The following is a 57671-nucleotide window of genomic DNA, read 5'->3' as shown; positions in this document are numbered from 1 at the left end:
GAGCTGCACGTTGAAACAGGTGTCGAGGACGTCCGATGAGGTCATGCCCTGGTGCACGAACCGCGCATCGGGGCCCACAATCTCGGCCAGATGCGTCAGGAAGGCGATGACGTCATGCTTGGTGACCGCCTCGATGGCGTCGATGCGGGCGACGTCGAAGACCGCGTCGCGGCCCTTTTCCCAGATCGTCGCAGCAGCTTCCTTGGGCACGACGCCGATCTCGGCCAGCGCCGTGGTGGCGTGAGCCTCGATCTCGAACCAGATGCGGAAGCGGCTTTCGGGTGACCAGATCGCCGTCATTTCGGGGCGGCTATAGCGGGGGATCATGCGACGCCTCGGGCAGGACGGGTTGGAGCGATGAGGCTGGCGCCTAGCATGAGCGGAGGCTGCGCTCAACGCGACGTCACAGAAGCACTCTGTATGGAGTGATACATTTATGCATCGCAGTGGCGAAACCAGAGGCGTCCGAATAGCCGAGCTGATGCACTAATGACGGGATTTCCATCGCATGTCCTGAAACTTGGGCAATATTCTAGAATAATTATCAAAAGATTCCAAAATCTAGGTCGCTGTCAAACTGGCCGCAACCGGTTGCCGATCAATTTAGCGTGTCTATTAGACAAATAGCATCTGCACGATGAGCGGAATATATCGCTATTTATGCAGAATATTGCAAATATAACTGAGGCGCACCGATGCACCCCTTTGTCCGCCTACGTCTGATCACGGTTCTAACAGCCGTACCTTTCATGTCGGACGTGCGGGCAGCCAAAGCACAGGCAGATATTCCCGATTCCGGTCATCATGCTGAAGTCACGTTAGACCAGCTCAATGTCGAGGGAACAGGGGGACATACTACAGGCTACCGCGCCAACCGCAGCCGGAGCGCGACGAAGACGGACACCCAGCTGATCGACACCCCGCAGGCGGTGACGGTCATTACGCGCGAGCAAGTCCAGGATCAGGGGTTCCAGGGAGTCACCGAAGCCCTGCGCTACGTGCCCGGCGTGTTCCTGCACCAGGGTGCCGGCAACCGGGACGAGGTCGTGATCCGCGGGCAGCAATCCAGCGCCGATTTCTACGTCAACGGCATGCGCGACGACGCGATGTACTACCGCGATCTCTACAACGTCGAGCGGATCGAAGTGCTCAAGGGACCGAACGCAATGATCTTCGGTCGCGGCGGCGGCGGGGGCGTCGTCAATCGCGTGCTCAAGGACGCCACCGGAACTCCGGTTCGGGAAGTCATCCTTCAGGGTGGCCAGTATTTCAATAAAAGGGTGGCCGTGGATGTCGGCGACCGGGTCTCGGACAGCGTGTTCTTCCGCCTCAACGGAATGTTCGAGGATAGTAGCACCTATCGTGACCACGTCGATCTGCGGCGCTGGGGCATCAATCCGACGGCGACGATCCTGCTCGGGCCCGAGACCACGCTGAAACTGTCCTACGAGTATTTCCACGACGATCGGACGGCGGATCGCGGGATCCCGTCCCAGTTCGGGCGGCCCTATCGGTATCGCGACAACATCAGAACGTTCTTCGGCAATCCCGACCTCAGCTACTCCCGCGTGGATGCACATATCGCGACGGCGGTTCTCGATCACCGCTTCGCCTCGGGCGTCGAGATGCGGAGCCAGTTCCGCTACGCCGATTACGCCAAGGCCTATCAGGTCGTGTATCCGAGCATCCGCGCCGGCGGTGCGGTGAACGCCGCCGGGACGACCGTCGATCTCAGCGCGTTCAACAACGACACGCCGAGGACAAACTTCTTCAACCAGAACGATTTCACGTACAAATTCGCCACGGGGCCGCTGGCCCATACGCTGCTCGCGGGTTTCGAACTCGGCAAGCAGGAAGGCATCACCTACCGGGAGGAAGGCTTCTTCGCGACGACCGGAACGCAGACGCTGACCGTCAATCCGCTCTCACCGGTTTCGCGAGTCCCCGTCAGTTTCCGCAACCTGGCTTCGTCCTCCAACAGCCGCTACGACCTCGGACTGGCTGCGGTCTACGTCCAGGATCAGATCGAGATCGGCCCCCATGTCCAGGTGATCGGTGGCCTGCGCTACGATCATTTCGATTTCTCCTCGACGGACCGGCGCACCAACGTCACCAATTCCCGCATCGATGATCTGCTGTCGCCCAGGGTCGGATTGGTGTTCAAGCCGGTGGACAGCCTCGCCTTCTACGGCAACTACAGCATCTCCTACCTGCCATCCGCCGGCGACCAGTTCAGCGCCCTGTCCGAAGGGCTCGCCATCGCCGAGCCGGAGCGGTTCGAGAACCGCGAGGTCGGCGTGAAATGGGACCTCTCGTCGACGCTCCAACTCACCGGCGCGCTCTACGACCTCGACCGGTTCAACCAGCGGCTCGCCGATCCGAACCGCCCTGGCTTCTTCCTGCTGAGCGGCCAGACCAACGCGAAGGGTGTCGAGATCGGCGCGAACGGCTTCGTCACCGATTGGTGGCAGGTCGCGGGCGGCTATGCCTTCACCGATGCGCGCATCGTCAGCGGGTTCAGCTCGGCACTTATCGTCCCGGGCAACCATGTCGGACTGGTGCCGTTCAACGCCGTCACCTTATGGAATAAGTTCGCGGTCACGCCGTTCTTCTCGTTCGGTATCGGCGCGATCCATCAGACCCACACGTTCGCGGCGGCCGACAACACGGTCAGACTCCCAGGCTACACCCGCTTCGATCTCGGCCTCTTCTATCAGGTCACGGATCTGGTGCGGGCGCAGATCAACATCGAGAATCTTTTCGACCGGGGCTACATCGCCACGGCGGACGGCAACAACAACATCAGCCCGGGCGCACCGAGGATCATTCGCGCTCAGGTGATCGCCAAATTCTGACGCGTGGTTCGCGTCGACGCCGCTCCGGTGAGCGATCGGGGCGGCGGACTAATCCACCCGCTGCCAGCCCGGCCCCATCAGGCGCTCCTGGGGTCGGAAGCGGGCCTTGTAATCCATCTTGCGTGAGCCATCGACCCAATAGCCAAGATAGAGATAGGGCAGGCCGAGGGAAGCGGCGCGGCGGATATGGTCGAGGATCATAAACGTTCCGAGCGAACGCTGGGCCTCCACCGGATCGTAGAAGGAATAGACCATCGACAGGCCATCGGAGAGCACATCCGTCAGGCAGAGAGCTACGGTCGGACCCGTACCCCGCCCGTTGATCGCGGTGTCCGGGCCGCGTCGGCGATAGGCCACGAGGTGGGTATCGACGTGGCTGTCCTCGATCATCATAGCGTAGTCGAGCACCGTCATGTCGACCATGCCACCATCACCGTGGCGCGCGTCGAGATAACGGCGAAAGAGAGCGTATTGCTCCGAGGCAGGACGATTGGGCTCAGGATTGCCGATGAGATCCGCGTTCCGCTGGAGGATGCGGCGATGGCTCGCCGAAGCGACGAAATCCGACACCAGAACTCGCACGGAGATACATGCCCGACAGGTCTCGCATGCCGGGCGATAGGCTATGGTCTGCGAGCGTCGGAAGCCGCCCTGCGTGAGGATCTCGTTGAGGTCACGGGCGCGCCGCCCCACGAGATGGGTGAACACCTTCCGTTCCTCCTGACCCGGCAGATAAGGGCAGGGCGAAGGTGCCGTCAGATAGAATTGCGGGGTGTCTCGGGGATGGCTCGTCACGCTTGCAGCTGACCTTGGGGCCGGCGGGAGCGTTCCCCGCACTCGATGAGTGTACCCGCCCCGTGCCAGGTCTCAAGTGGGTGAACGTCGCGGTATCTCATTTTCAGCGTGAAGGCTGGCATGGTCGGCCCGCCGAGCGTATCACCGCGCCCGGGCGGGGAGCGACCGTATTTCGGAGGCAATTCAGGACGAAATCATCCCATGTCGTGACCGGGCTCATGTCGGTGAGTTGAAACACGATAGCAAAATTCTCACGGGAATTGTGTTCGTTGCCATCAGCAGGGGCAAAATCGTGACGCGACATCGGAGGATCGCGAGACGACCGGCATGCGACTCGGACGCGGTCGATCTACTTTTGCAAGACTGGACAAGGAATTAGTCAGATCAGCTCCCTCCAACTAACGCCGATGCGCTACGACCCGCCGAGTGCCGCGAAGGCCAATCCCTTCGGGGATGCCGCTCGATCGGCCGATTATACGCATCACGTCATTGTTGTCTTGGTCGTCTCGTTCATCGCCCGGCTGGTCGCGGTGCGATTTCTCGACCTTACCTTCATGGAGACATACGGTGCCGTCGTCGCGAGGAACCCGTCGATCTCGTTCTTCGACCAGCCACCCCTGACATGGTGGACGATCGCCGGTGTCATGCGTCTGTTCGGATCCGACGATGCAGTGATCGTGCGCCTCCCATTCCTGGTGATGTCGGTGGTTTCGGGGTGGTTGATCTATCTGATCACACTGCGGATCTTCAATTCGCGTGCCGGGCTCTACGCTGTCTGCGCCTACTCCCTGTCCCCGCTTCTCGGATTGTCGGATGGGAGTCTGGCCCAGACGAACGGGCCGATGACCCTTTTCATCCTCGCCGCCCTGCTTGCCTTCCTTCACATCGATTTCGCCGCCCGAAGAATGCAGGACAACGGGATCTGGTTTGCCTGCGCCTTCCTGTTCGGTTGTGCCCTTGCCTCGAAGTACCTCGCGGTCCTTCTTGTGCCGGGCCTTCTCGTCGCAGTTGCGAGCCAAGCCGAGGGAAGGCGCTGGCTCCTTCGGCCGGCCACCTATTTCGGCCTCGTCTTCCTGTTGTTGCCGCTCCTCCCGGTCATCATCTGGAATGCGGAGCACGGCTGGGTTTCGTTCCTATATCAGGGTGCGCGCGCCGAAGGGAACGGGAGCGTGAACCTCACGAGAGCGTTCCGCTGGACCCTGACACAGGTAATGATCGTCCACCCACTCGTGTTATTTCCCGCCTTCTACATGCTGTATCGAAGCCTGAGAAACGGCCCGAGGGAGGCAGGACCCTGGCTTCTCGCCTGTCTCGCGGCGCCCGTTCTTCTGTTCATTCTCGGTGTGATGGTGTGGAGCAGCCATCCACTGCGCGGCTATCACTGGGCGTCCATGGGGTATCTTCCCCTGCTGCCGCTCGTAGGCGCCTGGGCGGACGGCCTCGCAGCCAGCGACCGGCCGGACGCCGCACGGCGCTGGCTCGCGACGCTAGCCGCAACGACGATCCTGGCGATCGGCCTACTACTGCTACATGCCTTTACCGGCTGGGCCGAGCGGGTCGCTCCGGCTAAAGCGTTCCGAAACCAGGATCCAATCCTCCTGGAACTCTACGATTGGAGCGATCTTCCCTCCGCGCTGAATGCTCGCGGTGTCGATCCCGCCCGCACCTTCATTGCCGCCACTCGTTGGGAAGATTGCGCCAAGGCCTTCTATGCCATCCGACAGCAGTTCCGCAGCCTGTGCCTCGCCGGAGACAATATCCACTTCACCTATCTCGCGGATCCGGCGCGCTTCCGGGGTATGGATGCCATCATCGTCGACAGGTATGCCAATCCCGATGCAATCCGGTATAATCTCGATAATCATTTCGCGACGTTCTCGGAGGACTCACCCATCCGTCTGACTTTCAATGGGCGCAAGATGCACGATCTGAAGGTCGTTCGGGCGAGCCGTTTCGATGGTACCTGGCCGAAGCCCAGGATCGGCGCGAAAGGCCGCCAGTGACTCTCACTCTGCCCCAGGCGACGTTCGCACCCGATGCGGATCGGCCTCTCGTCACGATCGTCATCCCGACATTCAACGAGCGGGATAACATCGCGGTCATCTGCGGCCGGATCGCCGCCTCGCTCGACCGACATCCGTTCGAGGTGATCGTCGTCGACGACGATTCCCCGGATGGCACCTCAGCCGTCGTCGAGAGCTTGGCCAAGGCCGATTCCCGGATCAGAATCATCACGCGGACCGGCCGACGCGGGCTGGCGGGAGCCTGTATCGAGGGGATGCTCGCGGCGCGGTCCGAACTCGTTGCGGTCATGGATGCGGACCTCCAGCACGAGCCTGCGACCCTCGTGCCAATGCTCGACCTGATGGCGTCGACCAAGTGCGACATCGTCATCGCCAGCCGTTATGTCGACGATCCCGACGTGGCGGCCTTTTCGTCCGTCCGACAAGCCTTGAGCAATGCCGGCAACCGTCTGGTACGGGCTCTGCTGCGGGTCCAGACCAGCGATCCCATGAGCGGTTTCTTCCTCATGCGCCGAAGTATTTTGGTGAAAGCCGAGCCGCGCCTGAGCCGCGACGGCTTCAAGCTTCTCGCAGACATCCTTGTTCAGGGTGGGCGGGCGATGAAGATCAAGGAGGTTCCTTACGTCTTCGGGCCCCGGCTTACCGGGCAAAGCAAGCTCGACGAGAGGGTTCTCTTCGACTTCGCCGTCCTTCTCATTGCGAAATCCGTCTTCGGAGCACTTCCGACGCGGTTCGTCTCCTTCGCCCTGGTCGGTGGCCTAGGTGTCATCGTCCATCTGGCCCTTCTGGGGCTGATGCTATACGTCCTGAACGATAATTTCCTGCTGTCTCAGACTGCTGCCACGCTCGGCGCCATGACGGCCAATTTTTTCCTGAACAACGTCCTGACATATCGGGACCAGCGGATCGTCGGGATCGACCTTCTGCGAGGGCTTGCGGTGTTCTGCCTGTCCTGTTCCTGCGGTGCGTTCAACAACATCCTGGTCGCACACCTCATCTATACAGCGACGGGCATCTGGTGGCTGGCTACGGGGGTGGGCATCCTGGTGGGGGCCGCCTGCAACTACGTATTGTCGGCCCTCACGGTCTGGCGGCGTTTCGACAAGCGGCAAGATCGGGAAAAGCAAGCACCTGAGGGAGACGCCGTTCTATCGAAGGGCGGCGGAGACGTCGGTATCGCGCAGCCCCCTTACGTCTCGCGGTAGAGACGAAATCCTCCTTGGACCTCGTCCCCCGGTGTAATCAGAGCCGCACCGCCGCGAGGCCGACGAGAACGTCGTGGCCCAGGCGCCGGTCCGATCTCATGAGGCCGAACAGGATATCGACGAACCAAAGCAGGAACGTCGAGATGGCGACGTAGAACAGCAGGGCGTGGATGGCGGCGGTGAGGAAATCCACCCGTAGGCCGCTGGCCGGAGTCACCACGCGCAAACCCATCATCCGCATGCCCCAGGTGCTCTGGGCGGCGCCGCCCACCGTCACCGCGCTGTAGAGGATGCCGCTGGCGGGAAGGATCGCGAACAGGGTCCAGCCGAGCCCGAAGGTCAGCACCCCGAGCACCGTGATCGCCAGGGTGAGGAGCGCGGTGAAGCCCAGGATGAAGAGAATGTCGAGGAGATAGGCGACGAAACGTGCGCCGAGGCTCGCCCGCACAAAGGGCATCGGAAGGTTGCTCGGAAAGCCGGTCCCGAAACGCTCGGCATAGCCGGCGGGGTCGTAGCCTGGGGGCGTGTTGAGCATGGCCGGTAGCCTTTGAGAGGGGAGACGGTTCTCCTTCATGAGAAGACATGGGAGGGCCCATGCCTTCACTCAAGGTCACATGGGCTTCGTTGCCACTCCGTCAGGCGGATTGCTCGATCACACCGCGCCATCCCAATCCGCGATACGTCTCGTAGCCAGGCGTCTCGTGGAAGGCGACGAGGCGCCCCGCTGCATCGATGTAGCTTCCCTGGCTCCGTCCCTCCGTGCGGAGGGGATAGCGCTCCGTGAGGAGTCCGTTGCCCTTGGAACAGGCGATGACGCGGTTCTCGGCATCGAGCAGCATGACACGGCTATGGGCCCGCTCCGCCGGCGCGAGGCGGACACCCTCGACGATGGTGCGTGCCTGCGGCTCCCAATCGAAATGGATTGCGAGAAAGCCGATCGCCTTGCCGTTCGTCTCACCACCTGATCGCACGGAGGCGACATAGGTGGCGCCCTGCGCCCCGTTGAGCGCGGCGACCCGCGCCACATTGGCCACGGCGAAGTCATCGCCCGAGGCTAGCGGCTTGGCGCGGGCAAACCACGGCTCATGGCTCACATCCTGGCCGACCACATTGAACCGGTCGGGCCGGCCATTGGCGATGACCTTGCCGTCGAGGCTGCACAGCCAGAGATCGAGATAGACCGTGTAGGCGGAGAGGATGACTCCGAGCCGGTGCGAGGCGTGTTTCCGTGCCGCTTCCGACGGGGCGAGCGCGCACTCGACGACCGCGGCATCGGTCGCCCACCACCTCACGTCGCAGGTCCGCTCGTAGAGGTTGCGGTCGATGATCTCCACGGCGTTGAGGGCGAGATCGATGCAGCGCGCGGAACGGCTCTCGCTGGCGAGATGCTCCACGGCCTGCGTCAGGTTGTCGACACCGTCTCCCAGGGCGTTGCCGAGGCCTGAGACGAGACCCTCGATCTCACCCGCAACGGTGCGGACCTCATTGGCGACGACGGAGAAGCCGGCCCCGCGTTCCCCCGCATGAGCGGCCTCGATGAGGGCGTTAAGGGCCAGCAGATTCATGCGCCGGGTGATGGACTTGATCGATCCCACGCTGCGGTGAGTGAGGGCTTTCAGCTGCTGGGTCGACGTCTCTACGAGCATCGAAAGACTGTCGGCTGGATGATCTGCCTCGTTGAGTTTTGTCGACATCGCATCCTCAAAATGGATCGCCCAAGCTCAGCGCTTGGTATTTAAATATCGATTCAAGATCGAGATTGGCCGGCAGGCGACTGCGAACGATTCGAGGTCTGCCGGTCAGAGACAATCCTGTCGCCTCCCCAAGGAAACCCAAGCAATAAGAATGCCAGGGCCGCGCGAATGCCTAGAGCCGTGCCCTGGCGGGTTGAATCGCTTGGGGTAGGCGATCTGGCTGGCGTGTGATTCACTGGACGGGCTTATGAGGGAGGATTGCCATGCCGTCAGCCCTGTCGGTCGATCTGCGCGAGCGTGTGGTCGCCGCGATTGAAGCAGGTGCATCGCGGCGTCAGGCTGCCAAACGCTTCGGGGTCGGGGCAGCCAGCGCGATCCGTTGGCACGAGCGCTTTCGGCAGGACGGGCGGATCGCGCCCAGGCCCATGGGCGGCGACCGCAACTCGCAGCGCCTGGAAGCGCAGGCGACCCTGATCCTTCGGATCTACGAAGAGCACCCGCTCTCTTTCCTGCGGGAACTGCGCGACAGGCTCTCGGAACGGGGCGTCCGGGCAAGCACGAGCAGCCTGTCACGCTTCTTCGCCCGGCATGGGATCACCCGTAAAAAGGGGCTGTCCACGCGGCCGAGCAGGAGCGGCCGGATGTGAAGGCCGCACGCGAGGACTGGTTCGAGCGCCAACCCGATCTCGATCCGGATCGCTTGGTCTTCCTCGACGAGACGGCCGCCACGACCAAGATGGCCCGCCGCTATGGTCGTGCTCCGCGCGGCGAACGCTGCCGGATCGCCGTGCCTCACGGGCACTACAAGACCACTACCATCACCGCCGCCCTGCGCGCCACGGGACTGATCGCCAGAACCGTCTTCGATGGAGCCACGAATGGTATGCGCTTCCGGGCCTACGTCACCGACACCCTGGCTCCGGTGCTCAAGCCCGGCGATACCGTCATCCTCGACAACCTGAACGCCCACAAGGTCGCTGGGGTGCGCGAGGCCATCGAGGCGGTCGGCGCACGAGTTCTCTACCTCCCGCCCTACAGTCCCGAGTTCAATCCCATCGAGCAAGTCTTTGCCAAGGTCAAAGCCCTCCTTCGGACCGCCGCAGCGCGAACCGCCGACGACCTGACCATCGCCATTCGAGAGGCTTTCTCTGCCTTCCGGCCGAACGAGTGCCGCAACTATCTCACCGCCGCTGGATACGATGCCTATGATCCAAGCTGAGCGGGCACAACTCTAGCGCGCCGGCACGGGGTCGTTTGCTTCGGAATCTAACGTTTCGAGATAGTATTTCTTAAGCATGAAAAGCGCTCCGCCCGACACCGCCTTGTGGTCCATGCGGACGCCGATGAGACCCGCGCCGCCGTCGAACAGGCAGTCGATGCGGTGCTGGCGTTGGCCCAAAGCGTAATCGACGCGCACGCTGTCGGGCGCCGATCCACGGCCGACATGGAGCAGACGGGGCGGGAGGTCCGATGCCACCAGCGCAGGAAGCGTTCGCCGGCAGGTGGTGATCCGCTGCCGGTCGATGGAGCTGTCGCAGCCTGCCAGGAAGGGGGCGACCAGAAGCAGGAGCGCAGCAGGGCCGATGACGGCCCGTCGGCGCATTTCAGAGGCCGTCGCGCAGGCGCTCGGCCACGCGGGGGGCGTAGTAGGTCAGGATGCCATCGGCGCCGGCACGTTTGAAGGCGAGGAGGCTCTCGGTCATGGCACGGGTGCCGTCGAGCCAGCCGTTGAGGGCGGCGGCCTCGATCATCGCGTACTCTCCCGAGACCTGGTAGGCGAAGGTCGGGACGCCGAACTCGTCCTTCACCCTCCGGATGATGTCGAGATAGGGCAGGCCGGGCTTCACCATCACGGAATCGGCGCCTTCGTCGAGGTCGAGGGCGACTTCCCTGAGGGCTTCGTCCGAATTGCCCGGATCCATCTGGTAGGTGCGCTTGTCGCCCACCAGGGCCGCCGTCGTGCCGATGGCATCTCGGAACGGGCCGTAGAAGGCACTGGCATACTTCGCCGCGTAGGCCATGATCTGGACGTCACGGAAGCCGGCCTTGTCGAGGCCGCTCCGGATCGCGCCGACGCGACCGTCCATCATGTCGGAGGGGGCGATGATGTCGGTTCCCGCCTCGGCCTGGATCAGGCTCTGCTCCACGAGGAGCGCCACCGTCTCGTCGTTGAGAATAGCCCCGTCCTCGATCAGGCCGTCATGGCCGTGGCTGGTATAGGGATCGAGGGCGACGTCGGTCATCACGCCGATCTCGGGCACGGCCTTCTTCACCGCACGCACCGCGCGGCAGACGAGGTTATTGGAGTTCAGGGATTCCGATCCGGTCGGGTCGCGCAGGGCGGGGTCGGTATAGGGAAAGAACGAAATCGCAGGGATTCCCAGCCGTGCCGCGCGCTCGGCGTCGCGGACCACCTCGTCCACGCTGAGGCGCTCCACCCCCGGCATCGAGGCGATGGGCTCGCGTCGGCCGGTCCCTTCGATGACGAAGAGCGGCCAGATAAGATCATCCACCGTCAGGGTATTTTCCCGCACCAGGCGGCGCGACCACTCCGCCTTGCGGTTGCGGCGGGGGCGCTGCGTGATGCTCAGCGACGCGGCGGAACTCGCCTTGGCCGTCTCGATGGCGAGGGGACGCGGGGTCGGGGTCGCTTCGGTCATGGTCTTCGTCTCGAATGCTCGTCGCGGGCGCGTCGGAGCCGGCCTAACACATCCCCAAAACTCTTCGAAACCCGGGCCGATCGCCGCTCCCCGATGGACGGGGCATGTTGACGGGTCTCGGCAGAGTTCGTCTAAGCGACCGGGCGAGCGTGGCATGTCCCGATGCTCGCACCACGGACCGCGTGGAAACCCGCGAGCCCCACGAGGGGCGAGACAGCCCCAGCCGGAGGCCAACCGGAGACGATGGATGGAGCCGGAGATCCTGTTCGAGCGGCGCGGCGAAGCTGGCCTCATCACTCTGAATCGGCCTAAATCCCTGAATGCGCTCACCTTCTCCATGTCGACGGCGATGTATCGCGCCCTGGCCGAATGGGAGCGGGACGACAGGATCACCCGCGTGGTCGTCCGTGGCCGGGGCGGCCGGGCCTTCTGTGCCGGTGGTGACATCCGCCAGATCTACGACCTCTTGCGGGAGGGGCTGGACGAGGAGGTGAGGCAGTTCTGGCTCGCCGAGTACCACCTCAACGCTTATGTGAAGCGCTATACCAAACCCTACATCGCCCTGATCGAGGGGATCGTGATGGGCGGCGGAGTCGGGCTGTCCCTGCATGGCAGCCATCGGGTCGCCTCGGAGCGCTACGCGCTGGCGATGCCGGAAGTGGGAATTGGGTTCTTTCCGGATGTGGGAATGACTCATGCGCTGCCGCGTCTGCCCGGTTACGCGGGACATTATCTCGCCCTCACCGGCGCCCGGATCGGTGCCGGAGATGCCCTCGCTCTGGGGCTCGCCACCCATCATTCGGCGGCGGAAAACTTCGACGCGATCACGGATGACCTGGCCGAAGGTGGCGTCATCGGACGGGCTTTCGACCGCCACGCGACCGCCTTTCAGGAGGTCGGCCCGATCACGTCGCATGGCGGTACGATCGAGGCCTGTTTCTCCGCCGGCAGCGTCGTCGAAATCCTGGCGAGACTCGATTCGGACGGGTCGCCCTTCGCCACGGAGGCCGCCGCATTGATGCGCACGCGCTCCCCGCATTCCCTGTGCATCGCCCACGAACAGATGAAGCGCGGCCTCGCCATGGATTTCGCCGAGGCGATCCAGGCGGAGTATCGCCTCGCCATGCGCGCCATGCACTGGCACGACTTCCGGGAAGGGGTCCGCGCCGTGCTCGTGGACAAGGACAACCGCCCGGACTGGCGACCCGCGACCCTGGCCGAGGTGGACCCGGCGGCGATCGCCGAGGCCTTCACCGATCTGCCCGATGGCGACGCGCCGAAATTCGATGGATCAGAAAGGATCTTATCATGAGGGGACTGACCAAGGTCGGTGCGACGCGGGACGGGCGCGGGCGCGCCAGCGAGATGGCCGGCGACCGGATCGAGCGGTCGCCGCGTGCACCGCAGACGGGGTGGGACGTGGTTCTGGTCTGGTTCATGCGCCTGACGGCGATGTTCTGGCTGGCAAAGGGCGTCTCTACCTGGGCGACGATCCTCGATATCTTTCCCGGAGCCCGTCCTTTCGAGGCCGAACCCCTCGGCCGCCAAGCCGTCATCGTCTATTTCGCGGTGATCGACTTCACGGCGGCGATCGGGATGTGGCTGACCAGCGCCTGGGGCGGTGTGGTCTGGTTGTTGGCCGCCACGAGTGCCGTCACCCTGGCGATCCTCACTCCGCATCTGCTGCCGATGTCGGTCTCGTCCCTTGCTGCGCATGCAAGTATCATTGTGGTCTACTTCGCTTTGTCTTGGGCTGCGGCTCGCGAGGTCAGGTAAACAACACCTTACTGGATTACTTTCATTTTGCATTTACCGACAGAGGTAAATCGCATATTCATCCTATCGCTTAAATCGTCTTTCATCGGTCACTCGTAAATTGGCTTCATAAGCGGTGCCGAACACCACGGCGCCCGAGCAAGAACCCTGACGAGGCAATCAGATGAAGTCCCAGTCCGCCAAGGTGATCGAGACCAATACTTCCACCGAGACCACCCCGGTGCATGGATCCTATCTCGAAGCGCTGCATCTCGTGGAACGGCTCCACCGCCGCCTGCTCGATGTGATCAAGGACGAGTTTGAGCGCCGGGGCCGCGAGGACGTCAACAGCGTCCAGGCGCTGCTGCTCTACAACATCGGCGACAAGGAACTGACGGCCAGCGAGCTCCGGACGAAGGGCTACTATCTCGGCTCCAACGTCTCCTACAACGTCAAGAAGCTCGTCGAGGCCGGCTACCTCCACCACGCCCGGTCGAAGACCGACCGCCGCTCGGTCCGGATCAGCCTCACCGACAAGGGCCGGTCCATCCACGACATCATCCAGGGCCTCTACGATAAGCACGCCCGGACCATCCAGCCGATCGGCGGCATCTCCGACGACGATTTCGGGCGCCTCAACGTCGCCCTCGGCCGTCTCGAGCGCTTCTGGACCGACCAGATCCGCTACCGCCTCTAAGCAGGGTCCCGTTGGCACGCCAACGCTTCATGCTGCTCAGCTCCTTGATGTGTCGCAGGTTTTAATCGCGGAACCGGGGGCCACTTCTGCGAAACCTGCTTAGGACGACAGAGATGGCGAATCGCCGGGAACGAGATATGAACCGGGGCGGCCAGGCATGACCGGAGGCCGCCCGGCGCGCAGCAGGTTCCGACTGGTTTCCTGGGGCCGAGCCTCGCTATCCAGTACCGAAGGCGTGCCGAACCGAAGGACAATGAAGCGATAGCCGCAGAGCCCTCACCAGACTCGCTGCAAACTTTATTACCCTGAATCGATTTAGGCGGTTCTCTTGAACGTTCCTAACCCGTAATGGGAAATTCTTGATTGAAGCTTGTTTGGTGCGCTCTGAGCAAGCTAATTAGGTATAATGACCGTCTCGATTCCAACTCTACAACTGACCGAGCTGATCGTCTTCATGACGTGCGGGCTCGTGTTCGTATACGGCTGGTTTCTTCGTAGAGATGAGTTCTCATTCCTCTGCTTCGGATCGAACTATCTGATCAGCGCCGCGATAACAGTCGGCTTCGACGACTTCGGCCGCTACGGGAGTTGGCTTTCTTCGCTGGGTTGGTCGCTGACGGCTTGCATGTTCTGGGTCGGTTTTCGCGTCTTCGACGGGCGAAGACCTCTGACGCCCGTCATGGCCGTCCTGACCTTGCTGCCGGCTCTCCTGCATGTCGGTCTGGCGGCGATCGGTCGGGATGCCGAGACGGTCAATACGGTGAGTACGCTGGCTTATGCGCAGCTTGAGGCCGCGATAGCCGTTTACGTGCTTTCGACCTCGCGGGGATCGGCCATACGGCGCATCGCAGGCCTTGCGCAGGCTGCCATCGCCGCTGCGCTCTGTCTGCCGATCCTGCCGTTCTCACCCAACGTCGAGCAACTGACGGTGGTGATCGTTGCGATCAACGATCATGTGACGTCGATCGTGCTCACGACAGCGATCCTCGCCCTTCAGTCCGAGAGGTCCTATGCGGCGTTGGAGCAGATTGCGAATCACGATCCCCTGACCGGCGCCCTGAACCGCAAGGGCCTTGATCGCGAACTCAAAAAAGAGCGGAAGGTGGCCGGGGTGATCGTCGCCGATCTCGACCACTTCAAAGCCATCAACGATCGATTCGGCCACGCCGCCGGAGACGACGTTCTGCGCGAGTTCGTCAAATGCGCAAAGTCGGTCCTACCGGAGGCGGCTATTCTCGCTCGCCTTGGCGGCGAGGAATTCGTGATCGTCCTTGAAGGGCACGATCGCCACGCGACTGTCTTCCTCGCCGAACGCCTTCGCTTCACACTTCAAGACAAGCCGATCGCATGGAACGGTCACTCGATTGCGGTCACGGTCAGCCTCGCCGTCGAGATGACGGATGACGGAGCGGAGGTCGTGGCTGCTATCGAACGAGCGGATGCAGCTTTGTACAGGGCCAAGATCAGCGGGCGGAATCGGGTCCAAGTCGTATGAGGGCCAATGCGCGGCTCGTCGCAGATGATGCCTCGGAGTGCCGAACCGAACCGTTCGATCTGGTCGAGCGTGACGAGGGTTGCCGCGAGGCCTGTGAAGGCCTCGTGGATGTCGCGAAATCGTGTTCCCTCGCGTAGCTTTTGGCGGCGCAATACGAGGACCGGCTGAGGTCGGGAAGATAGCTCTGCCGTGGCCGACCCGACGACGGGGGTTGCCGGGCGTACCCCGCCAACCCAGTCATCGTCCAAAGTCGAGACCAACCCGAATTCGTCTCGGGACAATCGAACGTTCGGCCCGTCGTTACGAAGGCTGCTCCTCCCCGACACGCTCTTCCTCCTCGGAAAGAGCGGGAATGTCGTCGGCATCGTCTCCGACCAGTTCATCGAGTTCATCGATCAGGTCGTTCACCTGATCCTCCGTGGCGAGGATACGGAAGATCTCCCCGTCCACGGTCTCGATGGTCAGTCGATAGCCTCCCGCCGTCTCGTCGGTGAGGACGCGAGCCAGCTTCTTCGTCAGTGTCATGCGAGTTTCCTATCGTCAGGCATCGCCCGACCCCTCTCGTCACACCGTTCGACGTGGCGAGGGAGGTCGTGCGAACGGGTTCGGCCGAGGGTCAGATCAGGTCGGAAAAGACGCGATGGGACCAGGCCGCGAATGAGGCGGGACGAGACGGGGCCTGCTGCATTTCGGCCCGTGCCGGTTTCGGGCGTCTCGGACCGGGCGTCGTCTTCCCCTGCCGCTGGGGCTTGGGAGGGCCGCCCACCGCGTCCCGTTCGAAGAGCAGGCAGGCTCCGTCCTCGTCCGAGATCCAGCCGCGATCCGCCCAGCCGATGAAGCGGCCGTCATAGGCGTAGACCTTGTCATCGTGGATGAAAGCCGCGGCCTTGCCGTTCCAGAGATAGAGCGAGTGCCCGTCGTGGCAAAAAACCGCCTCGCCGCCATCTCTGTCGAAGAACTCGATCATGGACGGCTCAAACCCCGATCTGGCTGTTGTGTAGCGTGCGGAGGTCGACGTAGCTCATGGTCTCGCTGCTCCAGGTCGGTCCGTCATCGTCGTGCAGCCTCTTGGCGAGCGGCTTGTGCTTGTCGCCCTGATAGACCCCCAAGATGACGGTCTGGCCATCGGTGTCGTCGCTCTCGATCCGGTAGTGCGGCTGGACTTTCGATCCGACCCGGCTGAGGCGAACACGCAGCGTCGGGTTGCGCGTCTGGTCGGGGACCATGTTGAGGTAGACGCCTTTCAGATATTCCAGACGCTCGGCTTTCCGGCCGGCGAGATCCGCGATGGAGACGTTCTCGGCGAGCAGGTCGGGTTGGTTCATGATGGATCTACTTTCCAATTGTTGTGATGGCACGTGGTCCACCCGCAGAGACTGAATGCATCGACGCGCGATGTTCCCTGCGGGGGCGTTCGTCCTTGGGTGTGACGTGGACTTTGTTCGGCCGGCACTCGAATGTCGGCATGAGGGGCAGGGCGGCGCTGCCATCCACGCCGCGAGATTTCGCGGTGCGGGGGCTACGATATTCACACATCTCGCAGGTTGCGCAGCCCTCTTCCCCAGCGGATCTCGGGCCTGCCCGAGATCCGTCGAGCTTGTGGGGTGGAGGTGGGGCTGGTTGGGCGACCCTCAAGCTGCGGAGGCAAGCGGCGCCACCCCCAATCCTGATCTCTTCCCACAAGGCGGAGAGGGAGGCGCTTTGCCTGCACAAGTAGATGGGTGAATACCGTCTCCTTGCAGCAGAGGGAACCCGTCGCCACTATTGTCGAACGCGCTTGGATGAAGCGAACGGCGTTTGAGTCACTGTGCGAAGCCGGTAGGCGCGTGCGGCGGCGGAAGGCCGATATCGATCTGCGTCAGTGCAAGGTCGGCGGCGGTTCGAGGAACGCGCGCATGCCGTCACCTTCCTCGGCGGCCTCGATGAATGCGTCGAGGGCATCTTCGTCGGAGGCGAAGGTGGTGGCCCAGACCGTCGACCAACCCGTCTGATCGATGACTTCGAGTGTCCACCGATCCTGCGTGCCGGCGAAGCGATAGACGTTCACCGTCACCGTGATGCCGTCCTGGGTCGCCCGTCCTGTGAGGTCCGAGAATTCCATGGCTGGCATCTCGTGGGTCATGGGGTGTTTCTCTCGAATGACGAGTTCACCGCAGGGACCCGAACGTGTCCCCATCTCATGAGCCGAAGTGACCATCCTAGCAGAGTTCTCGACGGAACGGTCTCGTAAAGTTCACCCTTGCGGCGAGACCAGTGACGTCGACATTTCGATGGGTGACATGACTGACGATCTCTGCACCGACCCGATCCCCTGTCCCGAGCGAGCACGAAAAAGGCGGCATTCCCGATGGAATGCCGCCCCTTCAAACCGCTCCAGGGAGCGATCGACTTGGTCGCGATCGACTTAGTTGAAGGTGTCGATCTCAGCCGACTCGTAGCTGGTGACTTCCATGCCGACGCACACTTCCTGAACGATGGGGGCAGACCACGTCATGACGTTTCTCCTGGTTGGTAGTGATGAGGCTTGGTGACACGGGCCCGTGAGGGCGCCGATCCCTTAGTTGAAGGGATCGATTTCCGCCGACTCGTAGCTGGTGACTTCCATGCCGACGCAGATTTCCTGAACAACGGGGGTAGACCATGCCATGGCAGAACTCCTTCGTGTCCGACGCCCTCAACATAGGCAATGAGTTGGGCGCAATACAAGCGGGCACGAGACTTATATTTTTCATATGATGGATCGTAAGGGCCGGATTTCACCCGATAAGAGGACGATTTTCCTTCTTTAGGGAACTATGATGCAGGATTGTGCTGCTTCGGTACCCCATCCCGGCCGCGGCGCCGCCCGTTCCGAACGTCGAAACGGCGGTTCCCACGGCCGTCCCGGCCATCCCGCCGACAGGTCTGAAAGACAGGGGGAAATTCATCTTGACGCGCCCCGTGGCGGAGCGCATGGGGGCGCCGCCGACGGCTTCCCCTCGGCGATCCGCATGTGCGCATCGCAGGTGGAGGCTTTGGAGCCCGAATTTCCCATCCATGCCCAGCGACAGTCCCGTCGATCCAGCCCGCCCGGCCGATATCGTTCTGACCGCCTGAGGCCCTGACGGGTTCACACGCGGCTCACCGCGATCCGGCCGAACACGGCCCGATCGCACTCCTCCCCCGAGGTGAGCCCATGAACCAGATCGCCCCCTTCCCGACCAAGATCGATCCCTCCGTGCTGGCCGCCCGGTTGTCGGACGAACGCGCGCCCGACATCGTCGAGGCGCTGAACGAGGAGGCGCCCGAGGTCGCCGCCGCGATCCTGCTCGGGCTGCCCCATGACCGGGCGGTGGAGGTACTCGACCAGCCGGAACTCGACCTCGCCGCCGACATCATCGAGATGCTGCCGCGCGACCGGGTCGCCTCCTACCTGTCCGGCATGTCGGCGGATCGGGTGACGGACGTGTTCCGCGAGATCGAGGAGCCGGGCCGCTCCGATCTGAGGGCGCGGCTCGATGCGGAGACGCGCGGCACGATCGACCGGCTCAGCGCCTATGGCGAGGAGAGCGTGGGCTCGCTGATGACCACGGAATTCGTCAGCGTCCCGGGCAACTGGACGGTGCAGCAGACCCTCGACCATGTCCGTACCGTCGAGAAGACCCGCGAGACGATCTACGCGATCTTCGTCCTCGATCCGCGCACCCAGGCGCTGACGAAGGCCGTGCCCCTGCGCCGGCTGATCTCCGGCAATCCCGACGATAACGTCCTCAGCGTCGCCGCCGGCCGGCGGCCGCTCGCCGTCTCGCCCACCGCCAGCCGCGAGGAGGCGGCGCGGCTGATCTCGAAATACGATCTGCTGGCCCTGCCGGTGGTGGATGCGGTGGGCCACCTCATCGGCATCGTCACGGTGGACGACATGATCGACGCCATGGTCGAGAAGCAGACGCAGGACGTGCAGCGCTTCGGCGGCATGGAGGCCCTGCCCGAGCCCTATATGGATATCGGCTTCGGCACGATGATCCGGAAGCGCGCCGGCTGGCTCTGCGCCCTGTTCCTCGGCGAGATGATGACGGCCACGGCGATGCAGGGGTTCGAGGGAGAACTGGAGAAGGCCATCGTCCTCACCCTGTTCATCCCGCTCATCATGAGTTCGGGCGGCAATTCGGGCAGTCAGGCAACCTCGCTCCTCATCCGCGCGCTCGCGCTCCACGAAGTCCGCCTGCGCGACTGGTGGCGGGTGGCCCTGCGGGAAGTGCCGACCGGGTTGCTGCTGGGCGCCATCCTGGGGACGATCGGCATCGTTCGCATCGTCGTCTGGCAGAAGGCGGGGCTCTACGATTACGGCGAGCACTGGATGCTGGTGGCGGCGACGGTGGGGGCCGCCCTGGTCGGCATCGTCACCTTCGGTTCGCTGACGGGATCGATGCTGCCCTTCGTGCTCCAGCGGCTCGGCTTCGATCCGGCGACCGCCTCCGCGCCCTTTGTGGCGACGCTCGTCGACGTCACCGGCCTCGTCATCTACTTTTCGGTGGCGATGCTGATCCTGCGCGGCACGCTGCTCTGACCCTCATCGATCCTCCCGGGTGGGCTGCGCCCGGGAGGAGGCAACGCCTCAGGCCGGCACGCGGCCGTCGGGGGTGTAGCGGTCGACGGCCTGCGGCAATTCCCGCGACAGGCGGGACAGCAATTCCTCGCGGGTCAGTCCCGTCTGCTGGGCGAGGGTGGCCAGGATGTCCGGGCCGATGGCCTTTTCGAGGTTCTGGGGCGCGATTTCCTGGTTCGGACCCTGGTTGACCCAGGAGGACGCCGTCTCGCCGTGGCCGTTCTGGGTGAAGCGCTCGACGAGTTCGTTCAAGCCACCGCCGAGGAGGCCGCCCGCGCCCGCATCTCCGAGGGCGCTTCCTAGCTGGCCGAGGATGCCGCCAAGCCCGCTTTGATTGAGGCCGCTCTGGCCATCGGTGACGGCCCCCGGCGTGCCCGGAGCCGTGCTCTTGTTCGAAGCACCGCCCAGGAACTCGGCGATCTTGTCCCTGTTCTGGTAGCCCGCCACGGCGAGCAGGCCCAGCAAGGCGGTCATGGACGGATATCCGCGGCTCATGCGCTGTCTCCCTTGAGGTTTGCCGCCAGCTGATCGGCGAGGCGACGCTCATCAACGTGCATGTGGCGCTTACCGATGCATCGCGCCGCCGGAACGGGCACAATCATGGATCAATGGCGCGCTGCACATAAAACTTCTCTGCCCGGCGGTTGTCCGCCGCGACCCGCGCATTACGTCGCAAGCGAAGCTGTTCGGTGAGGGAACCAGAGCACCGCGGACAGCCTTCTCACCGCAGGCGGGTGCGACTCCGCCGCGAGGTTTCCCAATGAGCGAGATGGCGGTCTGATGCGGCGCACACACGACATGAACTTCGGTGCCGCCATCGCGGCGGATGGCGTGCGCTTCGCCCTCTGGGCACCCACGGCCAAGGACGTCGCCCTCGTGGTCGACGGGGCCGAGCATCCCATCCCCGAGGCCGGTGAAGGCTGGCGCCGCGCCACCGTGCCGAATGTCCGCGCCGGCGCCCGCTACGGTTTCCGCATCGACGGCGACCTCGTCGTGCCGGATCCCGCCTCGCGCTTCCAGCCCGACGACGTGTCGGGTCTCAGCGAGGTGATCGATCCGAAGGCGTTCGACTGGAGCGACGGCGAATGGACGGGCCGCCCCTGGGAAGAGGCCGTCCTCTACGAGCTGCATGTGGGCACCGCCACGCCGGAGGGCACCTATGCCGCCCTGGAGGCCAAGCTCGAAGACCTGACCCATCTCGGGGTCACCGCCATCGAGCTTCTGCCGCTCGCCGATTTCAAGGGTACCCGCAACTGGGGCTATGACGGTGTGCTGCCCTACGCGCCGGATGCCGTCTACGGACGCCCGGACGAGCTCAAGCACCTGATCGACAAGGCCCATTCGCTCGGGCTGATGGTTTTCCTCGACGCGGTCTACAACCATTTCGGCCCGGCCGGGAATTACCTCCACGCCTATGCCAAGACCTTCTTCACCGAGCGTCATCAGACACCCTGGGGCGCCGGCATCAACTTCGACGGCGAGACCAGCGGCGAGGTCGTGCGCGACTACTTCATCGAGAACGCGCTCTACTGGCTGGAGGAATACCATTTCGACGGCATCCGCTTCGACGCGGTCCACGCCATTCTGGACGATTCGCCGAAGCACTTCATCGGCGAGCTCGCCGAGACCATCCGCACCCGGCTACCCGGACGGCACATCCATCTCGTCCTCGAGAACGAGGCCAATCAGGCCCGCTGGCTCGAACGCGACGACAACGCCCAGCCGCTCCAGCACACGGCGCAATGGGCCGACGACCTCCACCATTGCTGGCATGTGCTGCTGACCGGCGAGGATGCGGGCTATTACGTCAGCTTCGCCGACAAGCCGGTGGAGCATCTCGCCCGCTGCCTCGCGGAAGGGTTCGCCTATCAGGGCGAGCCGTTCCCGAGCCTCGACAACCACCCGCGCGGCGAGCCCTCTTCCCATCTGCCGCCCTCGGCCTTCGTCACCTTCCTCCAGAACCACGATCAGGTCGGCAACAGGGCGCTCGGCGAGCGCCTGAGCGCGCTGAGCGACCCCGACAAGCTCAGCTTGGCCAGGGCCGGCTTCCTGCTCGCTCCGCAGATCCCGATGCTGTGGATGGGCGAGGAATGGTCGGCCACGACGCCGTTCCTGTTCTTCGTCGATTTCGCGCCGGACGAGGAGCTCAACAAGGCCGTGCGCGAGGGGCGCCGTCGCGAGTTCAAGAGCTTCGCCGCCTTCGCGGACGACACGTCGGTCATCCCCGATCCCACGGCGGAACAGACCTTCCTCGATTCGAAGCTCGACTGGTCCGAGCCGGAGCGGCAGCCCCATCGCGGTGTCTGGGCCGACACCCGCAACCTGCTGCAGATCCGGCACCAATCCGTCGTGCCCCTGACGAAGACGCAATATCTCGGGGCCGACGTGACCCGGCCTTCCCCGGATTCCCTCGACGTGACGTGGCGCTATGCGGGGGGCACCCTGCGCTTCGTCGCCAATTTCGGCGCGGATCCCCTCGCCGTCGATTCCCATGGAGGTCAGGTGATCTGGTCGAACGGTCATACGGGCAGCGAGATCGAGCTTCCCACCTGGACGGGTATCGTGCTGACGGGAGCCGCCCGATGAGCCGCGATCTCGAACGCCTGGCCGACCTCCTCGGCATCGCATCCGGCTATACCGACGCGTTCGGCCAGCCCGTGGCGACCGATATCGAAACTCGGCGCGGCATGGTCGCTGCCCTGGGCTTCCCGGCGAGCAACGACGACGAGATCGCGAGCAGCCTCGCGGAGGTCGAAGCCGTCCGGCTCGGGCTCGTCCCGTCGCTGAACCCGGTCGAAGCGCGGCGTGCCTCGACGATCCCGCTTCAGGCCGCGGAGGCGCACGGCGCCGTGTCGTGGCGCCTCGTCGACGAGCGCGGCCTCGCGCGGGAGGGGAGGGCGTCGATCACGGGCGCGGGTGAACCCCGTATCGAGTTGCCGCCCCTGACGCCGGGCTACCACCGGCTCACCGTGGCGCTCGGCGAGCGGAAATCGGAAGCCTGGGTCATCTCCGCGCCGCAGCGTTGCTGGCGCCCAGCCGCCTATGCCGACGAGGGCGCGCGGGATTGGGGCCTCGCCGCGCAGCTCTATGGCCTCCGCTCGCCGCACAATCTCGGCATCGGCAGCTACGCCGATGCGGGCCGCGCCGCACGGGATGCCGGCATTCGCGGTGCCTCGTTCCTGGGCCTGAGCCCGGTCCATGCGCTGTTCGAATCGGACCGCAGCAAGATCTCGCCCTATTCGCCGTCCTCGCGATTGTTCTTGGAGACCCTGTTCATCGAACCCGGCGCGTTGCGCGGTTTCACCAATTCGCGTGCCGCCGCGCTACTGGCGGACAAGGCCACCGACATCGCCGGCCTTCAGGCCGCGACCCTGGTGGACCATCCCGGTATCTGGGGCGTGCTGTCCCCCGTGCTGGAGGCGTTCTGGCAGGAATCCCCGGCTCGCGCGGGGCAGGACCCCGCCTTCTCGGCCTTCCGCGAGGAGGGCGGGGCGGATCTCGAAGCGCACGGGACGTTCGAGGCCTTGTCCGCCCATTACAAGGCGCTTGGCGCCTATTGGTCCGGCGACTGGCCGGAGGAGATGCGCCGCGCCGGGACACCGGCCGTGGAGGCGTTCGCGATGGCCCATGCCGAGGCCGTCACCTACCATATCTGGCTGCAATACCTCGCCGATCGCCAATTGGCCGATGCGTCGAAGGCCGCCCTCGAAAGCGGGATGCGCCTCGGCCTCTACCGTGACCTCGCCGTCGGCGCCGATCGCGGCGGGTCGGAAGTCTGGTCGCATCCTGAGCGCTTCGCCAATGGCGTCTCCATCGGTGCGCCGCCGGATCTCCTCGCGCCCAAGGGCCAGGATTGGGGCTTGCCGGCCTTCCACCCCCTTGAAATGGAGCGCAACGGGCTCGCGGCGTTCCGCGCCCTGGTCCAGGCGAACATGCGCCATGCCGGTGCGATCCGCATCGACCACGCGTTCCAGCTCGCCCGGCTCTTCCTCATCCCGATCACCGGATCGGCGAAGGACGGGGCCTATGTCGCCATGCCGTTCGAGCCGATGCTCGCGGTGCTGCGGCTGGAGAGCCACCGGGCCAAGTGCCTCGTCATCGCCGAGGATCTCGGCACCGCGCCGGAGGGCTTCTCCGACGCGCTGATGCAGGCCGGCATCCTGAGCTACCGCATCCTCGCCTTCGAGCGCGAGCATGGCGGCCGGTTCAAGGGACCCGGCGCCTATCCGCGCGATGCGCTGACGGCGATTACCACGCATGACCTGCCGACCTTCGTCGGCTGGTGGCGCGGCGTCGATACCGACACTCGCCAGGCGCTGGGCCTCTACGACGCCGAGCGGGCGGAAGCGGAGCGCCGCGAGCGCGTCACCGAGCGCGCCCGCCTCACCGAGGCTCTGGCCTCCGAGCAATTGCTGCCGAGCTACGACGTGCCCGAGACGGCGCCGTTCGAAGCGGCGGCACGCTACCTCGCGCGGGCGCCCTCGATGCTGACGGCGGTGCAGTACGAGGACGTCATCTCGGAACTGAGCCAGGCCAACGTGCCGGGCTCGACGGAGGGCTATCCGAACTGGCGGCGCAAGCTCGACCGCAGCCTGGAGGCCATCGCGGCGCCGGGCGGTCCGCTGGCAAAGCTCGCCGCCGCGCTGTCGGCCGAGGAACGCGGCCCCCGTTCGGGAGCCGCGCGTCTCGCCTCGCCGCCGCCGCGCGCCACCTACCGGCTGCAATTCCACAAGGACTTCACGTTCGCCGATGCCGAGCGGATCGTGCCGTATCTGGCGAAACTCGGCATCAGCCACGTCTATGCTTCGCCGATCCAGAAGGCGCGGCCCGGCTCGACCCATGGCTATGACATCGTCGACCATTCGACGATCAACCCGGAACTCGGCGGCGAAGAGGGCTTCGTCCACTTCTCCGACGTGATGCAGCGGCACGGCCTGAAGCTGCTCCTCGACATCGTGCCCAACCACATGGGCGTCGGCGGGGCCGATAATCCGTGGTGGCTCTCCGTGCTCGAATGGGGCGATCTCTCGCCGCTCTCGCATGCCTTCGACATCGACTGGCAGCGCCAGGGCGCGCGCAACAACCTCGTCATCCCGTTCCTGGGCGATCGCTATGGCGAGGCCCTCGAACACGGCACGCTCGACCTGAAATACGACGCCGCCGCCGGCGCCTTCAGCGTCTGGCATTACGAGCACCAATTCCCGATCTGCCCGCTGCAATATCCGTCGATCCTCAACCGCGCCCTGGCGGCGCATGGCGAGATCGGCGACGATGCGGCGGCAGAAGTTCTGGCCGTCTCCGAGCGGCTGCGGCTGATGAGCGAAGAGACGAATGCGGAGCGCCGCCGGGGCTTCCCGGAGGAGGCCGACGGCCTCAAGCGCCGGCTCGCTGATGCGGTGGAGGCCTCGCCGGCCATCGCGAAGGCCATTGACCGCACGCTGACCCTGCTCAACGGTTTCGAGGGGAGGCCCGACAGTTTCGGGCCGCTCCACCGGCTCCTCGAGCAGCAATCCTACCGTCTCGCCCATTGGCGCGTGGCAGCCAGCGACATCAACTACCGTCGCTTCTTCGACGTGAACGGCCTCGCGGGCCTGCGCGTGGAGAAATCCGACATCTTCCACCGCTCGCACGAGACGGTGTTCCGCCTCATCTCCGAGGGGCGGATCGACGGGCTGCGGATCGACCATATCGACGGTCTCGCCGACCCGCAGGGGTATGCGCGCGCCCTGCAGAGCGCGGTCGGCCCGGGCTTCTATGTAGTAGTCGAGAAGATCCTCGAACCCGGTGAGAAGCTGCGGCCCTGGCCCGTCGCCGGGACCACCGGCTACGACGTGCTGAACCAGCTCGACGGCATCCTGGTGGATCAGGAGAAGCACACCAGGATCACCCGGTTCTATCGCTGGGCCACCGGCATGGACGAGCCCTACAAGGCACAGCTCCGGGCGGCCAAGGCGGAGATCCTCGAGATCAGCTTCGCCAGCGAGCTCGAAGTGCTCACCGCCGACTTGAAGCGGATCGCCGATGCGGACCGGCGCACGCGCGACTTCTCGGTGAACGCCATCCGCCGCGCGCTGATCGAGATCATCGCGCGCTTTCCCACCTACCGCTCCTATCTGCCGGGCGATCTCGACGAGAGCGATGTCGAGGGCGAGGATATCCGCCTGATCGAGGGCGCGGTGGCCAAGGCCAAGCGCTGGAGCGCCCTGCCGGACAGGTCGGTCCACGATTTCGCCTCACAGGCTCTGCTGGGGCGCGTCGATTCCGGCGGGCCGGGGCGGCCCGATCCCGCCGTCATCCTGCGGTTCCGTCGCCGGTTCCAGCAGCTGACCGGGCCGGTCATGGCGAAAAGCCTGGAAGACACGCTGTTCTACCGGTTCTCCGAGTTGCTCGCCCTCAATGAGGTCGGCGGCGATCCGGGCGAATACGGGATCGATCTGGAGCATTTCCACGCGCTCCAGGCGGCGCGGGCCCGCGACTGGCCGAACGCCATGATCACCACGGCGACCCACGACACCAAGCGCGGCGAGGATGCCCGCTCGCGCCTCCTCGCCCTGTCCGAGATCCCGGAGGTGTGGGCCGAGGCCTGGACCATCCTCGGCCAATCGGCCCGGACCCATCTCACCGCCATGGAGGAGGGCCCCGCGCCCGACGCCAACGACCAGTGGATGTTCCTGCAAGCCATCCTGGGCGCCTGGCCCTTGGAATTGCTGGACGGGGACGACGAGGCCGCCATTGCGGAATTCCGCGAACGTCTCGACGCCTATTCCGAAAAGGCCCTTCGCGAGGGCAAGCGCCGGTCGAGCTGGGTCAATGTGGACGAGCAGTACGAGGCGGCGGTCAAGCGGTTCTTCGCCGGCCTGATCGCGCCGGGCGCGAAGTTCATGACGCTCATGCGTCCGATCGCGCGCCGGCTCGCCCATCTCGGCATGATCGCCGGCCTCGGCCGGACGGTGCTGAAGACCACGCTTCCGGGCTTGCCCGACGTGTACCAGGGGACGGAATTCTGGGACTTCTCCTTCGTGGACCCGGATAACCGCCGCCCCGTGGATTACACGGCCCGTGCCGAAGCCCTGAACGGGAGCGCCGACATCGCCGGCTTGCTCGATCACTGGCCGGATGGGCGGGTCAAGCAGGCGACGCTCGCGCGCCTCCTTGCCGACCGGGCGGAGCGACCCAGCTTCTACGCGGATGCCGATCACCTGGCGGTGACCGCAGAAGGCCGGTTGAGCGCCCATGTCATCGCATTCACACGGTCCGATGCCACAAGCGGGGAGGGCGACCTCCTCGTCGCCGTGCCGCGACTCGTCTCCGGCCTCGTCGGCGATGCGGCATGGTCGGGCGAGGCCTTCTCCGGCACCACCTTGCCGGTGCCGGCGGAGAGCCGCTGGGTCGACCTGATGTCGGGGGCCGAGGTGCAGCCGGAGGGAACATCGGTCGATCTCAGCCGGTTGTTCGCGCGTTTGCCCTACGCAGTCCTGAAGCGGATCGCCTGAGCCCGAGTTCGGGACGGCAGCCGAACCCTGAAGGGCGGTCCTCGACGGGGACTGCCCATCCCCACCTCACCCGCCGCCGCGCGGGAGGCTCCTTCGGGAGACGGGGACACGCTATTCAAATGAACGGAGTACGCATGAACGCGCCGAGCCCAGCCAAGATCTCCGCCGCGCGGACCGAAGCCGGAACCGTGGCGCTGCCTGCGGGTCTCGCCCCCCGGGCCGAGGGGCCGCGCATCTACAACCTGTTCCCCCTCCTCGTCGGAAAGGTCTCGGCCTGGACGGCGGAGCTGCCGCGCATCGCCGGGATGGGTTTCGACTGGATCTACCTCAATCCGTTCCACCAGACCGGCGGCTCGCGCAGCCTCTATGCGGTCTCCGACCCGGAAAGGCTCGACGAGCGGTTCCGCGACGATGACGGCACCTCGGACGACGAGCAGATCCGCCGCTTTTGCGCCGCCGCCACCTCGCACGGCATCCGGGTGATGACCGACCTCGTCATCAACCACACCGCCAAGGACGGCCCCCTGGCGCGGGAGCGGCCGGATCTGTTCCTGCGCGACGAAGCCGGCAACATCGAGAGCCCCGCCGCCGTCGACCCGGACGATCCGTCGATCCGCACGGTCTGGGGCGACCTCGCCGAGCTGAACTATCATTCGGCCGGTGCGCGCGAGGAGCTGACCCGGCTCTGGGCCGGCTACATCAACCGGATGCAGGATCTCGGTGTTGGCGGGTTCCGCTGCGACGCCGCCTACAAGGTGCCGCCGGATGTCTGGCGCTCGCTCATCGGCGCCGCCAAGGCGCTGGAGCCCGATTGCCTGTTCGCCGCCGAGACCCTGGGCTGCACCTTCGAGGAGGCCCAGGCCACGGCGGGCGCCGGGTTCGACTACCTGTTCAATTCCTTCGCCTGGTGGGACCTGAAGGCGCCGTGGGCGCTCGAACAATACGACCGCCTGCGCGTGATCGCCCCCTCCATCGCCTTCCCCGAGAACCACGACATGCCCCGCCTTGCGGGCGGGCTTTCCGGTGGGCCGGACGCCATCGCGCGTCGGCTCAAGGCGCGCTACGCCCTGGCCGCGTTCTTCTCGGCCGGCGTGCTCCTGCCCATCGGGTATGAATGGGGCTACCGCCGCGCCCTGCACGTGGTCGAGACCAATCCGGATTCGCGCGAAACCGATACCGGCATCGACATTTCCGGCTATGTCACGGCGATCAACGCCCTGAAGGCCAGCCTCGCCTCCGCCAATGTCGAGGGCGCGCAGTCCCGCATCTCGGCGCCGGATGCGGCCTATGTGGCGCTGCTGAAATTCGACACCGGACACGGTGCCTCCGCGCGCCACGCCACCCTCGTCCTGTTCAACCCTGGCTCCACTGCGGTGGCGGTGGATGCCGGGCCGCTGGTGGCTCGGACGGGCGGCATGCTCGACCGCTTCAAGGACTTCACCCCCGAGGCGGAGCCGATCGAGTTCCTCCCCGGCACGAGCCTCGACCTCGCGCCCGGCGAGATCCGCATCCTCGCCGCCGAGCGGCGGGTGGTGGCAAAGCCCCCCGCTCCCTCCACGCCGTCGGGCGAAGGTCGCGTCGTCATCGAGGCCGTCTCGCCCGAGATCGACGGGGGCCGTTCCCCGGTCAAGCGTGTGGTCGGCGAGCAGGTGGCGGTCTCCGCCGACATCTTCAGCGATGGCCACGAGATCATCGACGCCGCGATCCTGTCGCGCGTCGTCGGCGAGGAGGAGTGGCGCCGAGACCGCATGGTGTTCGTGGACAACGACCGCTGGAGAGGCTCCTTCCCCCTCGAACACAATGCCCGCTACGAATTCACCATCGAGGCTTGGCGGGACGCCTTCTCGTCCTGGATCCGCGACACGCTGAAGAAGCGTGACGCCGGGGTCGACGTGCGCCTCGAGACCATCGAGGGCGTCAGCTTCGTGCAGGGTGCGGCCGATCTCGCCACCGGGCCGGATCAGGCCCGGCTCCAGGCCATCGTCTCGGCCCTCGGGGCGGAGAAAACCGGATCGGCAGCGCAGCTCGATCTCATCCTCGCCCCCGAGACCGCGTCCCTGATCCGCAAGCATGCCGACCGGGTCAACCGCTCGCGCTACCCGGTGAACGTGCCGGTGATCGCCGATCGCCTCGCGGCCCGGTTCTCGGCCTGGTACGAGATCTTCCCGCGCTCGCAATCCATGGACGTGAACCGCCACGGCACGTTCGACGACGTGATCCGGCGGTTGCCCGAGATCCGGGAACTCGGTTTCGACGTGCTCTACTTCACGCCGATCCACCCGATCGGGAAGACCAACCGCAAGGGCAAGAACAACACCCTCACGGCGCTCGAAGGCGATGTCGGCTCGGTCTACGCCGTCGGTTCGGAGGCGGGCGGGCACGAGGCGGTGCATCCCGAACTCGGCACCCTCGACGATTTCCGCCGGCTGGTCGCCGCGAGCCACGCCTACGGCATGGAGATCGCGCTTGATTTCGCGATCCAGTGCTCGCCCGACCACCCCTGGATCAAGAACCACCCGGAATGGTTCGAGTGGCGCCCCGACGGCACGCTGAAATTCGCCGAGAACCCGCCGAAGAAGTACGAGGACATCTCCAACGTCCACTTCTACGGCGGCGCTCTGCCCTCGCTCTGGATCGAACTGCGCGACATCATCATGGGCTGGGCCGAACTCGGTGCCCGCATCTTCCGCGTCGACAACCCCCACACCAAGCCGATCCCGTTTTGGGAATGGATGATCGCCGAGGTGAATGCGCGCTATCCCGACGTCATCTTCCTCGCCGAGGCCTTCACCCGGCCGAAGATGATGAAGAAGCTCGCCAAGGCCGGCTACCAGCAGAGCTACACCTACTTCACTTGGCGCAACACGAAGCAGGAGCTCATCGACTACTCGACCGAGCTCGCCGGCGAGATGGGCGAGTATTACCGGCCGAATTTCTTCGCCAACACGCCGGACATCAACCCGGTCTATCTCCAGACCAGCGGCCGGGCCGGATTCATCGTGCGGGCGACCCTGGCGGCGACTCTGTCTTCGGTCTACGGCATCTATAACGGCTTCGAGATGTGCGAGGCCGCGCCGTATCCTGGCAAGGAAGAATATCTCAATTCAGAGAAATACGAGCTGAAGGCCTGGGATTACCATGCGCCGGGCAACATCCGCGCGCACATCATCAAGCTCAACCGCATCCGGCAGGAGAACCCGGCGCTCTGGGACTTCCGCAACATCACCTTCACGGCGGCCTATAACGACCAGATCGTCGCCTACGCCAAGGCGACGCCCGAGGGCGACAATTGCATCTTCGTGATGGTCAATCTCGATCCGAAGAACCGTCAGGAATGCACCTACGAGGTACCGCTCTGGCTCCTCGGAGAGCCCGACCACGGCGCCGTCGAGGTGGAGGACCTGCTGCTCGGCTACAAGTTCGAGCTGCGCGGCAAGTCCCACCGCATCGCCCTCGATCCGGCGGAGCGGTCCGTCATCGTCTGGCGGCTGCGCGCACCCCAGCGGGTTGCGGAGTAGCCGCCCGCGTGTCAGCACAAAACTTCGAGTTTTCAGCCGTCCGTCGCGTTGTCGCCCAGAAGCTGGTGCCAAAGCTGCGGCCGACGCGGCCAAGCCCTTCGTTTCGGCGAAGGGCGCGCGCCGCGAAGCCGAACACGCCCTTGAACCCGACGCATGAGGCAACGACGCGATGATCGATCGTAGCGATCCGCAATGGTACCGTGACGCCATCATCTATCAGATCCACGTCAAGTCGTTCTTCGACTCGAACAATGACGGGATCGGCGATTTCGAGGGCCTGACGCAGAAACTGGATTACGTGCGGGACCTCGGCGTCACCGCCATCTGGCTGATGCCGTTCTATCCGTCGCCCCTGCGCGACGACGGCTACGATATCGGCGATTACCGCGACGTGAATCCGTCCTACGGGACGATGGAGGAGTTCCGGAAGTTCGTGGAGGCCGCGCATGACCGTGGCCTGCGCGTCATCACCGAGCTCGTCATCAACCACACCTCGGACCAGCATCCCTGGTTCCAACGCGCCCGCGAGGCGCCGGCCGGCAGCCCTGAGCGCGATTTCTACGTCTGGTCGGACACCGACACGCCGTATTCCGACACGCGCATCATCTTCCTCGACACCGAGACCTCGAACTGGACCTGGGACCCGGTCGCCAAGCAGTATTTCTGGCACCGGTTCTACAGCCACCAGCCCGACCTGAACTTCGACAACCCCGCTGTGTTGGAGGGCGTGATCGAGGTCATGCGCTACTGGCTCGACATGGGCGTCGACGGCCTGCGGCTCGACGCGATCCCCTACCTGATCGAGCGCGACGGCACGAATTGCGAGAACTTGCCGGAGACCCACACGGTCATCAAGGCGATCCGCGCCGCCCTCGACGCGAGCTATCCCGACCGCATGCTGCTGGCGGAAGCCAACCAGTGGCCGGAGGAAACCGCGCAGTATTTCGGCGACGGCGACGAATGCCACATGGCGTTCCACTTCCCGCTGATGCCGCGCATGTACATGGCGATCGCCCGCGAGGACCGGCACCCGATCACCGACATCATGCGCCAGACCCCGGAAATCCCCGAGGGATGTCAGTGGGCCATCTTCCTGCGCAACCATGACGAGCTCACCCTCGAAATGGTCACCGCCGAAGAGCGTGACTATCTCTGGTCGTTCTATGCCGCCGAGCGCCGCGCCCGCATCAATCTCGGCATCCGCCGCCGTCTGGCTCCGCTGTTGGAGAACGACCGCCGCAAGATCGAGCTGATGAAGTCCCTCGTCCTGTCGATGCCCGGCACGCCGGTGCTCTACTACGGCGACGAGATCGGCATGGGCGACAACATCTATCTCGGTGACCGCGACGGCGTGCGCACCCCGATGCAATGGTCTCCGGACCGTAACGGCGGCTTCTCCCGCGCCAACCCGGCCAAGCTTTTCCTGCCCTCGGTGCAGGACCCGATCTACGGTTTCGACGCGATCAACGTCGAGGCGCAGACCCAGTCGCAGACGAGCCTGCTGAACTGGACGCGCCGCATGATCGCGATCCGCAACAACTCGGTCGCCCTCGGGCGCGGCGGCATGCAGTTCCTGTATCCGACCAACCGTAAGGTGCTGGCCTGGATCCGCGAGTTCGAGGGGGAGCGCGTCCTCTGCGTCGCCAACCTGTCGCGCGCGCCGCAGGCCGTGCAGCTGGACCTGTCCGAGTTCCGTAGCGCCGTGCCGATCGAGTTGACCGGCGGTTCGGAATTCCCGGCCATCGGCGAGTTGCCCTACCTGCTGACCCTGCCGTCCTACGGGTTCTACTGGTTCTCCCTCAACGCCGCGAATGCCGGGGAGATCGGCCCGCAGCCCGAGACGCCCGAACTGTTCACCCTCGTCCTCACCGGCGGGGTCGAGACCCTGATGGCCGGGCGCGAGCGGACCGCCTTCGAGCGCACCGTGGCGCCCCGCTTCATCGGCACCCGCCGCTGGTTTGGCGCCAAGGGAACCCGCATCAAGTCGGTCTCGGTGATCGACAGCGCCACCCTCAAGGATGCCGGCGGGTTCACCCGCTTCCTGCTGCCGCGCGTGGCGGTGCATCTCGCCAATGGCGAGCGCCAGGATTACTTCGTGCCCCTCGGGGTCGATGAGGGCCGCGAGGACGAGACGCTGCTGTCGCACGCGGTCGCCCGCGTCCGTCGCGGACCGCGCACGGGCCTCCTGTTCGGGGCTTCCGCCTCGCCGGCCTTCTCGGTCGCCCTGATCGACGGCATGCGCAACGGCGTCGAGCTACCGACGGAGACCGGCAAGCTCGTCTTCTCCCATACCTCGGCCTTCGATCGCGACGTCGCCGTGGATCTGGCGGAAGTCCGCAGCCTGAACGCGGAGCAGAGCAACACCTCGATCGCCATCGGCTCGAAGATGATGCTCAAGCTCCTGCGCCGCATGCAGACGGGGGTGCATCCCGAGATCGAGGTCGGCCGGTTCCTTACCGAGCAGGCGGGCTTCGCCAACACTCCGGCCCTGCTCGGCGTCGTCGAGCATGTGGACGGGGACGGGACGCGGACGGCGCTCGCCGTGCTCCAGGCCTTCGTGCCGAACCAGGGCGATGCCTGGACCCTCATGCTGGAAGGTCTGCGTCGCGACTTCGATACCGTCGTGCTCGCTCCCGAGAGCGAGGCGCCGGATCCGACCGAAGCCTTCGCCCCGCATCTGCGCTGGGCCGAACTCCTCGGCCGCCGCACCGCCGAGCTCCACAACGCCTTCGCCATCGAGACCGACGACCCGGCCTTCGCGCCCGAGCCGTTCACGCATGACGATCTGCGCGACCTCGGAGAGGATGCACGCCGGATGGGCGAGAGGGCCTTCCGTGCCCTCGACGCCCTGGCGGGCCGCACCTCCAGCACGGCGATCACCGAGCTGGCCGGTCGCCGCCGCGAAGTCGAGTTGTTGATCGAGGACATGACGTCGCGTCCGCCGGTTGGGGCAACGAAGACCCGGATCCACGGAGACTTCCACCTCGGCCAGGTTCTCGCATCCGAGAGCGACCTCATCATCATCGACTTCGAGGGTGAGCCCGCTCGCCCGGCCGATGAGCGCCGCGCCAAGTCGACGCCGCTGCGCGACGTCGCCGGGATGCTGCGCTCCTTCGCCTATGGGGCCGAGACCGTCACCCGCGAGATCGCGGCGCGGTTCGCGGATTCGGAAGACCGGGCTCGCAACGCGTCCATCGCCTGGCGTGGCATGATCGATGCCGCGTTCCTCGATGCCTACCGCGGCGTGGCCTCGACCAGCCGTGCGGCAGTGACCGACCCGGAGACCGAGACGCGGCTGCTCGCGCTCTCGCTCCTGGCGAAGGCGCTCTACGAGGTCGATTACGAGGCCAATAACCGGCCGGATTGGATCGAAATCCCAGCCCGTGGGGTTCTCACAATTCTGGACGACACCAAGAGAGGCGTTTGAATGACGGATATCGACGAGAGCCTGGCGAAGACGTCCGAGCAGGAGCGGAAGCGGTCCGAACGGATCGCGGCCCGCTCGGCCGCGTCGGGGAGTTCCCGCCAGGCCGATGCCGATACGTCGACCGTTCAGGGCGTCCATCCGGACGCGGTCGCCGCTGTGATGAGGGCGGATCACGGCGATCCGTTCTCGGTGCTCGGCCCTCACCAGATCGGCCCCGGCCTCTGGGAGGTGCGCGTCATCCTGCCGGAGGCGAAGTCGGCCTCCCTTCTCACCGCCGGCAAGCGCATCCCGTTCGAGCGGCGTCATCAGGACGGGTTCTACGTCGCCCGGGTCGAGAGCCAGGGACGGCCGCTCTATGAGCTGGCTGTGGAAGGCTGGGACGGTACCGAGCGTCCGCGCCACGACCCCTACAGCTTCGGCTCATCGCTGAATCAGCAGGATATCGACAACCTGCGCGAGATCGGCAGCGACGTGACCTATCGGGTGCTCGGCGCCCAATCCATGGAGCTCGATGGCATCGCCGGGTTCCGCTTTGCGGTCTGGGCGCCGAATGCCCGCCGGGTGAGCATCGTCGGCGATTTCAACGAGTGGGACGGCCGACGCCACCCGATGCGGCTCTGGCAGAATGGCGGCATCTGGGAATTGTTCGTTCCGGGCCTCGCCGCAGGAGCCCATTACAAGTTCGAGATTCGTGGTGCCGACGGCTCCCTGCTACCGCTGAAGGCCGACCCCGTCGCCTTCGCGGCGCAGAAGCCGCCGGAGACTGCTTCCGTGCTCCAGGGCACGAACGCACCCGTCTGGAGCGACGACAAGTGGATGGCGACGCGGGGCGAGAAGGATCCGCGCCACACCGCCATCTCTATCTACGAAGTCCATCTCGGCTCCTGGGCACGCGTCGCCGAGGAAGGAAACCGTTACCTGACCTACAAGGAGTTGGGCGAGCGCCTGATCCCCTACGTCAAGGAGATGGGCTTCACCCATATCGAGATGCTGCCGATCACGGAGTATCCGTTCGACGGCTCATGGGGCTACCAGCCGGTCTCGCTGTTCGCGCCGACGAGCCGCTTCGGCACGCCGGACGATTTCGCGGCCTTCGTCGATGTGGCCCACGAGGCCGGCATCGGCGTGATGCTGGACTGGGTGCCGGGGCACTTCCCCCTCGACGCGCATGGTCTCGGCCAGTTCGACGGGACGCATCTCTACGAACATGCCGACCCGCGCCAGGGCTTCCACCAGGATTGGGGCACCTACATCTACAATTTCGGCCGCACGGAAGTGTCGAGCTTCCTGGCCGCCAATGCCCGGTTCTGGCTCGAACACTACCATCTCGACGGCCTGCGCGTGGATGCCGTCGCCTCCATGCTCTACCTCGACTATTCGCGCCGGCAGGGCGAGTGGATCCCCAACCAATACGGCGGCAACGAGAATCTCGACGCCATCAACTTCCTGCGCAAGACCAACGAGGCGACCTATAGCCACGCGCCGGGCACGATGACGATCGCCGAGGAATCCACGTCCTGGCCGGGCGTGTCACACCCGACCTATACGGGCGGTCTCGGCTTCGGCTTCAAGTGGAACATGGGGTGGATGCACGACACCCTGGAATTCATGTCGAAGCAGACGATCCATCGCCGCTATCACCACCACGACCTGACCTTCGGCCTGCTCTACGCTTTCTCCGAGAACTTCATCCTGCCGCTCTCGCACGATGAGGTCGTTCACGGGAAAGGCTCGCTGCTGGACAAGATGCCGGGTGACCGCTGGCAAAAATTCGCGAATCTGCGCGCCTATTTCGGCTACATGTGGGGCCATCCGGGCAAGAAGCTGCTCTTCATGGGCGGCGAGTTCGGCCAGCAGAAAGAGTGGAACCACAACCAGAGCCTCGACTGGCACCTGCTCGACGATCCTCTGCATCGCGGCGTGAAGGATCTCGTCCGCGACCTGAACCACCTCTACACCTCCACCCCCGCCCTGCATGTGAGGGATTGCGAGGCCGCCGGCTTCCAGTGGCTGGTCTCCGACGACCAGGACAACAGCGTCATCGCCTGGGCCCGCAAGGGCAAGTCACCGGGAGAGGTCGCGGTGGTGGTCTCCAACTTCACGCCGATTCCGCGTGAGGGATACCGGATCGGCGTACCGGAGGCGGGATTCTATCGCGAGGCGATCAACTCGGATTCCGAGCGCTACGGCGGTTCGAACGTCGGCAACATGGGCGGTATCCAGGCCGAAGCCGTGGAGAGCCACGGCCAGCCCTATTCGCTGGTGCTCTCGGCGCCCCCCCTCGGGACGATCATCTTCGTGCGCGAAGGCTGAGATCGGCCTGTATCGTCAGGATGCTATGAGAAAGGGCGCCGGTTCGATGAACCGGCGCCCTTTTGTGTTGGAGGCTGTTTGATCGGATTGCTCAGCAGATGCTGAGGGGAAAGTCGATCATCCAAACCGACCACCTCATCTTGAGGCGCCGGAGCGTAGCGGAGGCCTTGAGGGAGCCCTCCAGAGACCGAAGCGATCCCTGGAGGGCTCCTTCGAGGCCGCTGCGCGGCACCTCAGGATGAGGTAAAGCTTTGGAAGACAATGCAAATCGGCTGTTCGGACGCTAAGATCGGTCGGAGACCGACTCTCAGACAGTCTGGGCGCGGAGACCGCCGCCATTCCCCAAAGCCCGGGCGTAGAGCGCCGAGTAATCCATGGCGGCGCCGTCCCAGGTGAAGGAGCGGGACATGGCGCGGCGGCGCATGGCGTTGAGGCGCTTCTTCTCGCCGAACGTGTCGAGGGCGCGGCGGACGGCGCCGAGGAAACCCGTCTGCGAGGCTTCGCCGAAGGTGAAGCCGGTCACCCCGTCCTCCACCGTGTCGGCGAGGCCGCCGGTGCGGCGCACGATCGGCAGCGAGCCGAAACGCTGGGCGTACATCTGCGCGAGGCCGCAGGGCTCGAAGCGCGAGGGCATCAGCAGGAAGTCGCTTCCGGCGAACATCCGCCGCGCTTCCTTCTCCTCGAACCCCACATGGACCCCGACCGCATCCGGATGGCGGCGGGCGAGGTCGCTGAGCGCGGTCTCGAAGCGGCGCTCACCCTCGCCGATGACGACGATCTGACCGCCCTCGGCCACGATGGTCTCGGCTGCGCTGAGGCTGAGGTCGATGCCCTTCTGGTGGACGAGGCGCGAGACGATGGCGAAGAGCGGGCCGCGCGATACGGCGAGGCCGAACTTCCGGCGCACCGTCTCGGCATTGGCGCGCTTGCCCTTCCAGTCGTCCGCTTCGAACCGAGTGGCGAGGTGGGGATCGGTGCGCGGGTCCCAGCTCTCGTCGATCCCGTTGAGGATGCCGGCGAGGCGGCCCTGGGCGGCGCGCGTGCGGAGCAGGCCGTCGAGGCCGCAGCCGGATTCCGGCATCATGATCTCGCGGGCATAGGTCTCGCTCACCGTGGTGACGTGCGAGGCGTAGTAGATGCCGGCCTTGAGGAAGGAGAGATGCCCATAGAACTCGCAGCCATCCATCTGGAAGGCCCCGTCCGGGATGCCGAGGCGACCGAGGGAATCGCTCGGGAACAGGCCCTGATAGGCGAGATTGTGGATCGTCAGCACGCTGGGGACGCGCTGCCCGGTCCATTCGAGATAGGCGGGGGCGAGCGCCGTCTGCCAGTCGTTGAGGTGAAGCAGGTCGGCCGACCAGGACGGGTCGACCCCGCCGGTGAGCTCCGCAGCCGCGAGGCTGAGGCGCGCGAAGCGAAGGTCGTTGTCGCGGAAATCCCCCTGCGCGTCGCCATAGGGCGTTCCGTCGCGCTGGTAGAGGTCGGCACTCAGGATGATGTAGACCTTGAGGCCGTCCCCGGTTTCGATGAGGCCGAGATCGCAGGGCGGGATGCCGGCATGGCCGCGCAGATGGGCGACGACGGGGATGTGGTCGAACCGGTCCACCACCTGGCGATAGCCGGGGATGAGCACGCGGACGTCGTAATGGCGGCGGAGCGACCGGGGCAGGGCGCCGGCGACTTCGCCCAGACCGCCGGTCTTCACGAAATCCGACATTTCCGGGGTGGCGTAGAGGATGCGCGGCTGGAGCGAGAGGCTCCGGATCACCTCGGCATCGGCCGCGCCGGAGGCGAAAATCGGCGAGGCGAGGTCGGCACTGGAGGTGGTCGTCGCCGGCATATGATGGAGACCTCTAGGGCAGATCGTGCTCTTCGCGATGCACAACTCAAGCCACTGGGTCGGTTAATACTACGTTCAGTTTGCTGCGGCGCGGGGAAAATGTCGCGCCGCGATAGTTTTCTTCGGCCTCCCTCAGCGTGGGAGGCTTCAATCCGGGTGTTTGAGCAGGATCACGCCCTCGTTTCCAGCCATGTCGAGCACCTCCGAGGCGCCGATATCGGCCCGCCCGGGATGGGTGGAGAGGAGAACGCTCCAGCCTGATTCGCCCACTAGCGGGAACCGGACCGGTGACGCCGAGAAGTTCAGCACGATCCGCACGGTCTCGCCGGCCTCCATCCTCTCATAGGCCAGGACGTGTTCGAGCCCGTCCGTATCGAGCCGGCGGTAGCTTCCCACCGCCAGCGCCGGATAGGCGCGGCGGAGATGCAGGAGCCGCCGGTAAAGGGTGAGGATCGAAGTGGAATCGTCCCGCAACGCCTCCACGTGCCGCCTGTCCCGGTCAGCGCTCAGGGGAAGCCAGGGTTCGGCCTCGCTGAAACCAGCATGTTCGGTGTCGTCCCACTGCATCGGGGTCCGTTCCGGGTCGCGGCCATGGCCCGGTTCGTTGAAGCCCCAGGGGTCGCGCATCCGCTCCGGCGGGATCTCCACATGGGCGAGGCCGATCTCGTCGCCGTAATAGACCGTGGGCGTGCCGCGTAAGGTGAGGAGGAGGATCGCCGCGATCCGCGCCTGCACCTCGCCGATCCGCGCGGCGATGCGGGGCTGGTCGTGGTTGCCCAGCACCCAGTTCGGCCATCCGCCCGGGGGCAGCGCCTCCTCGTATTCGTCCACCAGGGCCGCCACGGCATCGGCCTGCCACGGGGTCTGGATGAGCTGGAAGTTGAAGGGCAGATCGACGCCGGTCAGACCGGGGCCGTAATAGGCCACCAGCCGCTCGATCGGCAGGTAGATCTCGCCGATCAGCACCCGGTCGTCGTAACCGTCCAGCACGCGGCGCATGCCGGCGATGATGTCGAACACTTCCGGGCGGTCGGCGGAATAGACCTGATCGAACCGGTTGATCTCCGGCTGTTCGGGGTGGAAGGCCGGGTTCGCGGGATTGTCGCGAAAACCCTCGTCCTTCATCAGGTGCCAGATCACGTCGACGCGGAACCCGTCGATCCCCCGGTCGAGCCAGAAGCGCAGCACGTCGTGCATCGCTTCCCGCACCGCCGGATTGCGCCAGTTCAGGTCTGGCTGCTCGGCCAGGAAGGCGTGGTAATAATACTGGCCGCTCGCCTCGTCGAAGGTCCAGGCCGGGCCGCCGAAATTGCTCAGCCAGTTGTTGGGCGGTCCGCCATCCGGGGCGGGATCGCGCCAGATGTACCAGTCCCGGCGGGGATTCTCGCGCGACGCGCGGCTCTCCGTGAACCAGGGATGCGCGATGGAGGAATGGTTCGGCACGAAGTCGAGGATGACCTTGAGCCGCCGGGCATGGGCCTGGGCGACCAGCTCGTCCAGATCGGCGAGGCTGCCGAAGAGCGGGTCGACGCCGCAATAATCGGCGACGTCGTAGCCGTAATCGGCCATGGGCGACGGATAGATCGGTGAGATCCAGACGGCGTCGACGCCGAGCCAAGCGAGGTAATCGAGGCGGCGCGTGATGCCGGGAAGATCGCCGACACCGTCGCCGTTGGTGTCCTGGAACGAGCGCGGATAGACCTGATAGACGGTCCCCCGCTTCCACCAGACGGCTTTCGCCAGATCCGGAAAAGTCGTCTCGCTTGACGTCATCCGTCCCCCGGTCTGACCCGATTCACGCCCCGATGGCGGTAACAGCCTAGCCTGCGCGGGCGCATCAAGCGACCCAGCCGTGGCTGTGTCCGCCTCATGGCGCACCAGCGCTCATCTGCCGCATTCATGAAACCTTCAGCGCGAAATGGTCTCATTCCCGCGCTGTTTCGATGTGAGGTTGGCGAATCGCGAGGATCGGGCGCGGGCAGCGGGACCGCTTGGTCCCATGGGCCGACCTCATCGATATCGCCATCGCCGAGCGGTCACCGCCGGAAGAAGCGGGTGGCGAAATCGGCGTCGCGGCAGCGACACTATGAGGGAACGAGACCATGCTGAACGAAATCCTGGCCGCCTCCGCACGGAGTGACGAGACCGGCACGCGCGCCGCCGCGGCGGAAGCGCCGGCCCGGCCGGGCTGGACCGCTCCCGCGAAACCGGCATCCGGTGACCCCGTGGCGGATCTGCGCGAAGCCATCCTCGCCAAGCTCGCCTATGCCATCGGCAAGACCCCCGAGACGGCGCGCGAGCGCGACTGGTTCGCCGCCACCGCCCTGGCCCTGCGCGACCGGATCGTCGACGCTTGCATGGACGGCAGGTCCACGAACATTCCCAACAAGCGGGTCTATTACCTCTCCCTCGAATTCCTCATCGGCCGGCTCCTGTCCGACGCCATGAACAATCTCGGCCTCGTCGACACGACCCGCCGGGCCTTGCGCGATCTCGGCATCGATCTCGGCGACGTCGAGGCGGCCGAACCGGACGCGGCGCTCGGCAATGGCGGTCTCGGCCGTCTCGCCGCCTGTTTCATGGAGAGCATGGCGAGCCTGTCGATCCCCGCCATCGGCTACGGCATCCGCTACGATCACGGGCTGTTCAAGCAATCCCTGGAGGATGGCTGGCAGAAGGAAGCGCCGGAAACCTGGCTCGCCGAGGGCAATCCCTGGGAGTTCGTCCGGCCCGAGGCGACCTACACGATCGGGTTCGGCGGCCATGTCACCATGTCGGCGATCTCGGACGGCGTGATCCGCCGGCACTGGCACCCGGCGGAGACCGTTCTGGCCGTGGCCCATGACGTCCCCGTGGTCGGCTGGCGGGGCAAGCACGTCAACACGCTGCGGCTCTGGAAGGCGGAGGCGGAATCACCCCTCGAACTCGCGCAGTTCAACGGCGGCGACCATGTGGGCGCGGTGGCGGCCCGCTCCAAGGTCGAAGCGATCTCGCGGGTGCTGTATCCGAGCGATTCCTCCGAGACCGGCCAGGAACTCCGCCTGCGCCAGGAATACTTCTTCACCTCGGCCTCGCTGCAGGACCTCGTTTCCCGGCACGTGGCCGAGCGTGGCGACCTGCGCTCGCTGCCCGACCATGCGGCGATCCAGCTCAACGACACCCATCCGGCCATCGCCGTGCCGGAACTGATGCGCATCCTCCTCGAGGATCACGGCGTGACCTGGGAGGATGCCTGGCACATCACCACCAACACGCTGAGCTACACCAACCACACCCTCCTGCCGGAGGCGCTGGAGACCTGGCCGGTGGAGCTGATGGAGCGGCTGCTGCCGCGCCACATGCAGATCATCTACCTGATCAACTGGATGCATCTCGAAGAGCAGGGACGCCACGGCAGGGCGGATGCGGCGCAGCTCGCCTCGGTCTCGCTCATCGACGAGGCCAACGGCAAGCGCGTGCGGATGGGCCATCTTGCCTTCCTGGGCGCCCGCCGGGTGAACGGTGTCTCGGCGCTCCACACCGACCTGATGCGCTCCACGGTGTTCAAGGACCTCCACGCCCTCGACACCGACAAGATCGTCAACAAGACCAACGGCATCACCTTCCGGCGCTGGTTCCACAACTGCAACCCCGAGCTGACGAAGCTCGCCGTGGAGGTGGTGGGCGAGCGCGTCCTCGACGATCCCGAGGCGCTGCTGGGGCTGGCCGATCACGCCGCCGATCCCGCCTTCCAGGCCCGCTACGCCGCCATGCGCACATCCCGCAAGGAGGCCCTCGCCAAGGTGGTGGCCGAGAATACCGGCATCGTCATCGATCCGTCGGCCCTGTTCGACACGCAGATCAAGCGGATCCACGAATACAAGCGCCAGCTCCTCAACGTGATCGAGACCGTGGCGCTCTACCAGGCGATCAAGGCCGAGCCGCACAAGGACTGGACGCCGCGCGTCAAGATCTTCGGCGGAAAGGCGGCGCCGAGCTACGTCCAGGCCAAGCTCATCATCAAGCTCGCCTGCGATGTCGCCAAGCTCGTCAACAGCGACCCGGATATCGCCGGCCGGCTCAAGGTGGTGTTCCTGCCGAATTACCGCGTCAGCCTCGCCGAGGCGATCATCCCCGGCTCCGACTTGTCTGAGCAGATCTCCACCGCCGGCATGGAGGCGTCGGGTACCGGCAACATGAAGCTGGCGCTGAACGGCGCGCTCACCGTGGGCACGCTCGACGGCGCCAATATCGAGATCCGCGACCATGTGGGGGCGGACAACATCTTCATCTTCGGCCTCGACGCGGCCGGGGTTCAGAAGCGCGCGGCCGAGCCGGATTACGCCGCCCGGGCCATCGCGGCCTCGCCGCGCCTCGCCGCTGCCCTCGATTTCATCGAGGCGGGTGGGTTCTCGCCGGAGGAGCGCGGCCGCTTCCAGCCGATCGTGGACGACCTGCGCCACAACGACCGCTACCTGCTCACCGTCGATTTCGACGATTACTGGCGCGTCCAGCGCGAGATCGACGCCGCCTGGATCGACAAGGCGAGCTGGTGGAAGAAAGCCATCCTCAACACCGCCCGGATGGCCTGGTTCTCCTCCGACCGTTCCATGCGCGAATATGCCGACGACATCTGGCGGGTGAAGGTGGGGTGAGCCGGAAGGCTCAACCCCACCCGCCGGGTGGTCGAAGACCGACGTAGCGGCTCCGCCCGGAAGGACCCTGCGGGTCCGACTTGCGTCGGTCTGCTTGCGGGCTGTCACAGACGACGTCGTCCCGGTCGCGTCGATGTCCTGAAGAGGCCGGTCGCGCCGGCCGCCATGCGCGACCGGTCTCGGGTCGCGGACGGAGACGAACCTCCGTTGCCGCGGAAGGGGGTGGCGCTCTCGGTGCCTACCCCAAGAGAATCGTCGCCTTCGACAGCGTGCTCCATATTCCCCAGGCAATGGGCAGGCCGACGGCGACCCAGGCGAGAACCGCGAGCGGCGTGACGCCGCCGCGGCCGATGCCGAAATCGCCGACCCCGCCCGGCAGGGCGGCGACCCCGTCCGCCGCTGCGGCGGCACCGCCCTTCGCTGCGGCGGCACCGCCCTTCGCTGCGGCACCGAGTTCGCCGTCGCTCATGAACCAGCGCGCGGCCAGCGGACGGACCAGCAGATTCGCCACGAAGCCCGCCGCCAGGAAACCGGCGAGGATGTACATGGTCCGGGTGTAGAGCGCCGCGCCCTCGAGGCCCGCATCCACCTGAGCCTGCCGGATCGCCGTGACCACGAAGGGACCGACCACGCCCGCCGTCGACCAAGCGGTGAGCAGGCGCCCGTGGATGGCGCCGACGAACTGCGTTCCGAAGATGTCGGCGATGTAGGCCGGGATCGTGGCGAAGCCGCCGCCATACATCGACAGGATCACGCAGAAGAACGTGACGAACAGCGCCTTCGAGCCGATCGACGCCGCCCAGGGCGCGCCGGCATAGAGCAGGCATCCGAGGACGAAGAAGGTCGCATAGGTGACCTTGCGACCGATCTTGTCCGAGATCGACGCCCAGAAGAAACGGCCGAGGATGTTGAACAGCGACAGCAATCCGACGAAGCTGGCCGCCACTGCCGCGATCTGCGTCTTCTGGCCGGCATCGAGCTCCCCGAAGCCGAGGCCGGGCAGGCCGATCAGCGCGCCGCCGAAGATTTCCTGCAACATCGGTGAGGCGAGGGCGAGGACGCCGATGCCGGCGGAGACGTTGAGGCAGAGGATCGCCCATAGCAGCCAGAATTGCGGGGTCTTGTGAGCTTGGTCCAGATGGACGTGGCCCGAGCTGATCATCGCGCTCTTCGCCGCCGGCGCGGTCCATCCCTTGGGTTGCCAGCCGGCTGGCGGCACGCGGTAGCCGAACGCGCCGCACAGCATCGCCACGATGTAGATCCCGCCCATCACCGAGAGCGTCTGCCAGACGCCGGCCGAGTCCGGTGTCTTGAAAGAGTTGATGAGCAGGGTGGCGAGCGGCGAGCCGATCATGGCGCCGCCGCCGAAGCCCATGATGGCCATTCCCGTGGCCATGCCGCGCCGGTCGGGGAACCATTTCACTAGGGTGGAGACGGGGGAGATGTAGCCGAGCCCGAGGCCGATGCCGCCGAGCACTCCCATGCCGATCCAGACCAGCCAGAGCTGATGCAGGTAGACGCCAAGGCTGCCGATCAGGAAGCCGCCGCCCCAGCACAGGGCTGCAGCGAGGCCGGCCTTGCGCGGGCCGGCCCGCTCCAGCCAGCCGCCGAACACGGCGGCCGAGAGGCCGAGCATCACGATGCCGATGGAGAAGACGATGACGAGGTCGCTGACGCGCCAGTCGCAGGCGGTGGTGAACAAGGACGTGGCGATGCTCATGTCCGGACAGGCCGCCGGTGCCGTTCGCCCGATACTGAGCGCCCGGGACAGCGGTAGCCAGAACACCGACAATCCGTAGGACATTCCGATGCACAGATGGATGGCCAGCGCCGCGGGAGGCACGAGCCACCGGTTGAACCCGGGCTTGGCGACCGTGGCCTCACGTGAGAGCCAGTGCGGGGCGGCCGCTCCCGCGAAGGCGGAGTCACCGATACGTATGTTCATGAGGCATCTCTCATCCAGACCGAAAGGCGGCCTGGTCCTCGGGATTAACACAGGTTTATAAACGTATTGCTACGCTATGGTGTGGTCCCGGGGTGAGGGTTGTATGCCGCTCGGCCGCCTCGTGGCCGGAGGATGCGTCTGCGCCTCCGTGAAGGGCCATCTTCCGGCGAACGGGGGGATGCTCATGTCCGCCACAGAGCGAGGGGGCCTCTCCTTTACGGGTGCCCTCGCGCTGCGGCTGCCGCATCGGAATCCCGCTCGACGGAGCTGGATGACCGGGTCAGATCCGGCACGCGCCTTCGAGCGCCGTGTTCTCCGCGTCCGTGAAGATCCGTGAGCGGATGAGGAAGCGCTTGTCGCGGCCGTTCTCCAGCGAGAACATGCCGCCTCGGCCGGGCACCACGTCGAGGATCAGGTGGGTGTGCTTCCAGACCTGGAATTGCGGGCGGCTGATCCAGAAATCGGCGCCGGCCACCTGGCCGAGATGGACGTCGCTGTCGCCGGTGAGGAAGTCGCCCACCGGGTAGCACATGGGCGACGAGCCATCGCAGCATCCGCCCGATTGGTGGAACATCACCGGCCCGTGCTCGGCGCGCAATTCCTCGATCAACGCGATGGCGGCCGGTGTCGCCGTGACCCGCAGGGGCGTTCCGTCGGCGCCGACCTGATCGGCGGTGGTCGCTTCGGTCGTGCTCATGGAACGCTCCCTCCCGTCATGTGACCTCGGCCGGGGAATGTCCCGAGCCGAGGTGTTCGTTCACGCCGCCTTCTTGGCAGCGGCCTCGCCGTAGAACGTGCCGCCGGCCTCCGCCATGCGCAGGAGGTTCTCCGGCACTGCGAAACGCGACCCGTACTTTGCCTCCAGGCCCTGGGCCAGGGCCACGAACGCTTTCGCACCCATGAAGTCGATGTAGGACAGGGCGCCGCCGGTGAAAGGGGCGAAGCCGAAGCCGAGGATGGAGCCCACATCCGCCTCGCGCGGGTCGGTGATCACGCCTTCACCCACGGTGCGGGCGGCCTCCAGGGCCTGAACCACCAGCAGCCGCTGCTTCAGCTCGGTGAAATCGACGTCGTCGGGGTCGATTCGCGTGGTCTGGAGCTCCGACAGGCCGGGCCAGAGCTTCTTCGAGGCGCCTTCCGGATAGTCGTAGAAGCCTTTCCGGTTCTTGCGGCCGAGCCGGCCCTCACCCTCCACCAGGGTCGTGAGCAGAGCCTTCTGAGCGGGATCGATCGCCTCGGCGCCGAGCTGCGCTTCGGTGGCCTTGACGATCTTCAGGGCGAGGTCGACGGCGACCTCATCGGTGAGGGAAAGGGGCCCCACCGGCATGCCCGCTTGCCGGCCGGCATTCTCGATCATGGCGGCGGGGATGCCCTCGATGAGCATCTTGTGGCCCTCGTACAGATAGGCGCCGACGCAGCGATTGGCGAAGAAGCCCCGGCTGTCGTTGACGACAATGGGCGTCTTCTTGATCGCGCGGACGTAGTCGAGGGCGGTGGCGAGCGCGGCGTCGCCGGTCTGCTCGCCCTTGATGATCTCGACGAGCATCATCTTCTCCACCGGCGAGAAGAAGTGGATGCCCACGAAATTGCCCGCGCGCCGCGACGCCTTGGCGAGGCCCGAGATCGGCAGGGTCGAGGTGTTGGAGGCGAAGATCACGTCCTCGCCGATCACCGCCTCCACCTTGGCGATGACCTCGGCCTTCACCTTCGGGTCTTCGAACACCGCCTCGATCACGAGATCACAGGATGACAGGTCGGCGTAATCGGCGCTGGTGGTGATGCGCGCCAGCAGGGCCTCGCGGTCGGCGGTCTTGGCGCGTCCCTTGTTGATCTGGTCGGTGACGAGCTTGTGGGCGTAGGCCTTGCCCTTCTCGGCCGCCTCGGTGGACTGGTCGAGGAGGATCACCTCCATCCCCGCATTGGCGGTGACGTAGGCGACACCGGCCCCCATGAAGCCGGCGCCGACGACGCCCACCCGCTTCACGCTGGTTTTGGCGATCTCCTTCGGCCGGCGCGCGCCCTTGTTCAGCTCGCCCATGGAGATGAACAGCGTGCGGATCATCGCCGCTGCCTCCTTGGAGCGCAGGATCTTGGCGAAGTACCGGCTCTCGACCCGCAGGGCGAGATCCATCGGCAGCTGCAGGCCCTCGTAGACCGAGGCGAGGATGGCCTTGGCGGCCGGATAATTGTCGTGGGTCTCACGACGGTAGATCGCATTGGCCGGTGGCCAGATCATCATGCCGGCGGGCGAATAGACCTTGCCCGAGGGAGCCTTGAACTTCGGCTGGTCCCAGGGAGCCACGGGCGAGCCGCCGGCCTTGATCCAGGCCTTGGCCTTCTCGACGATCTCGTCCTTCGGCGCGACCTCGTGGACGAGGCCCATGTTCTTGGCCATGAGCGGACGGATCTGCTCGCCCTTGAACAGCATCTGCAGGGCGTCGCCGGTCTGCATCAGGCGGGGGACGCGCTGGGTCCCGCCCGCGCCGGGGAACAGCCCGACCTTGATCTCGGGCAGGCCGACGCGGGTCTTCGGGTCGTCGGACAGCACCCGGTGGTGACAGGAGAGCGAGAGCTCGAAGGCGCCGCCGAGGCAGATGCCGTTCACCGCCGCCGCGAAGGGCTTGCCGCAGGTCTCGAGCTTGCGGAAGACCAGGGTGAGCTTGCGCGATTCCTCGAAGAAGTGGCGCATGGCCTCCTCCTCGCCCTTCTCGGCTTTCAGCTTCTCGTAAGCCTGGCCGAGGCCCTGGAGCATGGTCAGGTCGGCGCCGCCGGAAAAGTTGTCCTTGCCGGAGGTGATGACGCAGCCCTTCACATCGGGATCGGCCACCACGGCGTCGATGACCTGATGCAGGTCGCTCATCACCTCTTCGGTGAAGACGTTCATCGAACGGCCCGGCATGTCCCAGGTCGCGAGGGCGATCCCGTCGGCATCGACGTCGTAGCGGAAATTCGTGAGATTCATTTCTGACCCTCGAAGGTTCGGCGAAGGAATCGTATCCATTAAGGCGATCTAAAACCTTCCGATGGATAGTTTTCCGATAAAGTTCAAAGTCTTAACATGGGATAGAGTTGATGGCGTCGAGGAAGGCCTGCCAAGGATGTCGTGATGGCGTCGATCTCGATCTTGATTTTACCATGGCTTTTCAACCGATCGTCGATACCAGGGTCGACCGGATCTGGGGCTACGAAGCGCTCATCAGGGGCCCGGAGGGCCAGTCCGCCGGATCGATCCTCGGGCAGGTGACCGAAGCGACCATGTACCGGTTCGATCAGGCCGCGCGGGTGCGTGCCATCGAACTCGCCGGACGCCTGTTCCAGGCCGACGACGACACCAGATTGTCGATCAACTTCATGCCGAACGCCGTCTACGAGCCCGCGGCCTGCATCCGCTCGTCCCTGGAGGCGGCGCGCCAATTCGGCTTCGCTCACGAGCGGATCATGTTCGAGTTCACCGAGAACGAGAAATTCCGCGACATCGCGCATCTCCAGCGCATCGTCGACGAATATCGCCGCCAGGGCTTCCTGACCGCCCTCGACGATTTCGGCGCCGGCTTCGCCGGGCTCAGCCTGCTCGCCAACTTTCAGCCGGACCTGATCAAGATCGACATGGACCTGCTGCGCGGCATCGACCGTGACCGGGCGCGGCAGGTCATCACGGCGGGCATCCTCTCGATCGCCCGGCAACTCGGCATCGAGGTCATCGCCGAGGGAATCGAGACGCAGGCGGAATTCGCGACCATGCGCGAACTCGGCGCGAATCTGTTCCAAGGCTATTACTTCGCCCGTCCCCAACTCGAAGCCCTCCCGAGCGTTTCCGGCTTCGAGGCGCGGGAGCCGCGCCTCGACCTCGCGTCCTAAGGGGGGGCGAAGCCCCTCCCAGTCTTCGCGCTTTACTTCGCGCCGGTCTCTACTTGGCGCCGGTCTCTACTTGGCGCCGGTCTCTACTTGGCGCCGGGCATGGGCGGCATCGGAGCGGCCGGCTTGTCGCCGGCCGAGGCGATCGCCAACATGTTCAGGATCTTGGTGACCGCACCCTGCGAGATGACGGTGACGGTCGAGGCCGGGTCCGAATTGATCGCCTGGAACTTCTGGTAGATCTTGTCGTCGTAGATGCCGCTGAGGTGCTTGAGCTCGTCGATGTTGAACTTCTCGGCATAGGCCTTCGAGAGACCGTCGATCATGACTTCGCGCTGCTTCTCGAACTCGGCGCGGACTTCCTTGCGCACCGCCTCGGCCTTGTCTTCCGCCATCGGCTGCACGGTCTTCTCGAGAGCTCCGGTGAAGCCGGTTTCGAGGTTCTTGATCAGCGTCTTCTGAACCAGATCCTTGGCGATCGTGACCCGGTCGGACATGTCGTCCGCGCGGGCGGCGAGCGGCGCCATCAATGCCGTGGTCAGCATCATGGTGGCGAGAATGCGTGTCATCTTGGCGTGTCTCCCGATGTTGTCTTTGCGCCGCCGGTTCCGGCGGCGGGAGCGCGCCGTCTAACAGCGTTTCGAAGGGTTTGGGAGGCGGGACCGGCGAAAGCCCGCCCCGGCCCGGTTCTACACCCGCTCGATGATCGTGGCGGTTCCCATTCCGGCGCCGATGCAGAGGGTCACGAGGGCGCGCTCCTTGCCCGTGCGCTCCAGCTCGTCGAGGACCGTGCCGAGGATCATCGCGCCGGTGGCGCCCAGCGGATGGCCCATGGCGATGGCGCCGCCATTGACGTTCACCTCGGACGGATTGAGCCCGAAGGCCTGGCAGAAGCGCAGGACCACGGCGGCGAACGCCTCGTTGACCTCGAACAGGTCGATATCGGCGATGGTCATGCCGGCGCGGGCCAGCACCTTCTTCGTCACGTCCACCGGTCCGGTGAGCATGAGGGCCGGGTCCGAACCGATATTGGCGAAGGCGCGGATACGGGCGCGCGGCTTGAGGCCGGCCCGCGCGCCGGCTTCCTTCGAGCCCACCAGCACGGCGGCGGCACCATCGACGATCCCCGAGGAATTGCCGGCGTGATGGACGTGGTTGACCATCTCCACATCGGGATGCGCGTCGACCGCCACGGCGTCGAAACCGCCCATCTGGCCCATCTGGACGAAGGAGGCCTTCAGCCCGGCCAAGGACTGCATGTCGGTGGAGGGACGCATGTGCTCGTCGGTGTCGAGCAGGGTGATGCCGTTGACGTCGCGCACCGGGACGACGGAATTCCCGAACAGCCCGTCGGCCCAGGATTTCGCCGAGCGCTTCTGCGATTCGACGGCGTAAGCGTCGCACTCGTCGCGGCTGAATCCGTATTTCGTGGCGATGAGATCGGCCGAGACGCCCTGCGGCATGAACCACGACTTGATCGCGATGGCCGGGTCCACCGGCCAGGCCCCGCCCGAGGCGCCCAGACCGACGCGGCTCATGGATTCGACGCCGCCGCCGATGGTGAGGTCGTGCTGGCCGGCCATGATCTGGGCCGCGGCGAAGTTCACCGCGTCGAGGCCGGAGGCGCAGAACCGGTTGATCTGCACGCCGGGCACGTGGTCGCCGTAATCCGCCACCAGGGCCGCCGCGCGGGCGATGTCGCCACCGGCCTCGCCGACGGGATCGACGCAGCCGAGGATGACGTCGTCCACCTGCCGCGTGTCGAGCTCGTTGCGCTCCTTGAGGGCGCGCAGGGCCGTTTCGGCGAGGCGCAGGGCTGTCACCTCGTGCAACGCGCCATCCGGCTTGCCGCGGCCGCGCGGCGTGCGGACGTGATCGTAGATGAAGGCCTCGGGCATATGCGTTTCCCTGTTGTCCGCTCCTGCGGAGCGACGGCTTTCAAAGTCTGCTCTCGGTTTCTCCGTCATTCCGGGGCCGCGAAGCGGAGCCCGGAATCCAAATCCGCGAACACATCCAAGGTTTGTCGCGTCGGCGGTTCTGGATTCCGGGCTCGCTCTGCAAGCGCCCCGGAATGACGTGGTGAACTGAAAGTCTGTCGTCCGCTCTAAAACGCCTCGGCGCTCAACGCCATGGTCGTGTCGGCTCCGGCCTTGATCCGCACCAGCCGCAGGGCGGTCTCGGGAAGCGTCCGCTCCATGTAGAACCGGCCGATGACGAGCTTGTCGGCCATTTCCGGTGACGGGCCTTGCGCGATGCGCGCCAGCGCCGCCTTGGCGATCCGGCCCCACATGTAGCCCATGGCGACGAGGCCGAGGAGGTGCATGTAGTCGGTGGCGCCGGCCCCGGCATTGTCGGGCTTGGAGAAGGCGTTCTGCATGAACCACATGGTGGCGCCCTGGAGGTCGTTCAGCCCGGCCTGGAGCGGGCCGGTGAACGGCTTCATCTCGGCCTCCTCGTCATGGTCCTTGATGAAGGTCTGGACCTCGGCGAGGAAGCTCATCATCGCCCGGCCGCCATCCTTGGGTAGCTTGCGGCCGATGAGGTCCATGGCCTGGATGCCGTTGGCGCCCTCGTAGATCATGGCGATGCGGGCATCGCGCACGAATTGCGACATGCCCCATTCCTCGATGTAGCCATGCCCGCCGAAGAGCTGCTGGGCCGCCACCGCGTTGTCGAAGCCCTTGTCCGTGAGCACGCCTTTCACCACCGGGGTCATCAGGCCCATATGGTCCTCGGCCTTCTGGCGCTCGGCCGCATCGTCGGAGCGATGGCCGATATCGGCCTGAAGCGCGGTCCACAGCACCAGCGCGCGGGCAGCCTCGTTGAAGGCGCGAATTCCCATCAGGGTCCGGCGCACGTCGGGATGGACGATGATCGGGTCGGCCACCTTGTCCGGGGCCTTGGCGCCGGTGAGGGCGCGGCCCTGGAGCCGGTCCTTCGCGTAAGGCACCGCGTTCTGGTAGGCGACCTCCGACTGGGCGAGCCCCTGGACGCCCACCGCGAGGCGCGCCTCGTTCATCATCACGAACATCGCGGCGAGGCCGCGGTTCTCCTGGCCGACGAGCCAGCCCTTCGCGCCGTCATAGTTCATGACGCAGGTGGAATTGCCGTGGATGCCCATCTTGTGCTCGAGGGAGCCACAGGAGACGCCGTTCCGCTCGCCCACCGATCCATCCTCGTTGACGAGGAACTTCGGCACCACGAACAGCGAGATACCCTTGGTGCCGGCCGGAGCACCCTCGATCCGGGCGATGACGAGATGGACGATGTTCTCGGACAGGTCGTGCTCGCCGGCCGAGATGAAGATCTTGGTGCCCGTGAGGCTGTAGGAACCGTCGCCGTTCGGCAGCGCCTTGGTCTTGAGGAGCCCGAGATCCGTGCCGCAATGGGGCTCGGTGAGGTTCATCGTACCGGTCCAGGCGCCTTCCACCATCTTGGGCAGATAAGTCGCCTTCTGCTCCTCCGAGCCGTGGACGAGGAGGGCCGCCATCGCGCCCTGCGTCAGGCCCGGATACATGGCCAATGCCAGATTGGCCGAAGAGGTGAATTCGGAGATCGCGGTGTTGATCGTGTGCGGCAGGCCCTGGCCGCCATATTCCTCCGGCACGGAGATGCCCATCCAGCCGCCCTCGGCATAGGCGTCGTAGCCGGCCTTGAACCCGTCCGGCGTGGTGACGCTGCCATCCGCCTGGCGGGTACAGCCCTGCCTGTCGCCCACGGCATTGAGGGGGGTGAGCACGCCCTCGGCCAGCTTGGCGCCCTCGACCAGAACCGCCTGGATCAGGTCGGGCGACGCATCCGCGAAACCGCGCAGGTTGTTGCGTCCATGGAAGGCGAAGACGTCGTTGAGGAGAAACTGCACGTTCTCGACCGGTGCACGATAACTCGGCATCTCGTCCGTCCTCCACCCGCTTGATCGCATGCCCGATTCGGCCTCTCAGCCCCGGCACGCTTGATAGTTCATATATAAACTATCGCCATGCTGAGGAAAAGGGGCACTCTCCGCAAGGCGTCGACGATAACATAAGGCCAGTTTGGCACAGGGCTTAACCGCCTGTTTACCAAGAGTGCGAAATGTCAGCGGCAATCGATCCGTTTCGCTGCCGCTGCGACACTTCTGCGTTGCACACTGACAAACCGGATTGGGTCACGGACCTCGCTGCCCCGGGTTTGACGATGAAACGCAACGCGACGCTCAACCTGGAAGAGTTCGACCCGGAAATCCTCGATGCCGCCCGCGATGTGGCGCGTCGCGCAGGGGTGCCGGTCGAGACCTGGATCGCGTCGATCGTCACGCCGGACCAGAAGCCCAAGGCACGCCGCCGCCGCTTGACTTCGTCGATGCAGCATCAGATCCGCCCGCTCGTCGACGTTTCGAGCAGCGCGCCGTCACCCGTCGAGGCCAATCTCGCATCCGCCAAGGCCGATCCCGCACCCGTCGACGCCGCGGAGGCCGTCGTCACCGACGGCGCTGAAGTCGTCTCGGCCCACGTCGTCTCGGCTCCTGCACCGGACCCGATCGCGCCCTTCACCACCTCCATCGCCGAGATGATGCGCCGTCTCGACCAGATCGATCACAAGATCGCCCAGGATCACCAGATCTCGCAGGAGACGGCGACGCGGACGATCGAGGAGATCGAAGCCAGGATCAGCACGGTGCTGGATGCCGGCCTGTCCCCGGCGGCACAGATGGCCGAGCGTCTGGCGCAGATCGAGCGCCGCATGGTCGAACTCGGCGAGCAACTGGCCTCGCCGCGCCCCATCGGCCGGCGCGGCCGCCCTGTCGAGGTGGAGCTGCGCGACGCGGTGGCGGAAATCCGCCAGCGTCAGCGCGAACTCGATTCCGACTCTGCCACTGCCGAGCAGAAGCCTGCCGCCTCGGCGACACGGGCGCCGTCGCCGGCGCTCTCCGAATTGCAGGCCGAGACGAGCCGTCTTCGCGAATCGATCACCGGCCTCGCCACGGGCCGCGACGTCGGTGCCCTCGAACAGGCGATGCACTCCCTCGTCACCGGGGTCCAGCGCGCGCAGGAGCCCTCCGACCTCGCCGCCATCGCGGCCCCCATCGAACTGATCCGCGTTCAGGTCGCCCGTCTCGCCGACGATGTGGCGGAGAACGTCCATGCCCGCGTCGCCAGCGACGTCGAGCGCCTCGCGGCGAAGGTGGACGGGGCGCTCAGCAGCAGCGCGCCGGGCTTCGCCGACCGTGACGAACTCGGCAACCTGTTCCGCGAACTGGACGAAATCCGCCGCCTGATCGGCTCGCTCGCCGGGCCGGAGCGGATCCAGAGCCTCGCCCAGGGGCTCCAGGCGATCAGCGCCCAGATCACAGAATTGCAGGGCGGCGTCGGCGGTGACGGAGCCAACATGGCCGAGCTGCGGCCGTTGCTCGAAGAGATCCGCCTCGGCCTCCGGACCCCGCCTTCGGGTGGGATCGAGGAACAAATCCAGGCGATGGGCGCCAAGCTCGACGCGCTGCGCGAAGGCGGCTCCGTCGGCGGCGGCAGCCATTCGGACGAGATCATCGTGCGGATCGACGCCCTCGCCGACAAGGTCGAGCGGGTCAGCGTCAATCCGGTCGGCGACCTGATCGGCCGCCTCGAGGATCTCGGCGAGACCCTGCGCCGGCCGGTGATTCCCGGCGGCGACCTCGCCTCGATCCACGGCATGCTGCACGACCTCGCCGACAAGCTCGACCGGGTGGGAGGCCCCGCCGGACCCCGCGCCGAAGGTCTCGACGTGCTGGAGAAGCAGGTTCTGGCGCTGGCCAGCCGCATCGACACGCGCGACGCGGACCCCGCGATCGCCGGCCTGGAACGGACGATGTCCGACCTGCTCGGCCAGGTCTCGGCTTTGCGCGAAGAGGTTCCGATCGAGGCCGCCGTAGAGCGCGCCGCACGCAACGCCGTCGCCGAGAGCATCGGAACCACCGGTGAGACGGGCGAACTCGGAATGCTCCGGGCCAGCCTGGCAGATCTGCGCGCCCAGCAGACGGCTTCCGAGCAGCGGATGCAGGCGACGCTCGACGGCGTCCATTCCACCCTGGACAGGCTTGTCGGCCAGCTGGGCGTCCTGGCCGAGGCCGGCCCGCTCGCCGCCAGCCGCTCCACCTCGTCTCACGACCTCGCCGAACGGCTCGGAATCGCCACCGGCCGCGTGGACGAGCGGGCCCCGATGCAGGCGGGCGCCATGATCCGGCGGGCCGAGCCCTTGCGGGTGAGCCCGACGGCGCAATCCTTCGAGCTCGGTCGCGTCACGGACGAGCCGCTGGAGCCCGGCGCCCGCCGTCCCAGCCCCGACCGGTCCGCGGAGAGCGGTTCGGACGCGATCAAGCCGACCGAGAGCGACATCAAGACGAGCTTCATCGCCGCCGCGCGGCGTGCGGCGCAGGCCGCGCAGAACGAGGCCGCGATCGCGGCCCGCTCGCCCGAGATGCAGCGCCGCGGTGCCTCCGACGACGCCCTGGAAGCCTCCACCCCCGGGCGCGTTGCGCGTCTTCGCGCCGAATTCGACAAGCGTCGCAAGCCGCTCCTCCTCGGCCTCGCCGCCATCGTCCTCGCGCTCGGTGCATTGCAGGCCATCAACTCACGGCGCACCGCGACGGATGTGTCGGCGGCTCAAATCGCCGAAGCGCAGGCCGCCCCAGGCCAGCCCTCGGACAGCGCGGCCAAAACCGATTCGGCCAATGCCGACACGGCCAAGGCTGACGCATCGAAGGCTGACGCATCGAAGGCTGACGCATCTCCCACCGAGACGGCCAGGGTCGCCGCGGATACGCCTGCGCGGCCGGACCCGGAAACCACACAGTCGATCTCCGAGCCGGCCTCGTCCAAGGCCGTCCCGACCCTGACCGAATCCTCGAGCCAGCCGGCTCAGCGTCCGGTGCCGAAGGTCGCCGCCCTCGGTAATCTGGCGGGCGATCTCGGGGCGGTGCCGACGGGGCTCGCGCAGCTTCGCAAGGCCGCCCTCGAAGGCGATGGAGCCTCCGTCTACGATCTCGCCGCCCGCGCCCTCGAAGGCCGGGGCATGCCCCGCGATTTCGCGGTGGCGGCAAAGCTGTTCGAGGCCCTGGCCGAAGTCGGCTACGCCCCGGCGCAGTACAAGCTCGGCGGCCTCTACGAGAAGGGCTCGGGCGTGGTGCGCGACCTCGCCCAGGCCAAGCTCTGGTACGCCCGCGCGGCGGAACAGGGCCATGCCCGCTCGATGCATAACCTTGCCGTGGTCTACGCCGAGAATCCGTCGGCGAACGGCAAGCCGGATTACACCACGGCTTCGCAATGGTTCCGGCGCGGCGCCGAGTACGGCATGCGCGACAGCCAGTACAACCTCGCCGTCCTCTACGCGCGGGGCCTTGGGTTGCAACAGGATCTGGTCCAATCCTACCTCTGGTTCTCCGCCGCTGCGGCCCAGGGCGACGACGATGCGGGCCGGAAGCGCGACGATGTCGCCGCCAAGCTGGCGCCGAAGGATCTGGTGGTGGCGCAGAAGCTCAGCACCGCCTTCAAACCGAAGGCATCGGTGGCGGCAGTCAACGAGCCTCCCGCGCCCACCGGCGCCGGCGTGGATGGGTCGATGAGCCTGATCGGTGCACCGCCCCCCGCCACACCGGCTCCGACCACGCCGCGCCGTACCACGGGTGCCTGACACACCGGTCGCATGCGGACATGGACTGCGCGTGATAGCGACGCGCGTAGCGTCGACGCGGGCGGAGCGAAGTCGAATCGACGTTCTTGTTCAGAGCGTTACCTGAACCCGGACGCGACTCGATCCGTCGGCGGCTCTGGATCGGCGGGGCGTTTCGCGCGGCGAGAACCGTGTATAGTCACGGCAGATGAGATCCTGGCCGCGGATCGCGGACGATCGCGGGATCACGGACCAATGGAGCCGGAGATTCGATGGCGCGTGTGACGCCCATACCGACATCAGCCCTCGTTCTCGGCGTCGCCGGCCTCATTCCCTTTCTGGGGTTCGCAGTCTCTTTCCCTCAGCGGCAGCGATGGTGGCCTCGGCAATGTCGGGCTGGCCCCACGCACCATCCTCTCGACCTATGGCGCGGTGATCGCATCGTTCCTCGGCGGCATTCGCTGGGGCGCGGCCGCGTCGGGCGGAGCGGGCGGGCGCGACTACGTCATCGCCATCCTGCCCTCCCTCATCGCCTGGGCGGCCCTGGCCTTCCCCATGCCGTGGGACCTGCGCGTGCTCGGCCTGCTCGTCCTCGGCTGGGGCTTCGTCGATCTCGACCTCGTCCGGCGTGGCCTCGTGCCGACCTGGCTCGGACGTCTGCGGCTCGTCCTGTCGGTCGTCGCCGGCTGCGCGCTACTGATCGCGGCATGAGCTTTCAGGGCCGGTCGGGGCCGAGCCGCGAGAGGTAGCGCTCCGCCTCGTCCCAGGTGTCGGCCGTCCCGGAAAAGCCCACATAGCCGTCGGGCCGAACGAGGATCAGCCGGTCGCCTTCGGGCGGGCGTCGCGGCGTCGGTTCGAGCAGGGCGGGATACCGCTCCGCGAAGCTCGCTCCCCGTGCCGCATCCGCCGCGTAGAGAACGAAGAGCGGCACCGGGCCGGAGCCGGCGGGCAATCCGTCATCGTGCTCCGGGGCCCAGCGCTTTCCCGCCTCGGGGCCGTGAGAGAGCGGGCTGTCGGTATAGGCGATCTCCACCTCGCTCATCGTCGCCGCCATCTTGTCCTGCACGGCGTGGAAGCCGAGCATGAACCGGAGCGCGAGGTTGCGGAATCCCTGCGCCACGAGGTTCGACAGGGTCGCCATGTCGGTGAGCCGGGCGGCATTGCGCAGCACCATGTCGCCGACGGCGCTGCGCTCGGGGCTGTAACTGTCGAGCAGCGAGCGCGCGGCTTGCCCCCGCTCCACCATCGCCAGCTTCCA

The 57671-nt window shown here is 65.9% G+C and carries 39 protein-coding genes and 1 pseudogene (2 of these 40 cut by a window edge); 18 read left to right on the top strand and 22 right to left on the bottom strand.

The genetic code is table 11. The features are described from left to right. Window positions 1-327 carry the start of an adenylosuccinate lyase gene (gene purB / locus ACYQML_RS24445; RefSeq protein ID WP_461234313.1) on the bottom strand. 981 nt of this gene lie to the left of the window's left edge, so only the first 327 of its 1308 coding nucleotides appear in the window; its start codon is at window positions 325-327; its stop codon lies beyond the left edge, outside the window. Window positions 328-695: 368 nt separating this feature from the next. Between purB and ACYQML_RS24440 the strand changes: the two genes are divergently transcribed. Next, entirely contained in the window at window positions 696-2855 is a 2160-nt protein-coding gene (locus ACYQML_RS24440; RefSeq protein WP_461234312.1) for a TonB-dependent receptor, read from the top strand. A 48-nt stretch (window positions 2856-2903) separates the two neighbouring features. On the opposite strand, the gene ACYQML_RS24435 is transcribed toward ACYQML_RS24440, so the two are convergent. Then, entirely contained in the window at window positions 2904-3650 is a 747-nt protein-coding gene (locus ACYQML_RS24435) for an arginyltransferase (protein WP_311276392.1), read from the bottom strand. A 407-nt stretch (window positions 3651-4057) separates the two neighbouring features. On the opposite strand from ACYQML_RS24435, the gene ACYQML_RS24430 reads away from it, so the two are divergent. Together ACYQML_RS24430 and ACYQML_RS24425 are read left to right on the top strand one after the other, a co-directional pair. After that, complete coding sequence (locus tag ACYQML_RS24430; RefSeq protein WP_461234311.1) at window positions 4058-5653, top strand: ArnT family glycosyltransferase; 1596 nt, start codon at window positions 4058-4060, stop codon at window positions 5651-5653. Beyond that, the gene (locus ACYQML_RS24425) at window positions 5650-6879 is read left to right on the top strand and encodes a glycosyltransferase (RefSeq protein WP_461234310.1); all 1230 of its coding nucleotides are present in this window, start codon (window positions 5650-5652) and stop codon (window positions 6877-6879) included. Before ACYQML_RS24430 ends, ACYQML_RS24425 begins: the two co-directional genes overlap by 4 nt. A gap of 37 nt (window positions 6880-6916) precedes the next feature. Here ACYQML_RS24425 and ACYQML_RS24420 read toward each other — a convergent pair whose 3' ends face one another. Together ACYQML_RS24420 and ACYQML_RS24415 are read right to left on the bottom strand one after the other, a co-directional pair. Continuing rightward, the gene (locus ACYQML_RS24420; RefSeq protein WP_461234309.1) at window positions 6917-7414 is read right to left on the bottom strand and encodes an RDD family protein; all 498 of its coding nucleotides are present in this window, start codon (window positions 7412-7414) and stop codon (window positions 6917-6919) included. A gap of 100 nt (window positions 7415-7514) precedes the next feature. Continuing rightward, window positions 7515-8525 (bottom strand): methyl-accepting chemotaxis protein, encoded by a 1011-nt coding sequence (locus ACYQML_RS24415; protein ID WP_461234308.1) that lies wholly within the window; start codon window positions 8523-8525, stop codon window positions 7515-7517. A gap of 311 nt (window positions 8526-8836) precedes the next feature. On the opposite strand from ACYQML_RS24415, the gene ACYQML_RS24410 reads away from it, so the two are divergent. Beyond that, window positions 8837-9792 (top strand): IS630 family transposase gene (locus tag ACYQML_RS24410; protein ID WP_461222664.1). Its coding sequence is split into 2 segments (ribosomal slippage): window positions 8837-9188 and window positions 9188-9792, totalling 957 coding nucleotides; the frame shifts between segments, so codons are not numbered across the junction. 12 nt (window positions 9793-9804) lie between these two features. On the opposite strand, the gene ACYQML_RS24405 is transcribed toward ACYQML_RS24410, so the two are convergent. Together ACYQML_RS24405 and hemB are read right to left on the bottom strand one after the other, a co-directional pair. Then, window positions 9805-10176, bottom strand: coding sequence for a hypothetical protein (locus tag ACYQML_RS24405; RefSeq protein WP_056429290.1), 372 nt, complete (start codon window positions 10174-10176; stop codon window positions 9805-9807). A gap of 1 nt (window position 10177) precedes the next feature. Next, window positions 10178-11233 (bottom strand): porphobilinogen synthase, encoded by a 1056-nt coding sequence (hemB, locus tag ACYQML_RS24400; RefSeq protein ID WP_056429287.1) that lies wholly within the window; start codon window positions 11231-11233, stop codon window positions 10178-10180. A 247-nt stretch (window positions 11234-11480) separates the two neighbouring features. On the opposite strand from hemB, the gene ACYQML_RS24395 reads away from it, so the two are divergent. The 4 genes from ACYQML_RS24395 to ACYQML_RS24380 all read left to right on the top strand — a co-directional run bounded on the left by ACYQML_RS24395 (window position 11481) and on the right by ACYQML_RS24380 (window position 15180). After that, a complete protein-coding gene (locus ACYQML_RS24395) occupies window positions 11481-12545 on the top strand; it encodes an enoyl-CoA hydratase/isomerase family protein (RefSeq protein ID WP_461234307.1) in 1065 nt (354 codons plus the stop codon). Further along, window positions 12542-13009 carry a DUF6163 family protein gene (locus tag ACYQML_RS24390; protein WP_461234306.1) on the top strand — a complete coding sequence of 156 codons (468 nt, stop codon included), beginning with the start codon at window positions 12542-12544 and terminating at the stop codon, window positions 13007-13009. Before ACYQML_RS24395 ends, ACYQML_RS24390 begins: the two co-directional genes overlap by 4 nt. Window positions 13010-13172: 163 nt before the next feature. Then, on the top strand, window positions 13173-13685 hold the full coding sequence (gene ldtR, locus ACYQML_RS24385) for a transcriptional regulator LdtR (RefSeq protein ID WP_056429280.1): 513 nt from the start codon (window positions 13173-13175) through the stop codon (window positions 13683-13685). A gap of 406 nt (window positions 13686-14091) precedes the next feature. Beyond that, entirely contained in the window at window positions 14092-15180 is a 1089-nt protein-coding gene (locus ACYQML_RS24380; protein ID WP_461234305.1) for a GGDEF domain-containing protein, read from the top strand. A gap of 300 nt (window positions 15181-15480) precedes the next feature. Here ACYQML_RS24380 and ACYQML_RS24375 read toward each other — a convergent pair whose 3' ends face one another. From ACYQML_RS24375 to pqqA (ACYQML_RS24350), 6 genes are all read right to left on the bottom strand, one after another. Beyond that, window positions 15481-15705: a hypothetical protein gene (locus tag ACYQML_RS24375; protein WP_056429276.1), complete on the bottom strand. Its 225-nt coding sequence runs from the start codon at window positions 15703-15705 to the stop codon at window positions 15481-15483. 91 nt (window positions 15706-15796) lie between these two features. Next, entirely contained in the window at window positions 15797-16147 is a 351-nt protein-coding gene (locus ACYQML_RS24370; RefSeq protein WP_207411641.1) for a 4-fold beta flower protein, read from the bottom strand. 7 nt (window positions 16148-16154) lie between these two features. Next, window positions 16155-16505, bottom strand: a complete 351-nt coding sequence (locus tag ACYQML_RS24365; protein ID WP_056429271.1) for a hypothetical protein — start codon at window positions 16503-16505, stop codon at window positions 16155-16157. A 533-nt stretch (window positions 16506-17038) separates the two neighbouring features. Next, window positions 17039-17302, bottom strand: coding sequence for a hypothetical protein (locus ACYQML_RS24360; RefSeq protein ID WP_056429269.1), 264 nt, complete (start codon window positions 17300-17302; stop codon window positions 17039-17041). 282 nt (window positions 17303-17584) lie between these two features. Further along, window positions 17585-17674: a pyrroloquinoline quinone precursor peptide PqqA gene (gene pqqA, locus ACYQML_RS24355; protein WP_018042171.1), complete on the bottom strand. Its 90-nt coding sequence runs from the start codon at window positions 17672-17674 to the stop codon at window positions 17585-17587. Window positions 17675-17737: 63 nt separating this feature from the next. After that, a complete protein-coding gene (pqqA, locus tag ACYQML_RS24350) occupies window positions 17738-17827 on the bottom strand; it encodes a pyrroloquinoline quinone precursor peptide PqqA (protein WP_056429267.1) in 90 nt (29 codons plus the stop codon). Between the two features lie 528 nt (window positions 17828-18355). On the opposite strand from pqqA (ACYQML_RS24350), the gene mgtE reads away from it, so the two are divergent. After that, window positions 18356-19726 (top strand): magnesium transporter, encoded by a 1371-nt coding sequence (gene mgtE, locus ACYQML_RS24345; protein WP_461234304.1) that lies wholly within the window; start codon window positions 18356-18358, stop codon window positions 19724-19726. 48 nt (window positions 19727-19774) lie between these two features. Here the strand turns inward: mgtE and ACYQML_RS24340 are convergent, their stop codons facing one another. Beyond that, a complete protein-coding gene (locus tag ACYQML_RS24340; protein ID WP_461234303.1) occupies window positions 19775-20260 on the bottom strand; it encodes a YidB family protein in 486 nt (161 codons plus the stop codon). A gap of 285 nt (window positions 20261-20545) precedes the next feature. Here ACYQML_RS24340 and treZ point away from each other — a divergent pair, with 285 nt between their 5' ends. From treZ to glgB, 5 genes are all read left to right on the top strand, one after another. Continuing rightward, on the top strand, window positions 20546-22351 hold the full coding sequence (gene treZ / locus ACYQML_RS24335; RefSeq protein ID WP_461234302.1) for a malto-oligosyltrehalose trehalohydrolase: 1806 nt from the start codon (window positions 20546-20548) through the stop codon (window positions 22349-22351). Next, window positions 22348-27258 (top strand): malto-oligosyltrehalose synthase, encoded by a 4911-nt coding sequence (locus ACYQML_RS24330; RefSeq protein ID WP_461234301.1) that lies wholly within the window; start codon window positions 22348-22350, stop codon window positions 27256-27258. The genes treZ and ACYQML_RS24330 overlap by 4 nt, the downstream gene beginning before the upstream one ends. A gap of 134 nt (window positions 27259-27392) precedes the next feature. Further along, on the top strand, window positions 27393-30776 hold the full coding sequence (locus tag ACYQML_RS24325) for a maltotransferase domain-containing protein (RefSeq protein WP_461234300.1): 3384 nt from the start codon (window positions 27393-27395) through the stop codon (window positions 30774-30776). A gap of 169 nt (window positions 30777-30945) precedes the next feature. Beyond that, a complete protein-coding gene (gene treS / locus ACYQML_RS24320; protein WP_461234299.1) occupies window positions 30946-34203 on the top strand; it encodes a maltose alpha-D-glucosyltransferase in 3258 nt (1085 codons plus the stop codon). Next, on the top strand, window positions 34204-36516 hold the full coding sequence (gene glgB, locus ACYQML_RS24315) for a 1,4-alpha-glucan branching protein GlgB (RefSeq protein ID WP_461234298.1): 2313 nt from the start codon (window positions 34204-34206) through the stop codon (window positions 36514-36516). 307 nt (window positions 36517-36823) lie between these two features. Here glgB and glgA read toward each other — a convergent pair whose 3' ends face one another. Both glgA and ACYQML_RS24305 read right to left on the bottom strand, forming a co-directional pair. Continuing rightward, window positions 36824-38356, bottom strand: a complete 1533-nt coding sequence (gene glgA, locus ACYQML_RS24310; RefSeq protein ID WP_056429248.1) for a glycogen synthase GlgA — start codon at window positions 38354-38356, stop codon at window positions 36824-36826. A 147-nt stretch (window positions 38357-38503) separates the two neighbouring features. Beyond that, window positions 38504-40129 carry an alpha-amylase family glycosyl hydrolase gene (locus tag ACYQML_RS24305; protein ID WP_461234297.1) on the bottom strand — a complete coding sequence of 542 codons (1626 nt, stop codon included), beginning with the start codon at window positions 40127-40129 and terminating at the stop codon, window positions 38504-38506. A gap of 329 nt (window positions 40130-40458) precedes the next feature. On the opposite strand from ACYQML_RS24305, the gene ACYQML_RS24300 reads away from it, so the two are divergent. Next, the gene (locus ACYQML_RS24300) at window positions 40459-42990 is read left to right on the top strand and encodes a glycogen/starch/alpha-glucan phosphorylase (RefSeq protein WP_461234296.1); all 2532 of its coding nucleotides are present in this window, start codon (window positions 40459-40461) and stop codon (window positions 42988-42990) included. A gap of 238 nt (window positions 42991-43228) precedes the next feature. On the opposite strand, the gene ACYQML_RS24295 is transcribed toward ACYQML_RS24300, so the two are convergent. The 3 genes from ACYQML_RS24295 to ACYQML_RS24285 form a co-directional block, all read right to left on the bottom strand. Then, window positions 43229-44935, bottom strand: coding sequence for an OFA family MFS transporter (locus ACYQML_RS24295; protein WP_461234295.1), 1707 nt, complete (start codon window positions 44933-44935; stop codon window positions 43229-43231). A gap of 280 nt (window positions 44936-45215) precedes the next feature. Next, entirely contained in the window at window positions 45216-45632 is a 417-nt protein-coding gene (locus tag ACYQML_RS24290) for a DUF779 domain-containing protein (RefSeq protein WP_056426231.1), read from the bottom strand. A 60-nt stretch (window positions 45633-45692) separates the two neighbouring features. Beyond that, the gene (locus ACYQML_RS24285) at window positions 45693-47897 is read right to left on the bottom strand and encodes a 3-hydroxyacyl-CoA dehydrogenase NAD-binding domain-containing protein (protein WP_461234294.1); all 2205 of its coding nucleotides are present in this window, start codon (window positions 47895-47897) and stop codon (window positions 45693-45695) included. A 110-nt stretch (window positions 47898-48007) separates the two neighbouring features. On the opposite strand from ACYQML_RS24285, the gene ACYQML_RS24280 reads away from it, so the two are divergent. Continuing rightward, window positions 48008-48793: an EAL domain-containing protein gene (locus ACYQML_RS24280; protein ID WP_082470028.1), complete on the top strand. Its 786-nt coding sequence runs from the start codon at window positions 48008-48010 to the stop codon at window positions 48791-48793. Between the two features lie 83 nt (window positions 48794-48876). Here the strand turns inward: ACYQML_RS24280 and ACYQML_RS24275 are convergent, their stop codons facing one another. The 3 genes from ACYQML_RS24275 to ACYQML_RS24265 form a co-directional block, all read right to left on the bottom strand. Further along, window positions 48877-49359, bottom strand: a complete 483-nt coding sequence (locus ACYQML_RS24275) for a DUF2059 domain-containing protein (RefSeq protein ID WP_056426222.1) — start codon at window positions 49357-49359, stop codon at window positions 48877-48879. Window positions 49360-49479: 120 nt separating this feature from the next. Continuing rightward, a complete protein-coding gene (locus ACYQML_RS24270) occupies window positions 49480-50688 on the bottom strand; it encodes an acetyl-CoA C-acetyltransferase (RefSeq protein WP_461234293.1) in 1209 nt (402 codons plus the stop codon). Window positions 50689-50894: 206 nt separating this feature from the next. Next, a complete protein-coding gene (locus ACYQML_RS24265; RefSeq protein ID WP_461234292.1) occupies window positions 50895-52682 on the bottom strand; it encodes an acyl-CoA dehydrogenase C-terminal domain-containing protein in 1788 nt (595 codons plus the stop codon). A 284-nt stretch (window positions 52683-52966) separates the two neighbouring features. Here ACYQML_RS24265 and ACYQML_RS24260 point away from each other — a divergent pair, with 284 nt between their 5' ends. Then, window positions 52967-56434, top strand: a complete 3468-nt coding sequence (locus ACYQML_RS24260; protein WP_461234291.1) for a tetratricopeptide repeat protein — start codon at window positions 52967-52969, stop codon at window positions 56432-56434. Between the two features lie 251 nt (window positions 56435-56685). Further along, window positions 56686-57124 (top strand): annotated as a pseudogene (locus ACYQML_RS24255) (DUF3429 domain-containing protein). 4 nt (window positions 57125-57128) lie between these two features. Here ACYQML_RS24255 and ACYQML_RS24250 read toward each other — a convergent pair. Beyond that, window positions 57129-57671, bottom strand: the final stretch of a protein-coding gene (locus tag ACYQML_RS24250) for an FAD-dependent monooxygenase (protein WP_461234290.1). The gene runs 924 nt beyond the window's last position; only the last 543 of its 1467 coding nucleotides appear in the window; its start codon lies beyond the right edge, outside the window; the stop codon is at window positions 57129-57131.

This window comes from Methylobacterium sp. CM6244 (assembly GCF_054817885.1).
The sequence above is the reverse complement of the archived record's forward strand: the minus strand, read 5'-3'. Positions and strand labels throughout refer to the sequence as shown.

What these genes read in the sequence shown, in the direction of transcription:
- ACYQML_RS24440 (WP_461234312.1), top strand. Translation starts at nt 696, where the DNA reads ATGCACCCCTTTGTCCGCCTACGTCTGATCACGGTTCTAACAGCCGTA.
- ACYQML_RS24430 (WP_461234311.1), top strand. Translation starts at nt 4,058, where the DNA reads ATGCGCTACGACCCGCCGAGTGCCGCGAAGGCCAATCCCTTCGGGGAT.
- ACYQML_RS24420 (WP_461234309.1), bottom strand. Translation starts at nt 7,414, where the DNA reads ATGCTCAACACGCCCCCAGGCTACGACCCCGCCGGCTATGCCGAGCGT.
- ACYQML_RS24415 (WP_461234308.1), bottom strand. Translation starts at nt 8,525, where the DNA reads ATGCTCGTAGAGACGTCGACCCAGCAGCTGAAAGCCCTCACTCACCGC.
- ACYQML_RS24405 (WP_056429290.1), bottom strand. Translation starts at nt 10,176, where the DNA reads ATGCGCCGACGGGCCGTCATCGGCCCTGCTGCGCTCCTGCTTCTGGTC.
- hemB (WP_056429287.1), bottom strand. Translation starts at nt 11,233, where the DNA reads ATGACCGAAGCGACCCCGACCCCGCGTCCCCTCGCCATCGAGACGGCC.
- ACYQML_RS24395 (WP_461234307.1), top strand. Translation starts at nt 11,481, where the DNA reads ATGGAGCCGGAGATCCTGTTCGAGCGGCGCGGCGAAGCTGGCCTCATC.
- ACYQML_RS24390 (WP_461234306.1), top strand. Translation starts at nt 12,542, where the DNA reads ATGAGGGGACTGACCAAGGTCGGTGCGACGCGGGACGGGCGCGGGCGC.
- ldtR (WP_056429280.1), top strand. Translation starts at nt 13,173, where the DNA reads ATGAAGTCCCAGTCCGCCAAGGTGATCGAGACCAATACTTCCACCGAG.
- ACYQML_RS24380 (WP_461234305.1), top strand. Translation starts at nt 14,092, where the DNA reads ATGACCGTCTCGATTCCAACTCTACAACTGACCGAGCTGATCGTCTTC.
- ACYQML_RS24375 (WP_056429276.1), bottom strand. Translation starts at nt 15,705, where the DNA reads ATGACACTGACGAAGAAGCTGGCTCGCGTCCTCACCGACGAGACGGCG.
- ACYQML_RS24370 (WP_207411641.1), bottom strand. Translation starts at nt 16,147, where the DNA reads ATGATCGAGTTCTTCGACAGAGATGGCGGCGAGGCGGTTTTTTGCCAC.
- ACYQML_RS24365 (WP_056429271.1), bottom strand. Translation starts at nt 16,505, where the DNA reads ATGAACCAACCCGACCTGCTCGCCGAGAACGTCTCCATCGCGGATCTC.
- ACYQML_RS24360 (WP_056429269.1), bottom strand. Translation starts at nt 17,302, where the DNA reads ATGACCCACGAGATGCCAGCCATGGAATTCTCGGACCTCACAGGACGG.
- pqqA (WP_018042171.1), bottom strand. Translation starts at nt 17,674, where the DNA reads ATGACGTGGTCTGCCCCCATCGTTCAGGAAGTGTGCGTCGGCATGGAA.
- pqqA (WP_056429267.1), bottom strand. Translation starts at nt 17,827, where the DNA reads ATGGCATGGTCTACCCCCGTTGTTCAGGAAATCTGCGTCGGCATGGAA.
- mgtE (WP_461234304.1), top strand. Translation starts at nt 18,356, where the DNA reads ATGAACCAGATCGCCCCCTTCCCGACCAAGATCGATCCCTCCGTGCTG.
- ACYQML_RS24340 (WP_461234303.1), bottom strand. Translation starts at nt 20,260, where the DNA reads ATGAGCCGCGGATATCCGTCCATGACCGCCTTGCTGGGCCTGCTCGCC.
- treZ (WP_461234302.1), top strand. Translation starts at nt 20,546, where the DNA reads ATGCGGCGCACACACGACATGAACTTCGGTGCCGCCATCGCGGCGGAT.
- ACYQML_RS24330 (WP_461234301.1), top strand. Translation starts at nt 22,348, where the DNA reads ATGAGCCGCGATCTCGAACGCCTGGCCGACCTCCTCGGCATCGCATCC.
- ACYQML_RS24325 (WP_461234300.1), top strand. Translation starts at nt 27,393, where the DNA reads ATGAACGCGCCGAGCCCAGCCAAGATCTCCGCCGCGCGGACCGAAGCC.
- treS (WP_461234299.1), top strand. Translation starts at nt 30,946, where the DNA reads ATGATCGATCGTAGCGATCCGCAATGGTACCGTGACGCCATCATCTAT.
- glgB (WP_461234298.1), top strand. Translation starts at nt 34,204, where the DNA reads ATGACGGATATCGACGAGAGCCTGGCGAAGACGTCCGAGCAGGAGCGG.
- glgA (WP_056429248.1), bottom strand. Translation starts at nt 38,356, where the DNA reads ATGCCGGCGACGACCACCTCCAGTGCCGACCTCGCCTCGCCGATTTTC.
- ACYQML_RS24305 (WP_461234297.1), bottom strand. Translation starts at nt 40,129, where the DNA reads ATGACGTCAAGCGAGACGACTTTTCCGGATCTGGCGAAAGCCGTCTGG.
- ACYQML_RS24300 (WP_461234296.1), top strand. Translation starts at nt 40,459, where the DNA reads ATGCTGAACGAAATCCTGGCCGCCTCCGCACGGAGTGACGAGACCGGC.
- ACYQML_RS24295 (WP_461234295.1), bottom strand. Translation starts at nt 44,935, where the DNA reads ATGAACATACGTATCGGTGACTCCGCCTTCGCGGGAGCGGCCGCCCCG.
- ACYQML_RS24290 (WP_056426231.1), bottom strand. Translation starts at nt 45,632, where the DNA reads ATGAGCACGACCGAAGCGACCACCGCCGATCAGGTCGGCGCCGACGGA.
- ACYQML_RS24285 (WP_461234294.1), bottom strand. Translation starts at nt 47,897, where the DNA reads ATGAATCTCACGAATTTCCGCTACGACGTCGATGCCGACGGGATCGCC.
- ACYQML_RS24280 (WP_082470028.1), top strand. Translation starts at nt 48,008, where the DNA reads ATGGCGTCGAGGAAGGCCTGCCAAGGATGTCGTGATGGCGTCGATCTC.
- ACYQML_RS24275 (WP_056426222.1), bottom strand. Translation starts at nt 49,359, where the DNA reads ATGACACGCATTCTCGCCACCATGATGCTGACCACGGCATTGATGGCG.
- ACYQML_RS24270 (WP_461234293.1), bottom strand. Translation starts at nt 50,688, where the DNA reads ATGCCCGAGGCCTTCATCTACGATCACGTCCGCACGCCGCGCGGCCGC.
- ACYQML_RS24265 (WP_461234292.1), bottom strand. Translation starts at nt 52,682, where the DNA reads ATGCCGAGTTATCGTGCACCGGTCGAGAACGTGCAGTTTCTCCTCAAC.
- ACYQML_RS24260 (WP_461234291.1), top strand. Translation starts at nt 52,967, where the DNA reads ATGAAACGCAACGCGACGCTCAACCTGGAAGAGTTCGACCCGGAAATC.